The 57,671-nt window shown below is 72.0% G+C and carries 50 protein-coding genes (1 of these 50 running past the window's edge); 35 read left to right on the top strand and 15 right to left on the bottom strand.

Going from position 1 to position 57,671, the window contains the following annotated elements:
• Window positions 1-1,280, bottom strand: the 5' portion of a protein-coding gene (locus B079_RS0115970; RefSeq protein WP_018546835.1) for a M1 family metallopeptidase. 211 nt of this gene lie to the left of the window's left edge; the window shows 1,280 of its 1,491 coding nt (coding positions 1-1,280); its start codon is at window positions 1,278-1,280; the stop codon falls past the left edge of the window.
• Window positions 1,281-1,496: 216 nt separating this feature from the next.
• Between B079_RS0115970 and B079_RS0115965 the strand changes: the two genes are divergently transcribed.
• Window positions 1,497-3,473, top strand: a complete 1,977-nt coding sequence (locus B079_RS0115965; RefSeq protein ID WP_018546834.1) for a Xaa-Pro dipeptidyl-peptidase — start codon at window positions 1,497-1,499, stop codon at window positions 3,471-3,473.
• On the opposite strand, the gene B079_RS0115960 is transcribed toward B079_RS0115965, so the two are convergent.
• Both B079_RS0115960 and B079_RS0115955 read right to left on the bottom strand, forming a co-directional pair.
• A complete protein-coding gene (locus B079_RS0115960) occupies window positions 3,410-4,249 on the bottom strand; it encodes an MOSC domain-containing protein (protein WP_018546833.1) in 840 nt (279 codons plus the stop codon). The genes B079_RS0115965 and B079_RS0115960 overlap by 64 nt on opposite strands.
• Before the next feature lie 11 nt (window positions 4,250-4,260).
• Entirely contained in the window at window positions 4,261-5,139 is an 879-nt protein-coding gene (locus B079_RS0115955; protein WP_018546832.1) for a winged helix-turn-helix transcriptional regulator, read from the bottom strand.
• Window positions 5,140-5,268: 129 nt separating this feature from the next.
• Here B079_RS0115955 and B079_RS0115950 point away from each other — a divergent pair, with 129 nt between their 5' ends.
• From B079_RS0115950 to B079_RS0115935, 4 genes are all read left to right on the top strand, one after another.
• The gene (locus tag B079_RS0115950; protein ID WP_018546831.1) at window positions 5,269-5,937 is read left to right on the top strand and encodes an O-methyltransferase; all 669 of its coding nucleotides are present in this window, start codon (window positions 5,269-5,271) and stop codon (window positions 5,935-5,937) included.
• A gap of 50 nt (window positions 5,938-5,987) precedes the next feature.
• Window positions 5,988-6,815: an MOSC domain-containing protein gene (locus B079_RS0115945; RefSeq protein WP_018546830.1), complete on the top strand. Its 828-nt coding sequence runs from the start codon at window positions 5,988-5,990 to the stop codon at window positions 6,813-6,815.
• A 207-nt stretch (window positions 6,816-7,022) separates the two neighbouring features.
• A complete protein-coding gene (locus B079_RS0115940; protein ID WP_018546829.1) occupies window positions 7,023-8,051 on the top strand; it encodes a hypothetical protein in 1,029 nt (342 codons plus the stop codon).
• Between the two features lie 46 nt (window positions 8,052-8,097).
• A complete protein-coding gene (locus B079_RS0115935; protein WP_018546828.1) occupies window positions 8,098-9,738 on the top strand; it encodes an ABC-F family ATP-binding cassette domain-containing protein in 1,641 nt (546 codons plus the stop codon).
• Window positions 9,739-9,970: 232 nt separating this feature from the next.
• Here the strand turns inward: B079_RS0115935 and B079_RS0115930 are convergent, their stop codons facing one another.
• From B079_RS0115930 to B079_RS0115920, 3 genes are all read right to left on the bottom strand, one after another.
• The gene (locus B079_RS0115930; protein WP_026248747.1) at window positions 9,971-12,382 is read right to left on the bottom strand and encodes a Tex family protein; all 2,412 of its coding nucleotides are present in this window, start codon (window positions 12,380-12,382) and stop codon (window positions 9,971-9,973) included.
• Window positions 12,383-12,494: 112 nt separating this feature from the next.
• Window positions 12,495-12,617 (bottom strand): LPFR motif small protein, encoded by a 123-nt coding sequence (locus B079_RS36320; protein WP_018546826.1) that lies wholly within the window; start codon window positions 12,615-12,617, stop codon window positions 12,495-12,497.
• A gap of 106 nt (window positions 12,618-12,723) precedes the next feature.
• Window positions 12,724-13,479, bottom strand: coding sequence for an enoyl-CoA hydratase/isomerase family protein (locus B079_RS0115920; protein WP_018546825.1), 756 nt, complete (start codon window positions 13,477-13,479; stop codon window positions 12,724-12,726).
• Window positions 13,480-13,746: 267 nt separating this feature from the next.
• On the opposite strand from B079_RS0115920, the gene B079_RS0115915 reads away from it, so the two are divergent.
• On the top strand, window positions 13,747-14,244 hold the full coding sequence (locus B079_RS0115915) for an ATP-binding protein (protein ID WP_018546824.1): 498 nt from the start codon (window positions 13,747-13,749) through the stop codon (window positions 14,242-14,244).
• 33 nt (window positions 14,245-14,277) lie between these two features.
• Here B079_RS0115915 and idi read toward each other — a convergent pair whose 3' ends face one another.
• Both idi and B079_RS0115905 read right to left on the bottom strand, forming a co-directional pair.
• Window positions 14,278-14,871, bottom strand: a complete 594-nt coding sequence (idi, locus tag B079_RS0115910; RefSeq protein WP_018546823.1) for an isopentenyl-diphosphate Delta-isomerase — start codon at window positions 14,869-14,871, stop codon at window positions 14,278-14,280.
• Window positions 14,872-15,104: 233 nt separating this feature from the next.
• Complete coding sequence (locus tag B079_RS0115905) at window positions 15,105-16,043, bottom strand: cation diffusion facilitator family transporter (RefSeq protein ID WP_026248746.1); 939 nt, start codon at window positions 16,041-16,043, stop codon at window positions 15,105-15,107.
• A 200-nt stretch (window positions 16,044-16,243) separates the two neighbouring features.
• Here B079_RS0115905 and B079_RS35200 point away from each other — a divergent pair, with 200 nt between their 5' ends.
• Window positions 16,244-16,720: a hypothetical protein gene (locus tag B079_RS35200; RefSeq protein ID WP_018546821.1), complete on the top strand. Its 477-nt coding sequence runs from the start codon at window positions 16,244-16,246 to the stop codon at window positions 16,718-16,720.
• Window positions 16,721-16,781: 61 nt separating this feature from the next.
• On the opposite strand, the gene galE is transcribed toward B079_RS35200, so the two are convergent.
• A complete protein-coding gene (galE, locus tag B079_RS0115895; RefSeq protein ID WP_018546820.1) occupies window positions 16,782-17,750 on the bottom strand; it encodes a UDP-glucose 4-epimerase GalE in 969 nt (322 codons plus the stop codon).
• 316 nt (window positions 17,751-18,066) lie between these two features.
• Here galE and B079_RS0115890 point away from each other — a divergent pair, with 316 nt between their 5' ends.
• From B079_RS0115890 to B079_RS32155, 20 genes are all read left to right on the top strand, one after another.
• Entirely contained in the window at window positions 18,067-19,866 is a 1,800-nt protein-coding gene (locus tag B079_RS0115890) for a DUF5941 domain-containing protein (RefSeq protein WP_018546819.1), read from the top strand.
• The gene (locus B079_RS0115885; protein ID WP_018546818.1) at window positions 19,863-20,615 is read left to right on the top strand and encodes a sugar phosphate nucleotidyltransferase; all 753 of its coding nucleotides are present in this window, start codon (window positions 19,863-19,865) and stop codon (window positions 20,613-20,615) included. Before B079_RS0115890 ends, B079_RS0115885 begins: the two co-directional genes overlap by 4 nt.
• Window positions 20,603-21,664: an iron-containing alcohol dehydrogenase family protein gene (locus B079_RS0115880; protein ID WP_018546817.1), complete on the top strand. Its 1,062-nt coding sequence runs from the start codon at window positions 20,603-20,605 to the stop codon at window positions 21,662-21,664. The genes B079_RS0115885 and B079_RS0115880 overlap by 13 nt, the downstream gene beginning before the upstream one ends.
• Window positions 21,642-22,421, top strand: coding sequence for a CDP-alcohol phosphatidyltransferase family protein (locus B079_RS0115875; RefSeq protein ID WP_078495963.1), 780 nt, complete (start codon window positions 21,642-21,644; stop codon window positions 22,419-22,421). The genes B079_RS0115880 and B079_RS0115875 overlap by 23 nt, the downstream gene beginning before the upstream one ends.
• 23 nt (window positions 22,422-22,444) lie before the next feature.
• On the top strand, window positions 22,445-23,317 hold the full coding sequence (locus tag B079_RS0115870) for a glycosyltransferase family 2 protein (RefSeq protein ID WP_026248745.1): 873 nt from the start codon (window positions 22,445-22,447) through the stop codon (window positions 23,315-23,317).
• 106 nt (window positions 23,318-23,423) lie between these two features.
• Complete coding sequence (locus B079_RS0115865; protein ID WP_026248744.1) at window positions 23,424-24,353, top strand: ABC transporter permease; 930 nt, start codon at window positions 23,424-23,426, stop codon at window positions 24,351-24,353.
• Complete coding sequence (locus B079_RS0115860) at window positions 24,346-25,125, top strand: ABC transporter ATP-binding protein (protein WP_018546813.1); 780 nt, start codon at window positions 24,346-24,348, stop codon at window positions 25,123-25,125. Before B079_RS0115865 ends, B079_RS0115860 begins: the two co-directional genes overlap by 8 nt.
• A 330-nt stretch (window positions 25,126-25,455) precedes the next feature.
• Entirely contained in the window at window positions 25,456-26,382 is a 927-nt protein-coding gene (hpnC, locus tag B079_RS0115855) for a squalene synthase HpnC (protein ID WP_199779923.1), read from the top strand.
• On the top strand, window positions 26,379-27,329 hold the full coding sequence (gene hpnD / locus B079_RS0115850) for a presqualene diphosphate synthase HpnD (RefSeq protein WP_018546811.1): 951 nt from the start codon (window positions 26,379-26,381) through the stop codon (window positions 27,327-27,329). The genes hpnC and hpnD overlap by 4 nt, the downstream gene beginning before the upstream one ends.
• Window positions 27,329-27,469, top strand: coding sequence for a DUF6380 family protein (locus B079_RS36565; protein ID WP_420705771.1), 141 nt, complete (start codon window positions 27,329-27,331; stop codon window positions 27,467-27,469). The genes hpnD and B079_RS36565 overlap by 1 nt, the downstream gene beginning before the upstream one ends.
• On the top strand, window positions 27,466-28,902 hold the full coding sequence (gene hpnE / locus B079_RS0115845) for a hydroxysqualene dehydroxylase HpnE (RefSeq protein ID WP_018546810.1): 1,437 nt from the start codon (window positions 27,466-27,468) through the stop codon (window positions 28,900-28,902). Before B079_RS36565 ends, hpnE begins: the two co-directional genes overlap by 4 nt.
• Entirely contained in the window at window positions 28,902-30,035 is a 1,134-nt protein-coding gene (locus B079_RS0115840; RefSeq protein ID WP_026248742.1) for a polyprenyl synthetase family protein, read from the top strand. The genes hpnE and B079_RS0115840 overlap by 1 nt, the downstream gene beginning before the upstream one ends.
• Before the next feature lie 116 nt (window positions 30,036-30,151).
• Entirely contained in the window at window positions 30,152-32,182 is a 2,031-nt protein-coding gene (gene shc / locus B079_RS0115835; protein ID WP_018546808.1) for a squalene--hopene cyclase, read from the top strand.
• Complete coding sequence (locus B079_RS0115830; RefSeq protein ID WP_018546807.1) at window positions 32,183-32,824, top strand: hypothetical protein; 642 nt, start codon at window positions 32,183-32,185, stop codon at window positions 32,822-32,824. It begins immediately after the preceding gene.
• A gap of 5 nt (window positions 32,825-32,829) precedes the next feature.
• Entirely contained in the window at window positions 32,830-33,852 is a 1,023-nt protein-coding gene (gene hpnH, locus B079_RS0115825) for an adenosyl-hopene transferase HpnH (protein WP_018546806.1), read from the top strand.
• 4 nt (window positions 33,853-33,856) lie between these two features.
• Entirely contained in the window at window positions 33,857-34,993 is a 1,137-nt protein-coding gene (ispG, locus tag B079_RS0115820; protein WP_018546805.1) for a flavodoxin-dependent (E)-4-hydroxy-3-methylbut-2-enyl-diphosphate synthase, read from the top strand.
• 36 nt (window positions 34,994-35,029) lie between these two features.
• Window positions 35,030-36,937 carry a 1-deoxy-D-xylulose-5-phosphate synthase gene (gene dxs / locus B079_RS0115815; protein ID WP_018546804.1) on the top strand — a complete coding sequence of 636 codons (1,908 nt, stop codon included), beginning with the start codon at window positions 35,030-35,032 and terminating at the stop codon, window positions 36,935-36,937.
• Entirely contained in the window at window positions 36,938-38,323 is a 1,386-nt protein-coding gene (locus B079_RS0115810) for an aspartate aminotransferase family protein (RefSeq protein WP_018546803.1), read from the top strand.
• A gap of 87 nt (window positions 38,324-38,410) precedes the next feature.
• A complete protein-coding gene (locus B079_RS0115805; protein ID WP_018546802.1) occupies window positions 38,411-39,034 on the top strand; it encodes a helix-turn-helix domain-containing protein in 624 nt (207 codons plus the stop codon).
• The gene (locus B079_RS32155) at window positions 39,031-39,153 is read left to right on the top strand and encodes a DUF6126 family protein (RefSeq protein ID WP_018546801.1); all 123 of its coding nucleotides are present in this window, start codon (window positions 39,031-39,033) and stop codon (window positions 39,151-39,153) included. Before B079_RS0115805 ends, B079_RS32155 begins: the two co-directional genes overlap by 4 nt.
• Before the next feature lie 88 nt (window positions 39,154-39,241).
• Here the strand turns inward: B079_RS32155 and B079_RS0115795 are convergent, their stop codons facing one another.
• A complete protein-coding gene (locus tag B079_RS0115795; RefSeq protein WP_018546800.1) occupies window positions 39,242-40,039 on the bottom strand; it encodes a tyrosine-protein phosphatase in 798 nt (265 codons plus the stop codon).
• A gap of 349 nt (window positions 40,040-40,388) precedes the next feature.
• Here B079_RS0115795 and B079_RS0115790 point away from each other — a divergent pair, with 349 nt between their 5' ends.
• Complete coding sequence (locus B079_RS0115790) at window positions 40,389-41,174, top strand: SGNH/GDSL hydrolase family protein (protein ID WP_018546799.1); 786 nt, start codon at window positions 40,389-40,391, stop codon at window positions 41,172-41,174.
• A gap of 113 nt (window positions 41,175-41,287) precedes the next feature.
• Here the strand turns inward: B079_RS0115790 and B079_RS0115785 are convergent, their stop codons facing one another.
• Entirely contained in the window at window positions 41,288-42,472 is a 1,185-nt protein-coding gene (locus tag B079_RS0115785; protein WP_018546798.1) for a glutamate dehydrogenase, read from the bottom strand.
• A 148-nt stretch (window positions 42,473-42,620) separates the two neighbouring features.
• Here B079_RS0115785 and B079_RS0115780 point away from each other — a divergent pair, with 148 nt between their 5' ends.
• Window positions 42,621-43,817 (top strand): MBL fold metallo-hydrolase, encoded by a 1,197-nt coding sequence (locus tag B079_RS0115780; RefSeq protein WP_018546797.1) that lies wholly within the window; start codon window positions 42,621-42,623, stop codon window positions 43,815-43,817.
• Window positions 43,818-43,847: 30 nt separating this feature from the next.
• Here B079_RS0115780 and B079_RS0115775 read toward each other — a convergent pair whose 3' ends face one another.
• On the bottom strand, window positions 43,848-46,076 hold the full coding sequence (locus tag B079_RS0115775; RefSeq protein WP_158685001.1) for a hypothetical protein: 2,229 nt from the start codon (window positions 46,074-46,076) through the stop codon (window positions 43,848-43,850).
• A gap of 137 nt (window positions 46,077-46,213) precedes the next feature.
• Window positions 46,214-47,119 (bottom strand): glycoside hydrolase family 19 protein, encoded by a 906-nt coding sequence (locus tag B079_RS0115770; protein WP_018546795.1) that lies wholly within the window; start codon window positions 47,117-47,119, stop codon window positions 46,214-46,216.
• Window positions 47,120-47,584: 465 nt separating this feature from the next.
• Between B079_RS0115770 and B079_RS0115765 the strand changes: the two genes are divergently transcribed.
• Window positions 47,585-47,929, top strand: a complete 345-nt coding sequence (locus B079_RS0115765; protein ID WP_018546794.1) for a barstar family protein — start codon at window positions 47,585-47,587, stop codon at window positions 47,927-47,929.
• A 182-nt stretch (window positions 47,930-48,111) separates the two neighbouring features.
• Here the strand turns inward: B079_RS0115765 and B079_RS32150 are convergent, their stop codons facing one another.
• Both B079_RS32150 and B079_RS0115755 read right to left on the bottom strand, forming a co-directional pair.
• Window positions 48,112-49,248, bottom strand: coding sequence for a hypothetical protein (locus B079_RS32150; RefSeq protein WP_051095160.1), 1,137 nt, complete (start codon window positions 49,246-49,248; stop codon window positions 48,112-48,114).
• Between the two features lie 105 nt (window positions 49,249-49,353).
• Entirely contained in the window at window positions 49,354-50,805 is a 1,452-nt protein-coding gene (locus B079_RS0115755) for an amidohydrolase family protein (RefSeq protein ID WP_018546792.1), read from the bottom strand.
• Window positions 50,806-51,050: 245 nt separating this feature from the next.
• Here B079_RS0115755 and B079_RS0115750 point away from each other — a divergent pair, with 245 nt between their 5' ends.
• The 5 genes from B079_RS0115750 to B079_RS32145 all read left to right on the top strand — a co-directional run.
• Window positions 51,051-51,893, top strand: coding sequence for an IclR family transcriptional regulator domain-containing protein (locus tag B079_RS0115750; protein WP_018546791.1), 843 nt, complete (start codon window positions 51,051-51,053; stop codon window positions 51,891-51,893).
• 90 nt (window positions 51,894-51,983) lie between these two features.
• Window positions 51,984-53,180 carry a CaiB/BaiF CoA transferase family protein gene (locus B079_RS0115745; protein ID WP_018546790.1) on the top strand — a complete coding sequence of 399 codons (1,197 nt, stop codon included), beginning with the start codon at window positions 51,984-51,986 and terminating at the stop codon, window positions 53,178-53,180.
• A complete protein-coding gene (locus tag B079_RS0115740; RefSeq protein ID WP_018546789.1) occupies window positions 53,177-54,064 on the top strand; it encodes a citryl-CoA lyase in 888 nt (295 codons plus the stop codon). The genes B079_RS0115745 and B079_RS0115740 overlap by 4 nt, the downstream gene beginning before the upstream one ends.
• Before the next feature lie 89 nt (window positions 54,065-54,153).
• On the top strand, window positions 54,154-55,011 hold the full coding sequence (locus B079_RS0115735; protein ID WP_018546788.1) for a dioxygenase: 858 nt from the start codon (window positions 54,154-54,156) through the stop codon (window positions 55,009-55,011).
• A gap of 334 nt (window positions 55,012-55,345) precedes the next feature.
• Window positions 55,346-57,671: sensor histidine kinase (locus B079_RS32145; protein ID WP_018546787.1), on the top strand; the 2,326-nt coding region annotated here is incomplete at its 3' end.

The following is a 57,671-nucleotide window of genomic DNA, read 5'->3' as shown; positions in this document are numbered from 1 at the left end:
GCGTGCGTCTTCGGCCAGCCCTTCAGAAGGGCGAAGAAGGCGTCGTCACCGATGGCGTGGCGGAGCGCTTCGATGGCCAGGGCCCCTCGGTCGTAGACGGCGAGGTCGAACTGCGCGTCGGCGCCGGGGTCGCCGGGCTTGACCGTCCAGAAGGGGTCGTCGGCGGGGTGGGAGGCGTAGACGTAGTCGGCCAGTTCGCGGGTCGTGCCCTCGCCCTCGTGCTCGGACCAGAGCCACTGGGCGTAGCGGGCGAAGCCCTCGTTGATCCAGATGTCCTTCCAGTCCTTGAGGGAGACGTCGTCGCCGTACCACTGGTGGGCCAGCTCGTGCACGACCACCGAGGTGTTGGAGCCCTGCGCGAACTGCTTCGGGCTGTAGTAGACGCGGGTCTGGGTCTCCAGGGCGTAGCCGGTGGTGGTGTTGGGGACGTAGCCGCCCGCCGAGGAGAAGGGGTACGGCCCGAAGTAGCCGCTCAGCCAGTCCACCAGCTCCCCGGTGCGCTCGACGCTGGCGCGCGCGGCGCCGTCGTTGGCGCCGAGGTCCTTGCTGTAGGCGTTGAGCACCGGCACCCCGCCCTCGGAGGTGGAGGTGGTGATGTCGAAGCGGCCGAGGGCGAGAGTGGCCAGATATGTTGCCTGGGGCTTGTCCTGGCGCCAGGTGTAACGGGTCCAGCCGAGCTTCGAACTGGCCGACGTCAGCGTGCCGTTGGAGATGGCCTGGGTGCCGTCCGGGACGGCCACCGAGACGTCGTAGGTGGCCTTGTCGCTGGGGTGGTCGTTGCTCGGGAACCACCACCAGGCGGACTCGGGCTCGTCGGCCGCCACCGCGCCGTCGGGTGTGCGGTGCCAGGTGGTGAAGCCGTACGCGCTCTTCGTGGACGGCACCCCGCTGTAGCGGACCACCACGGTGACCGATGTCCCCGTCGGCAGCGGCGCCTTCGGTGTGACGACCAGTTCATGCTCGCCCGAGGAGGTGAAAGTGGCCTTGACGCCGTTGACCCGCACCTCGCTCACGTCGAGCAGGAAGTCCAGGTCGAAGCGGGAGAGGTCCTGGGTGGTCTTCGCCAGGATGGTCGCGGTGCCCTCCAGCTCGTCCGTCTTCGGCTGGTACTGAAGGCGCAGGTCGTAGTGCGAGACGTCGTAGCCGCCGTTGCCGTAGGCCGGGTAGTAGGGGTCTCCGATGCCCGGCGCGCCCGGCGTGAAGGTCGCGGCCGACGCCGGGACCGCCAGCAGGAGGGAGGCCGCGGCCAGCGAGCCCGGCGCGATGATTCTGCGGTGCACGTCAGCTCCAAGTCGTCGGTACGGAAAGTCTGTTCGGAGCCTATTGAGTCCCTGTGGCCCCGTGGGTGTCCACGGCCGCTCCTGTCACACGATCGCCATTCGGCCGACACGCCACCCGCGCCCGAGCCGGCACGCCGCCCGCGCCCGAAGCGACACGCCACCCCCGCCCCGAAGCGCCCCCTTCTGTACGGCAGTTGACCGGAGTACCGTCCGCCCATGCCGATTCGCACGCTGTGGAGAACGCTCGCGATCCTGGCCGTCGGAGCCCTGACGGCCGTCTTCCTCGTCCCGACCGCCGCCCAGGCGGCACCCCGCGAGAGCAGGCCCGTCTACTCGTACGCGCACGCCGTCCGCGAGTCGGTGTGGGTGGACACCGGCCTGGACGGGGACGGCGACGGCCGCACCGACCGGGTCGCCGCCGACATCGTCCGCCCCGCCGAGGCCGCCCGCGAGGGCCGCAAGGTGCCCGTCATCATGGACGCCAGCCCCTACTACTCCTGCTGCGGCCGGGGCAACGAGAGCCAGCTGAAGACGTACGACGCGCAGGGCCACGTCGTCCAGATGCCGCTCTTCTACGACAACTACTTCGTGCCGCGCGGTTACGCCGTGGTCGGCGTCGACCTCGCCGGGACCAACCGCAGCGACGGCTGCGTGGACGTCGGCGGCCGTTCCGACATCCGCTCCGCCAAGGCCGTCGTCGACTGGCTCGGCGGCCGGGCCCGCGCCTACACCAGCCGCACCGGCGGCACCCCGGTCAAGGCGAGCTGGACCACCGGCGCGACCGGCATGATCGGCAAGAGCTGGGACGCCACCATCGCCAACGGCGTCGCCGCCACCGGCGTGAAGAACCTCAGGACCATCGTGCCGATCAGCGGCATCTCCTCCTGGTACGACTACTACTTCGCCCAGGGCGCCCAGCTCTACGACGGCGGCCCCGACGAGCTGGCCGGATACGTCGAGAGCGAGGCCGCCCAGGCGCACTGCGCGGCCGTCCAGAAGAAGCTCGCGGACGGCAGCCCCGCCAGTGGCGACTGGACCGGGCTGTGGACCGAGCGGGACTACGTCAAGGACGCGGCCAAGGTCCGTGCCAGCGTCTTCCTGGTGCACGGGATGCAGGACCTCAACGTCCGCACCAAGCACTTCGGCCAGTGGTGGGACGCGCTGGCCGAGCACGGCGTCGAGCGCAAGATCTGGCTCTCCCAGACCGGCCACGTCGACCCCTTCGACTACCGGCGCGGCGCCTGGGTCGACACCCTGCACCGCTGGTTCGACCATGAACTCCTCGGCTACGACAACGGCATCGACCGCGAGCCGATGGCCGACATCGAGCGCCACCCCGACCAGTGGGTCACCTCCGCCGTCTGGCCCCCGCGCGACACCCGGACCACCACCCTGTACCCGGGACGCGGCGCCACCCCCGGCGTCGGCACCCTGGCCCTCGGCCGGTCCACCGGCACCGAGAAGTTCACCGACGACCCGAGCCGGAGCGAGACCGACTGGGCGGCCGACCTCACCAAGTCCACGCCCGACAAGGCCGCCTTCATCACCCCGGCGCTCACCGCCCCGCTGCGGATCTCCGGCTCCTCCCAGGTCACCGTGACCGCCACGTCGAGCACCGCCTCCGCCCATCTGTCCGCCGTCCTGGTCGACCTCGGCCCGGACACCATCCGCGACTACGCCGACGGCGGCGAGGGCATCACCACCCTCACCGACCGCACCTGCTGGGGCGAGAGCACGGCGGGGGACAGCGCCTGCTTCAAGGAAACGGCGGCAAAGACGGCCCACGTCGGAGCCACCGTCGTCAGCCGGGGCTGGGCCGACCTCGGCCACCACGCCTCGCTCGCCAAGGGCACCCCGCTCACCCCCGGCCGCGCCTACACGATGACTCTCGACCTGGCCGCCACCGACCATGTCGTCCCGGCGGGCCACCGGCTGGCCCTCGTCGTCGCGGGCACCGACAAGGACCTCATCGAACCGCCCGCCACCCGCCCCACCCTCACCCTCGACCTCTCCCGCACCAGGGCTCAACTCCCGCTGGACGGCGGCCCCAAGGCCCTCGCCCGGGCCACCGCCGGAGTGCCCGCCGCACGCACCCTCACCGTCGTCGGCACCCCCGCGTGCGCGAGCGGCTACGGCGACGGCTGCACCGTGTCGCCCAGCCGCACGGTGCCCGGTTCGAGCACGTCCAGGTAGACCCCGACACAGGACAGACGGCCCAAGTCGAAGACCGGCACCCGGTGTTCACGGGCCACGGTACGCATGACGCCCGGGTCGGCCGGAAGACCGGCCTGGGCCAGCGTCGGGACCACACAGCGGGGCGTGGGTACGGTGACGCGGAACAGCACCTCCCCGACGCGGAGTTGACCCCCGACCCAGGTGTCCTCGGGGAAGCCGGGGACACCCGGGGTGTCGACGACCAGGTTCGGCCGGAAGCGGCGCGCGTCGAAGTCCCCGGCGGGATACGCCGCCCGCAGCCGGGCCAGGGACGCCGTGGTGACCAGATGGACCCTGCCGTAGTCGAAGAACGTCCCCGGCGCGACCCGGCCGGAGGTGATGGCCGCACCGGTGGCATCCGTACGGGCCGTCTCCCGCAGCACGTCCGGGAGTCCGCCCTCGTACTCGGGCACCGCGCGCTCCAGCGCACCGCCGCCGCCCCGGGCCGGATCGTCCGACACGACGACCTCGTGGCCCAGCAGCTTGGACAGCCGGGCGTTCAGCTCCGGGTCACCGGGCGAGAGTTCCGTGCCGTCCGGCAGCTCGACCCTCACGGCGCCGGACAGCCGTGCCCGGCAGGTCAGCAACGGGCCCCACTTGCGCGGGTGTTTGGCCGAGCCGATCGCGCCCGTCTCGTCGAGCACCGCCGCCACCCGGTCCCCGTGCAGTCCGCGCGCGGTGACCGCGACGCCGGTCAGGGACTCGCCGAGCATGGACTTCACCGGGTAGCGGCGCAGCGCCGTCACCGTCGCCATGGCCGCGATCCTCACCGGCACGCGGCGGCGAGGCCGAGACTGCGGGAGACGGCGGCCGGGATGTCGGTGACCGGGAACAGGGCGTGGCGGACGGTCCGTTCGGCGTCCACGATCAGGATGAGCCGCTTGATGCGCAGGTCCTGTCCGGCGCGGAAGGTCGGCAGACGCAGGGCGGCGGTCAGCTGGAGCCGGTCGTCGGACAGCAGCGGGAAGGGCAGCTCCTCGGCGCGGGCGAACGCGGCCTGTTCTGAAGGGGTTTGGGTGCTCACCCCGTGCACGGCGACATCGGCCTTCTCGAACTCGGGCCAGGCCGCGCGGAATTGGCGGTTCTCCAGCGTGCAGCCCGCGCTGCCGGGGACGGCCGAGGACGCCGGGTCGGCCGGGAGGCCGGGTATGCCGGTGGCCGGGTAGGCGAACAGGACGGTCGCGCGGGCGGTGGGGGAGACCGGGTCGTGGACGGCGCCGTCCGTTCCCGGCAGGCGTACCCCCGGGGGCACGCGCTCACCGACGAGGGCCGCGACCCGCCGGGCTTCCGCGCCGTCGTCGGGCGCCTGCCCGGTGAGGGTGCCGTCGCCGAGGAGCCAGCGGTCCGCCCAGTCCTGGAGCGAGACCAGGACGGGCAGCAGGCCGCGGCCCTGCTCGGTCAGCACGTACTCGTGACGCGGCGGCCTCTCCTGGTAGCGGCGGCGCTCCAGCACCCCGTGCCCGGTCAGCGCGCGCAGCCGCTCCGCGAGGACCTTGCGGGACACGCCCAGCTCCTCCGCGAGCCGGTCGAAGCGCACATGACCGCGCGCGATCTCCCGCAGCACCAGCAGGCTCCACCAGTCGCCCACCACCGCGGCGGCCTGGGCGATGCCGCAGGCGTCGTCCGCCTCGCGCCGTGGCCTCATCGTCGTGGCCCCATCGTCGTAACTCCCCAGACTCCCCAGGAACGCGCCGCCGGAAGCCGTTGACAGGCCGCCGTGCGCCCATAGTAGGTTCCCTTTCGGAACCTGGTCGGTATCGAAAGGGAACCTACCGTGTCGCAGAAGCTCTGGACCGCCGTGGACGACTACTTCAACGGCCTGCTGGTCGAGGAGGACGCCCCGCTGCGGGGCGCGGCGGAGGAGAGCGAGGCGGCCGGACTCCCTCCCCACCAAGTCGCCCCGAACCAGGGAAAGTTCCTGCATCTGCTGGCCCGCGTCCAGGGCGCCCGCTCGATCCTCGAGATCGGCACCCTCGGCGGCTACAGCACCATCTGGCTGGCCCGCGCGCTGCCCGAGGGCGGCCGGCTGATCACCCTGGAGGCCGACCCGCACCACGCCGAGGTCGCCGCCGCCAACATCGCCCGCGCCGAGGTCGGCCACCTGGTCGACCTGCGCGTCGGCAAGGCCGTCGACACCCTGCCGCTGCTCGCGGACGAGGGCGTGGGCCCCTTCGACCTGGTCTTCATCGACGCGGACAAGCCGTCCAACCCCGAGTATCTGCGCTGGGCGCTCCGCCTCACCCGGCCCGGCAGCGTCATCATCGGGGACAATGTCGTACGGGAAGGCGCGGTGACGGACGCGACGAGCGCCGACCCCCGCGTCCAGGGCGTCCGCGACTTCACCGAACTCGTCGCGGAACACCCGAGGTTGACCGCCACCACGCTCCAGACCGTCGGGGCGAAGGGGTACGACGGGTTCACCCTGGCACTCGTCACCGAGTAACCGGCCCCCACAGACAGACAGTTGCCCAGACCGAGCAGCCCGAGGCGCACATGGCCACCGTCACCCACCTGACGTACTACCCCGTCAAGGGCTGCGCCGAAGTCCCGGTGGCGGAAGCCCGGTTGACCGCCGCCGGACTCGCACACGACCGCAGCTTCATGGTCGTCAGCGAGGAGGGCGTCTTCCGCACCCAGCGACGCGACCCCCGACTGGCGGTGATCCAGCCCGAGATCGATCCCGCTGGCGATCAACTCGCCCTCCACGCACCCGGGTACGACACGGTGCGCCTCCCCGTGGACGCGTCCGGCCCCGCCCGCCCGGTCGATCTGTTCGGCACCGCCTACCGGGGCATCGACCAGGGCGACACGGTGGCCGACTGGCTGACCCAGGTGCTCGGCACGCCCAGCCGACTGGTCCGCGTACCGCCCGACCACGACCGGGTGACCGACGGCCGGACCCCGGGCACCTCCGGCTACGCCGACAGCTGCGCCGTGCACCTCGTCTCCCGCGCCACCCTGGACGAGCTGAACCGGCGGCTGACCGCACGCGGCGCCGAACCGCTGCCGATGAGCCGCTTCCGGCCCAACATCGTCGTCGACGGCTGGGACGAGCCCCACACCGAGGACCGCGCCCTGCTCCTCACCCTCGGCGCGGCCGAACTCGGCTACGCCAAGCTCGCCATCCGCTGCGCCGTCACCATGGTCGACCAGGAGACCGGCGCGCGATCGGGCCCCGAACCGCTGCGAACCCTCGCCGGATACCGCCGGGCGACGGAGGGCGGAGTCGCCTTCGGCACGAAGTTCGCCGTACTGCGTCCCGGCAAGGTGTCCGTGGGGGACGAGGTGGTCGTCGGCAGGTGGGGCGAGTCGGAGCTGTAGACCGCGAGCCGCCGGGAGCCGGAGACCGTGCCGCCCCGTACAGGTCCGGCCACGCCGTCCAGCGCCGTACGAACCCGTACGCCCTCGACCACCCGTACGCCCGTCGCCCCGTGCGGACCAAGGGAATTCCGGCCACCGTGCGACGGGTGTCCCGCGACCCCGCTCCCGGCGGGCTCCCGCTCCCGGTGGCGCCGGGATACTCGCAGCATGTCTGCCGCTTACGCGACCTTCGGCCTGGTACCGGCGTTCCGCGCGGGCGGCGTACTGCCCGACGGCGGCTATCAGATCCACCGCGACTTCACGGACTTCGTCGTGGACGGCCAGCCCCTGCTGTTCCGGTTCCCCGACCTGGACGCGGTGACCCCGCTCGCCTCCGACGTACCGCCCGAACTGCTCGCCGGGCAGGTGCGGGGGCTGCTCCTCGAGGGCGAACCCCCGCTGCCCGGTGGGCGGTTCGTGGTGTACGGGTGCCCCGAGTGCGCGGATCTGGCGTGCGGCGCGCTGACCGCCGTCGTCGAGCGGGACGGCGAGGACGTGGTCTGGCGCGACTTCGCCTGGCAGGACGGCGAGCGCGCCGAGCCGGTGCGCGACGGGTACGGCGGCACCGGACCGTTCCGCTTCCGGGGCCCCGCCTACCGGGCCGCCCTCACTGCCCTGCTCGCCCGCCCCGACACGGCGCCCGCGCCCCGCCCCCACGTCCTGGTGACCGGCCCCCGCGCCGGGGTGCCCGCCCGCCTTGCCGCCGCGCTGCGCGGCACCGGCATCGGCGCCGACGTCACCCCGGAGGTGGACGACGTCCCCGCGGAGGAGCTGCGCCGCTACGACGCCGTGCTGTACGCCCCCGGCGTCCCCGAGGCCCGCCGGGCCGCCGTCCGCGAGGCGTTCGGACGGGCCGGTGTCGGCACCGCCCACGTGGACGCCCTCGCACCGATCGTGCCCCTCCTCGTCGCCCAGACCGAGCAGGCGCTCGACCGCGACCCGCTCCGCCCGCGCCGGATCACCACCCTGACCGCCGACCGCCACACCGCCGTACTCGACGTGGCCACCGCCTGCCGGGTCCGCCTGCTCGCCTACCGCCGCGACCGCCTGCGCCGTGTCCACGTCCGCGGACTCCTGGACGAAGTCCTCCCGCCGGGCACCCACCACCTCCCCCTGGACCCGAGAGCGGTACGCGGCGCCGCGTACGTCGTGGCCCGCACGACGGGCACGGTCCTGACGGCACCGGCCGCCCCCTGACGCGTGGCCGTGGGCCGCTCCGCCGGACATTAAAATCGGCCCCCTGATGACTGCCACCCTCGTCGCCAAGAACCTCGCCGCCGGGCATGCCGACCGCTCCCTCTTCTCCGGGCTCGACCTCGTCGTCGCGCCCGGGGACGTGATCGGGCTGGTCGGGGCCAACGGCGCGGGCAAGTCCACGCTGCTCACGCTCCTCGCCGGGCTCACCCGGCCCGAGGAGGGCGAGCTGCGGCTCTCCCCGCCCACCGCCGCCGTCGGCTATCTGCCGCAGGAACCGGAGCGCAGGCCGGGGGAGAGCGTGCGGGAGTTCCTGGGCCGCCGCACCGGCGTCACCGAGGCGCAGCGGATCATGGACGAGGCCACCCAGGCACTCGTGGACGGCGCGCCCGGCGCCGACGACGCCTACGCCACCAGCCTGGACCGCTGGCTGCACCTCGGCGGCGCCGACCTGGACGAACGCGCCGAGGAGATCGCGGGCTCGCTCGGCCTCGCCGTGGACCTGGACCGGCCGATGACCTCCCTGTCCGGCGGCCAGGCGGCCCGCGCGGGCCTCGCCTCGCTGCTGCTCTCCCGCTACGACGTCTTCCTCCTGGACGAGCCCACCAACGACCTGGACCTGGACGGCCTGGAGCGCCTGGAGCGGTTCGTCACCGGCCTGCGCGCGGGCACCGTCGTCGTCAGCCACGACCGCGAGTTCCTCACCCGCACCGTCACCAAGGTCCTCGAACTCGACCTCGCCCAGCGGCAGATCAACCTCTACGGCGGCGGCTACGCGGGCTACCTGGAGGAGCGCGAGGTCGCCCGCAGACACGCCCGCGAGGACTACGAGGAGTACGCCGACAAGCGCTCCGCCCTCCAGGACCGCGCCCAGACACAGCGCTCCTGGATGGACAAGGGCGTCAAGAACGCCCGGCGCAAGGCGGGCAACGACAACGACAAGATCGGCCGCAAGTTCCGCAGCGAGGCCAGCGAGAAGCAGGCCGCCAAGGCCCGCCAGACGCAGCGGATGATCGAGCGCCTGGAGGTCGTCGAGGAGCCCCGCAAGGAGTGGGAGCTGCGCATGGAGATCGCCTCCGCGCCCCGCTCGGGCGCGGTCGTCGCCACCCTCCGCGACGCCGAGGTACGCCGCGACGGCTTCACCTTCGGCCCGGTCACCCTCCAGATCGACTGGGCCGACCGCATCGCGGTCACCGGGGCCAACGGCGCGGGCAAGTCCACGCTGCTCGCCGCCCTGCTCGGCCGCGTCCCGCTGGACGCCGGACACGCGGCCCTCGGCTCCGGTGTCCTGGTCGGCGAGGTGGACCAGGCGCGCGGCCTCTTCCACGGCCCCGAGACCCTGCTCGACGCCTTCCAGGCGGCCGTGCCCGACACCGAGGCGGCCGAGGTCCGCACCCTGCTCGCCAAGTTCGGGCTGAAGGCCGACCATGTGCTGCGCCCGGCCGCGACCCTCTCCCCGGGCGAGCGCACCCGCGCCGCCCTCGCCCTCCTCCAGGGCCGGGGCGTCAACCTGCTCGTCCTGGACGAGCCGACCAACCACCTCGATCTGCCCGCCATCGAACAGCTGGAGTCGGCCCTCGACGCCTACGACGGCACGCTCCTCCTGGTCACCCACGACCGCCGGATGCTCGACGCGGTCAAGGTGAACCGGCGCCTGGAGGTGGCGGACGGCAAGGTGACGGAGCGCTAGCGCCTGCTTTCGCCGTTCCCCGCCGGGGCGCCCCGCCGTGGTCCCACGCAGGGCGCTCCGGGCCGTCGCCCGTCGCCCGCCGCCGGGCGGCCCGCGCCGAAGTCGCCGGCCGTTGCCGGGCGCGTGGTGCCGATGCCCCGGCGGGGGCCGGTGCCCGGCGTCGATGCCCGCCACCGCTGAGATCCGGTGCCGGGCGGGTGGCTCATCCCCACCGCCCGGCACCGAAGGCGGCTCAGCCCCGCCCGTTGCCCGGGTTCAGCAGACCCGCGCGGCGCAGCGCGTCCGCCATCGCGCTGTTGGCAGGCGCGGGCGCCTGACGACCACCGCGGTCGCCGCCCCGGCCGCCCTGCCCCTGACGGCCGCCCTGACCCTGGCCCTGGCGCCCGCCGCCCTGACCCCGGCGCTGCTGCGGCGGCCGGGAGCCGCCGCCACGCCGGTCCTTGCCGTCCTGCCCCTGCGGGGCCGCCTCGTCGTCCAGGCGCAGCGTCAGCGCGATCCGCTTGCGCGGGATGTCCACGTCCAGGACCTTCACCTTGACGATGTCACCCGGCTTGGCCACGTCACGCGGGTCCTTCACGAACGTCTTCGACATCGCGGACACGTGCACCAGACCGTCCTGGTGGACGCCGATGTCCACGAACGCGCCGAAGGCGGCCACGTTCGTCACCACGCCCTCGAGCACCATCCCGGCGGACAGGTCGGAGATCTTCTCCACGCCCTCCTTGAAGGTGGCCGTCTTGAACGCCGGACGCGGGTCGCGGCCCGGCTTCTCCAGCTCCTTGAGGATGTCGGTGACCGTCGGCAGACCGAAGGTGTCGTCCACGAAGTCGGCCGGGCGCAGCGAGCGCAGCACCCCGGTGTTGCCGACCAGCGAGGCGACCTCCTGGCCCGTGGTCTTCACCATCCGCCGCACCACCGGGTACGCCTCCGGGTGCACGCTGGAGGAGTCCAGCGGGTCGTCGCCGCCCCGGATACGCAGGAAGCCCGCGCACTGCTCGTACGCCTTCGGACCGAGCCGGGAGACCTTCTTCAGCTGGGCGCGGGAGGTGAAGGGGCCGTTGGCGTCGCGGTGCGCCACGATGTTCTCCGCGAGGGTGGCGGAGACGCCGGACACCCGCGAAAGCAGCGGCACGGACGCGGTGTTGACGTCCACCCCGACGCCGTTCACACAGTCCTCGACCACCGCGTCAAGCGAGCGCGACAGCTTCACCTCGGACAGGTCGTGCTGGTACTGCCCGACCCCGATCGACTTCGGGTCGATCTTCACCAGCTCGGCCAGCGGGTCCTGGAGACGGCGCGCGATGGAGACCGCGCCGCGCAGCGACACGTCCATGCCGGGCAGCTCGCGGGAGGCGTACTCCGACGCCGAATACACCGACGCGCCCGCCTCCGACACCATCACCTTGGTGAGGTTCAACTCCGGGTGCTTGGCGATGAGTTCGGTGGCCAGCTTGTCCGTCTCGCGGGAGGCGGTGCCGTTTCCGATGGCGACCAGGTCGACCGAGTGCTCCTTGGTCAGACGCGCCAGCTTGGCGATCGCCTCGTCCCACTTGTTGGCCGGGACGTGCGGGTAGATGACGTCGGTGGCGACGGCCTTGCCGGTCGCGTCGACCACGGCCACCTTCACCCCGGTGCGGAAACCGGGGTCCAGGCCCAGCGTGGCGCGGGTGCCCGCCGGGGCGGCGAGCAACAGGTCGCGCAGGTTGGCGGCGAACACGTTCACCGCCTCGTCCTCGGCGGCCGTGCGCAGCCGCAGCCGCAGATCGATGCCGAGGTGCACGAGCACCCGGGTGCGCCAGGCCCAACGGACCGTGTCGGCCAGCCACTTGTCGGCCGGACGGCCCCGGTCCGCGATGCCGAACCGGGTCGCGATGAAGCCCTCGTACGTCGACGGCCCCTCGACCGGCTCCTCCGGCTCCAGGACGAGGTCCAGCACCTCCTCCTTCTCGCCGCGCAGCATCGCGAGGACGCGGTGCGAGGGCAGCTCGGTGAACGGCTCGGTGAAGTCGAAGTAGTCGGCGAACTTGGCGCCCGCCTCCTCCTTGCCCTCGCGGACCTTGGCGGAGAGCCGCCCGCGCGTCCACATCCGCTCGCGCAGCTCACCGATCAGGTCGGCGTCCTCCGAGAACCGCTCGGTCAGGATCGCCCGCGCGCCGTCCAGCGCGGCCTGCGCGTCCGCGACGCCCTTGTCCGCGTCCACGAACGCGGCAGCGGCGGCGGCCGGGTCGACCGACGGATCGGTCAGCAGCCCCTCGGCCAGCGGTTCGAGACCCGCCTCGCGCGCGATCTGCGCCTTGGTGCGCCGCTTGGGCTTGTACGGCAGATAGATGTCCTCCAGGCGTGCCTTGGTCTCGGCGCCCCGGATGCGCGCCTCAAGATCCTCGGTGAGCTTGCCCTGCTCGCGCACCGAGTCCAGGATCGCGGCCCGCCGGTCCTCCAGCTCCCGCAGATAGCGCAGCCGCTCCTCGAGCGTGCGCAGCTGCGCGTCGTCGAGCATCTCGGTCGCTTCCTTGCGGTAGCGGGCGATGAAGGGCACCGTCGAACCGCCGTCCAGCAGCTCCACCGCGGCCTTCACCTGCCGCTCCCGTACGCCGAGTTCCCCGGCGATCCTGCCTTCGATGGACGCTGTGAGGGGTGTCGTCACGATCCCGTACCGCCTTCTCCACTGAGGTTGCGCGGCAATTGTGGCAGGTGACACCGACATCCGGACGGCAGGGCGCTCCGGCGGCCCGTCGGTGTCCGGCGGCGCGCGCCCGTCAGGCGCGGCTGCCGCCCGAGGCGCCCCCGAACAGCCGGGCGAGCGCCCGGAACGGCAGGGTGACGACGGTGGCGACGGCTCCGCCGATCTGGCGCAGTACGTCGGCGATGGCACGGAACACGATCGGTTCTCCCTTCTCACGGATCTCACGGGCTTCCGGACAAGGCGTCCGGGCCGCTCCGGGTACCCCGTCGGCCGCCGCCCACGCCCCGCGCTGCGCGCCCCGGTCACCGCGGCGCGGGCACGCTCCAGGTGAAGCGGGGCGCCCGGCGCTCCAGGAACGCGGAGACGCCCTCCTCGGTGTCCTTCGCGGTGCGGGCCTGCTCCGCCCAGTGGGCGTCGCGGTCGGTGCGGCCGTCCGCGAACTCCTTCGCCGCGGCCTGGGTGAGCCGGGAGCGGGACACCAGCACCCCGGTCAGCCCGTCCACCCGCGCGTCCAGCTCCCCCGCGGGCAGCACCTCGTCCACCAGACCGGTGCGCAGCGCCCGCTCGGTGCCGATCAACTCGCCCGAGAACAACAGGTACTTGGCGCTCGCCGGGCCCACCAGCGACACCAGGCGCCGGGTGGAGGAGGCGGGGTAGACGATGCCGAGCTTCGCCGGGGTCACCCCGAACAGCGTCCCCTCCTCCGCGAGCCGCAGATCGCAGGCCGCCGCGAGCTGCGCGCCCCCGCCCACGCAGTGCCCCCGGACGGCGGCCAGCGTCGGCTTCGGGAACGCGGCAAGAGCCTCCTCGGCGGCCACCGCGAGCCCCTGTGCCTCCTGGGGCCCTTCCCGCAGCGAGGAGATGTCGGCACCCGCGCAGAAGGTCGTGCCCTCACCGGTCAGCACCAGCGCCCGTACGTCCGGGTCGGCGGCGAGCCCGTCGAGCAGCGGGGGCAGCGCCCGCCACATCGCGGCGGTCATGGCGTTGCGCTTGGCCGGGTTGCGGATGACGACGGTGACGACGTGACCGGTGACCTGGTGCGACAGCTGCGGCTCCATGCGGCGGATCGTATCGGCCGGGCGCATCCCGCGGGTAAGCCCCTGGTGCCCCGGCCGGATCGACGCCGAGAGCAAACCCGTACAACCCGAAGAGTTCGGGAACCGGCGTCCGGGGGACAGGAACAGTCGCCGGGGCGACCAGGTCATACGCGAACGGTCGGAAACGTTCGATACCCGCTGACTTCTGTTCAGTCATCCGGTGCGGAGCCGATCATTACCAACACTCGAGGTGTGGTGACAATCGAGCGCGAGGGTGGCGACCGGACGATGGACAACCACGGGCGCGGGAGCGTGCCGCGCCCAGCGGAGGAGGGCGCCCCGCCGACGCCCGGAACACTGCCGTACGAAGGGGTCTGGAGGTTCACCGCGGCCACCGTGGACGCCTCGGTCCCACAGGCCCGGCACGCGGTGCGCGACCTGCTGCTGCGCCAGGGCGTGCCCGTCGCCGACGACGTGGCGCACGGGCTGCTGCTGATCGTCTCCGAGCTGGTCACGAACGCGGTCAAGCACGCGGCGCTGCTCTCGCCGATGCTCGCCGTGGAGGTGGCCGTCGGCGCGGAGTGGGTGCGGGTGTCGGTGGAGGACAACCACCCCTACCGGCCGACCGCGCTGGAGGCGGACCACGGCCAGACCGGGGGGCGCGGTCTGCTGCTCGTGCGCGAGGTGGCGCGGGAGGCGGGGGGCACGGTCGACGTGGAGCACACGGCGAGCGGCGGCAAGGTGATCTGGGCGGCCCTGCCGCTCAAGCCCGCGCTCCAGCGGTGAGACCGCCCCCGGCTCCCCGGAGCCGCCCGGGTGCTACCAGCCCGCCGAGGGGCCGGTCAGTTCCCTGATCGCGGGCCGGGCCGCGTCCAGGACGGTCAGGAACCAGGCCGAGAACGGCTCGCGGGTGTGCCGCTCGGCCAGCTCGGCGGCGGAGACGAAGGCGGTCTCCTCGACCTCCTCCGCGTCCGGCGCCACGGGCTCCTGGACCAGGCCGACGAAGAGGTGGTTGAACTCCTGCTCCACCAGGCCCGAGGCCGGGTCCGGGTGGTTGTAGCGGACGGTGCCCGCCGCGGCCAGCAGCGACGGGGAGACACCCAGCTCCTCGTACGTCCGCCGGGCCGCCGCCGCGAAGGGGGCCTCGCCCGGGTACGGGTGGCCGCAGCAGGTGTTGGACCAGACACCGGGGGAGTGGTACTTGCCGAGCGCCCGCTGCTGGAGCAGCAGTCGGCCGCGCTCGTCGAAGAGGAACACCGAGAACGCCCGGTGTAGCTGCCCCGGCGGCTGATGCGCGGCAAGCTTCTCCGCGGTGCCGATCGTCACGCCCTTCTCGTCGACCAGTTCCAGCAGAATCGACTGTGTGGTGCCGTTCGACGAGCTGTGCGTCTCGGTGGCAGGTGTGATCGGCATACCCATCCTTCGCCTCGGTCTTCGCACCCCAAGTCTGCCGTACGAATCCGGCACTCCCGGCACTTCCCGGCACGTCCGCATGTCCCGTGCCAGGTGTGGCGGAAGCGGGGCCCGGAAGCACATCGTGCCCGGCACCTGCTGCGGGGAACCTCGCGAAGCCCTCGCACACGGGTGCGCACCGTCAACGTACGCCACCGGGCCCGGCGGCAGGGCGCGGACCCCTCGGACCGCCGTCAGTGGCAGAGCCGGGCCTCATGCTCGGCGTGGCCGCCGGGCTCCAGCTGGAAGGTGCAGTGCTCCACGTCGAAGTGGTCGCCGAGGCAGCCCTGGAGTTCGTGCAGCATCTTCTCGTGGCCGATCGCGTTCAGCACCTCCGTGCTGACCACCACGTGCGCGGAGAGGACCGGCAGGCCCGAGGTGATGGTCCAGGCGTGCAGATCGTGCACGTCCTCCACGCCGTCCAGCTCCAGGATGTGCGCGCGCACCTCGGCCATGTCCACGTTCTTCGGGGCCGCCTCCAGGAGGACGTCCAGCGTCTCGCGCAGCAGCTTGACCGTCCTCGGCACGATCATCAGACCGATCACCAGCGAGGCGATCGGGTCGGCGGCCTGCCAGCCGGTGGCCAGGATGACGGCGGCCGAGACGATCACCGCGACCGAACCGAGCGCGTCGGCGGCGACCTCCAGGAAGGCGCCGCGCACATTGAGACTGTCCTTCTGCCCGCCCATCAGCAGCAGGAGCGAGACGGAGTTCGCGACCAGACCGATCGCACCGAAGACGATCATCAGACCGCCCTCGGTCCCCGCGGGGTGGACGAACCGCTCCACCGCCTCGAAGAGGACGTACCCGCCGACCCCGAGCAGCAGCAGACAGTTGGCCAGGGCCGCCAGGATCTCGGCGCGGGCGTAACCGAAGGTGCGGTTCGCGCTCGGCGGCCGGGCCGCGAAGTGGATGGCGAGCAGCGCCATGATCAGCCCCACCGCGTCGGTCGCCATATGGGCCGCGTCCGCGATCAGCGCGAGCGAGTCCGCGAGCAGCCCGCCGACGATCTCCACCACCATGATGCCGAGCGTGATCCCCAGCGCCACCCGCAACCGCCCCCGGTAGACGGCCGCGGCCGTCCCCGTGGACGCATGACCGTGCCCATGGCCGTGGTCGTGCCCTGCCCCCATACCGAAGACCACCCTTCCGTCTGCCCACCGGCTCACAGTGAACAACGCCCGGCACCTCCCGGGCAACGCGGCACTGAACACCGTTGTCATGTCCCCTGACCTGCGAAAACGAACCGCAGGTCAGGCGCGTGGAAAAACAGTTCCGGGTCCGGGCCGGGTGAGTGAGGATGACCCTTTCGGAGGCAGAGGGGGACGCGAGGATGGGGTACGAACTGCGGGCGGTGATCGCCGACTGGGCGCGCCTGGAGAGCACGGCACGGGAGCTGCCCGCCGCACGCCTGGCACCGCTCGCCCAGGGTCTGGCGCTGCTACCCCTCACCGACGCGCTGTTCGCCGCCGACACCGACGGGAGCGAGGTGACCGCGCTCGGATTCCGGGGGCTGCCCGACGGGTTCGAGGCGATGCTCGCGCGCTGGTCGGCCGCCGGGCCCGTGGCCTGCGTGGAAGCCGAGGTCTTCGGCGGAGTCGGTGAGCAGCGGGCCGCGGTGTGGGAGGGCGGGGCGGTGGTGCTGGGCCCGCTCCACGTGGACGAGGACGAGCCCTTTCCGGCCGAGGGCAGCCCCGTCTCCCGGGCGCTGCGACGGCTCGGTGTGCGGGCGGACGCCGGGCGCGACGAGTTCGATGCCGTCGGGCTGGGGCGGCGGCGGAGCAGCGAGGAGTGGGTCGACTACGACTAGGGGAGAGCGGCCACCCGGCCGTGCGCTCACGGGTGGGAGCCGTCCGTGAGCGCGCCGGGACTCACCCGTGATGGTGCCGCCACCCCTCCCACGCCGACGCCACCATCTCGCGTACGTCCCGGCGGGCCTGCCAGCCCAGCTCCGTGCGGGCGCGGGTGGCGGAGGCGACGGCGCGGGGGGCGTCGCCGGGGCGGCGGGGGTCGACGACCGGCGGGGTCGTTGCGCCGGTGATGTCGGCGATCACCGAGATCAGTTCGCGGACCGAGACGCCCTCGCCGCGGCCGATGTTCAGGGTCAGGTCGCCGGTGAAGGTGTCGTCGGAGAGGCGGCGGGCCGCCGCGAGGTGGGCGTCCGCGAGGTCGGCGACGTGGATGTAGTCGCGGACGCAGGTGCCGTCCGGGGTCGGGTAGTCGTCGCCGAAGATCCGGGGGGCCTCGCCCCGGGCGAGGCGGTCGAAGACCATGGGGACGATGTTGAAGACGCCGGTGTCCGACAGCTCCGGGGCGGCGGCCCCGGCCACGTTGAAGTAGCGCAGGCACACCGTCGAGATGCCGTGCGCCCGGCCCGCCGCACGCACCAGCCATTCACCGGCCAGCTTGGTCTCGCCGTAGGGGTTCACCGGCACGCACGGGGTGTCCTCGGTGATCAGGTCCACGTCCGGGTTGCCGTACACCGCCGCCGAGGAGGAGAACAGCAGCCGCCGCACCCCGCCCTCCGCCATCGCGTCCAGGAGCGTGCCGAGACCGCCCAGGTTCTCCCGGTAGTAGCGGACGGGCTCCGCCACCGACTCCCCGACCTGCTTGCGCGCCGCGAGATGCACCACACCGCTCACCCCGTGCTCGGCCAGCACCCGCTTCAGCAGCTCCCCGTCCAGCGTCGAGCCCTCGACCAGCGGCACCCCCTCGGGCAGCCGCTCCGGCACGGCGGCCGACAAGTCGTCGAGCACCACGGCACGCTCCCCGGCACCGGCCAGCGCCCGCGCCACGTGTGCCCCGATGTATCCGGCTCCGCCGGTGATCAGCCACGTCATGGTCGCCCACCCTATGCCGCCCCGCACCCGCCCCGGCGGCACCCGCACCGCCGCCCCTCTGTCCCGCGATGCCCGGGTCTGCGCCCCGCGGTTTGTGGGGCGGCCCCCGCATCCCCGATGATGATCGCGGCATGGGCAGGGAGGACGCCACGACGGACCCGCGAGGGCCGGCCCGTGAACGCCCGGTGAACGACGGCTCCGGCCGATCGGATAGCCTCTGCCGACATGCCGCCCAGGGTGCCGAAGGCAGGGCGCCCCATCACGCATCACGCAAGCGACCGGCGCCGACGCGCCGGCACCCAGGGAGTGAGTTCGGTTGTCGACCGCCATCGTCACCGGTCAGCCGGTACCCGGATCGTCTCTCGAGGGCGATCTGCGGTCCCTCGGCTTCGACGTGCGTGTGGCCGCCGACGCCGCCGAGGCCGAGACCCTGCTCGCGACCGTTCCGACGAGCCACCGCGTCGCCCTGGTCGACGCCCGCTTCGTCGGCCACCCGCACGCGCTGCGCCTCGGCCTGACCGACCCCCGCTTCCCGCTCGCCGCCGTCCCCGGCGCCGTCACCGCGCAGGCCACCGCCCGCCAGGCCCTCAGCCGCGCCCTGACCCGCGAGACCAGCGCGGGCGGCGGCACCGCCGTCGCCGTGGACAGCCTGCCCGACCGCCTGGTCACCGCCCTGGACGCCGACTACGGCGAGGTCCACCGCCCCGAGCTGGGCAGCCTCGTCGCCACCGTCCCCACCGACCCCCAGGTCCGCAACGAGGCCCGGCAGGCCGTCGCCGCCGTCGACGACGAGGCCGTACGCCTGAAGTCCGCCGTGAAGTCCCGGGACGGCTTCTTCACCACCTTCTGCATCAGCCCGTACTCGCGTTACCTCGCCCGCTGGTGCGCCCGCCGGGGCCTGACCCCCAACCAGGTCACCACCGCCTCGCTGCTCACCGCGCTCATAGCGGCGGCCTCGGCCGCGACGGGCACCCGCGCCGGGTTCATCGCCGCAGGTGTCCTGCTGATCGCCTCCTTCGTGCTGGACTGCACCGACGGCCAGCTCGCCCGCTACTCCCTGCAGTACTCCACCCTCGGCGCCTGGCTCGACGCCACCTTCGACCGCGCCAAGGAGTACGCCTACTACGCCGGTCTCGCCCTCGGCGCGGCCCGCGGCGGCGACGACGTATGGGCCCTCGCGCTCGCCGCGATGATCCTCCAGACCTGCCGCCACGTCGTGGACTTCTCCTTCAACGAGGCCAACCACGACGCCACCGCCAACACCAGCCCCACCGCCGCCCTCTCCGGCAGGCTCGACAGCGTCGGCTGGACCGTGTGGCTGCGCCGGATGATCGTCCTGCCCATCGGCGAACGCTGGGCCATGATCGCCGTCCTCACCGCCGCGACCACGCCGCGCATCACCTTCTCCGTCCTCCTGATCGGCTGCGCGCTGGCCGCGACGTACACCACGGCGGGGCGCGTCCTCCGCTCGGTGACCCGCAAGGCCCGGCGCACCGACCGGGCCGCCGAGGCGCTGGCCGACCTGGCCGACCCCGGCCCGCTCGCCCAGCGCCTGAGCCGCCTGTTCCGGCGCGGCCTGCCCGGCTACGGCGCCCCCGCCGTCGCCCTCCTCGGCGCCGCCGCCGTGGTCCTCTGCTCGGCGCTGCCCGGCTACGGCAGCCCGCTGCCGGTCGTCGGCGCCGTCCTCTACGTCCTCGCCTCGGCCTTCGCCGTGGCCCGCCCGCTCAAGGGCGCCCTCGACTGGCTCGTGCCGCCCTTCTTCCGGGCCGCCGAGTACGGCACGGTCCTCGCCCTCGCCGCCCGCGCCGACGTCCCCGGGGCCCTCCCGGCGGCGTTCGGGCTGGTCGCGGCCGTCGCCTACCATCACTACGACACGGTGTACCGCATCCGCGGCGGCGCCGGCGCGCCGCCCGCGTGGCTCGTGCGCGCCATCGGCGGTCAGGAGGGGCGGGTCCTGCTCGTCGCCGTCCTCGCCGCGCTGCTGACCGCCTCGCGGTTCACCGTCGCGCTCACGGTCCTCGCCGTGGTCATCGCCTTGCTGGTGCTCGCCGAGAGCATCCGCTTCTGGGTGTCCGCAGGGGCGCCCGCCGTTCACGACGAAGGAGAAACCGCATGATCGGCCTCGTGCTGGCGGCCGGCGCCGGACGGCGTCTGCGCCCCTACACCGACACGCTGCCCAAGGCGCTCGTGCCGGTCGGGCCGGAGGGCGACGAGGAGTCGCTGACCGTTCTCGACCTCACCCTGGGCAACTTCGCCGAGGTGGGTCTGACCGAGGTCGGTGTCATCGTCGGTTACCGCAAGGAAGCCGTGTACGCCCGCAAGGAGGCCCTGGAGGCCAAGTACGGGCTGAAGATCACGCTGATCGACAACGACAAGGCCGAGGAGTGGAACAACGCCTACTCCCTGTGGTGCGGTCGTGACGCGCTCAAGGACGGCGTGATCCTGGCCAACGGCGACACGGTGCACCCGGTGTCGGTCGAGAAGACGCTGCTCGCCGCGCGTGGTGAGGGCAAGAAGATCATCCTCGCGCTGGACACGGTGAAGTCCCTGGCGGACGAGGAGATGAAGGTCGTCGTGGACCCCGACAAGGGTGTCCAGAAGATCACGAAGCTGATGGACCCCTCGGAGGCCACCGGTGAGTACATCGGCGTGACCCTGATCGAGGGTGACGCGGCCGAGGAGCTGGCCGACGCGCTGCGTACGACCTTCGAGCGCGACCCGCAGCTGTACTACGAGGACGGCTACCAGGAGCTGGTGAACCGCGGCTTCAAGATCGACGTGCAGCCGATCGGCGAGGTCTCCTGGGTCGAGATCGACAACCACGACGACCTCGCCCGGGGACGGGAGATCGCGTGCCGGTACTGACGAGGCTCATCCCGTCGCCGGTCGTCGTCGACATCCGCCCGGGTGCCCTCGACGACCTGGCCACCGTCCTCGCCGACGAGCGCGTCTCGCACTCCGGCCGTCTCGCCGTCGCCGTCAGCGGCGGCTCGGGCGCCAGGCTGCGCGAGCGCGTCGCCCCCCAGCTGCCCGGCGCGAGCTGGCACGAGGTGGGCGGCGGCACCCTGGACGACGCGATCCGCCTGGCCGACGAGATCCGCGGCGGTCACTACGACGCCGTGGTCGGACTCGGCGGCGGCAAGATCATCGACTGCGCCAAGTACGCCGCGGCGCGGGTCGGCCTGCCGCTCGTCGCCGTACCGACCAACCTCGCGCACGACGGCCTGTGCTCGCCGGTCGCCACCCTGGACAACGACGCGGGCCGGGGCTCCTACGGTGTGCCCAACCCCATCGCCGTCCTGATCGACCTGGACGTCATCCACGACGCCCCGGCACGCTTCGTGCGCTCCGGCATCGGCGACGCGATCTCCAACGTCTCCGCCATCGCGGACTGGGAGCTGGCCAACCGGGTCAACGGCGAGAAGATCGACGGACTCGCCGCCGCCATGGCCCGCCAGGCGGGCGAGGCCGTGCTGCGCCACCCCGGCGCCATCGGCGACAACGAGTTCCTCCAGGTCCTCGCCGAGGCCCTGGTCCTCTCCGGCATCGCCATGTCGGTCTCCGGCGACTCGCGCCCCTCCTCGGGCGCCTGCCACGAGATCAACCACGCCTTCGACCTGCTCTTCCCGCAGCGCGCCGCCAGCCACGGCGAGCAGTGCGGTTTCGGCGCCGCCTTCGCGATGTACCTGCGCGGAGCGCACGAGGAATCGGCCCACATGGCCGAGGTGCTGCGCCGGCACGAGCTGCCGGTCCGGGCCGAGGAGATGGGCTTCACGGTGGACGAGTTCGTCCGCGTCGTGGAGTTCGCCCCCGAGACCAGGCCCGGCCGCTACACGATCCTCGAACACCTCGACCTCAAGCCGACCCAGATCAAGGACATCTACGCCGACTATGTCAAGGCCATCGGTAGCTGAACTCCGTCCGGTCGTCCACCCCGCCGGGGTGAAGGACCGGCGCAGCGGTGAGCACTGGGCGGGACGCCTCTACATGCGCGAGGTGTCCCTGCGTATCGACCGCTACCTGGTCAACACCAGGATCTCGCCCAACCAGCTCACGTACCTGATGACCGTCTGCGGCGTGCTCGCGGCCCCGGCCCTGCTGGTGCCGGGGATCTGGGGCGCCGTCCTCGGCATCGTGGCCACCCAGCTGTATCTGCTGCTGGACTGTGTGGACGGCGAGATCGCCCGCTGGCGCAAGCAGTACTCGCTCGGCGGGGTCTACCTCGACCGGGTCGGCGCCTACCTCACCGACGCCGCCGTCCTGGTCGGCCTCGGCCTGCGCGCCGCCGACCTGTTCGGCACCGGCCGCATCGACTGGCTGTGGGCCTTCCTCGGCACGCTCGCCGCGCTCGGCGCGATCCTCATCAAGGCGGAGACCGACCTCGTCGGCGTCGCCCGGCACCAGGCCGGGATGCCCCCGGTCAAGGAGTCGGCCGCCGAGCCGCGTTCCTCCGGGATGGCGCTCGCCCGGCGTGCCGCCGCCGCGCTCAAGTTCCACCGGCTCATCCTCGGCATCGAGGCGTCGCTGCTGATCCTGGTCCTCGCGATCGTGGACCAGGCGCGCGGCGACCTGTTCTTCACCCGGCTCGGCACCGCCGTGCTGGCGGGCATCGCCCTGCTGCAGACCGTGCTGCACCTGGTGTCCATTCTCGTGTCCAGCAGGCTGAGGTGAACGGCATGGCCGAGACGAACGGCATGAAGGTCGGCGCGGTCGTCATCACGATGGGCAACCGGCCCGAGGAGCTGCGGGCCCTGCTCGACTCCGTCGCCAAGCAGGAGGGCGACCACGTCCAGGTCGTCGTCGTCGGCAACGGCTCGCCGGTGCCCGACGTTCCCGAGGGCGTGCGCACCGTCGAGCTGCCCGAGAACCTGGGCATCCCCGGCGGACGCAACGTCGGCATCGAGGCGTTCGGACCCGGCGGCAGCGACGTCGACATCCTGCTCTTCCTGGACGACGACGGCCTCCTCGCCCGGTACGACACCGCCGAGCTGTGCCGCGAGGCGTTCGCCGCCGACCCCCGGCTCGGCATCATCAGCTTCCGCATCGCCGACCCCGAGACCGGCGAGACCCAGCGCCGTCACGTGCCCCGGCTGCGCGCCTCCGACCCGATGCGCTCCTCGCGGGTGACCACCTTCCTCGGCGGCGCCAACGCCGTACGCACCAAGGTGTTCACCGAGGTCGGCGGGCTGCCCGACGAGTTCTTCTACGCCCACGAGGAGACCGACCTCGCCTGGCGCGCGCTGAACGCGGGCTGGATGATCGACTACCGCTCCGACATGGTGCTGTTCCATCCGACCACCGCGCCCTCCCGGCACGCGGTCTACCACCGCATGGTCGCCCGCAACCGGGTCTGGCTGGCCCGCCGCAACCTCCCCGCCCTGCTCGTCCCCGTCTACCTCGGGGTCTGGCTGCTGCTCACCCTGCTGCGCCGCCCCTCGGGACCGGCCCTGAAGGCGTGGTTCGGCGGCTTCAAGGAGGGCTGGAGCACCCCGTGCGGTCCCCGCCGCCCGATGAGCTGGCGTACCGTGTGGCGGCTGACCCGGCTGGGCCGGCCGCCGGTGATCTGACAAGCTCGACGGTGGCCCCGGGCAAAAGACGGCGGCCCCGGGCCAGAAGACGAACGCACGACGTACCCGATGTATACGACGTACTCGAAGACGAAAGTTTCCACCCGTGAGTGAGACATTCCATGACGGCGGTGTCGCGGTGACCGCGGCCCCGTCGCCCGACGAGGGACTGACGGCGGAGCAGCTGGCCGCCAAGTACGGGCTCGCGGTGAGCGGCGCCCGGCCCTCGCTCGTCGAGTACATCCGCCAGCTGTGGGGCCGGCGCCACTTCATCGTCGCCTTCTCCCAGGCGAAGCTGACCGCGCAGTACAGCCAGGCCAAGCTCGGCCAGCTGTGGCAGGTCGCCACCCCGCTGCTGAACGCGGCCGTCTACTACTTCATCTTCGGCTTCATCCTGCACGCCAGCCGGGGCATGTCGCACGACGTGTACATCCCGTTCCTGGTCACGGGCGTCTTCGTGTTCACCTTCACGCAGAGCTCGATCATGTCCGGCGTCCGCGCGATCTCCGGCAACCTGGGCCTGGTGCGCGCCCTGCACTTCCCGCGCGCCTCGCTGCCCATCTCCTTCTCGCTGCAGCAGCTCCAGCAGCTGCTGTTCTCCATGATCGTCATGTTCCTGGTGGCGATCGGCTTCGGGAACTACCCCCGGCTGTCCTGGCTGCTGATCATCCCGGTGCTGGTGCTCCAGTTCCTCTTCAACACCGGTCTCGCGCTGATCGTGGCCCGCATGGGCGCCAAGACCCCCGACCTCGCCCAGCTGATGCCCTTCCTGCTGCGCACCTGGATGTACGCCTCGGGCGTCATGTTCTCCATCAACCACATGCTGGCGGGCAAGCCGGACTGGCTCGTCCGCGCCCTGCAGGCCAACCCGGCCGCCGTCTACATGGACCTCATGCGCTTCGCGCTGATCGACGGCTACGGCGCCTCGAACCTGCCCCCGCACGTGTGGGGCCTCGCCGCCTTCTGGGCCGTGGTGATCTTCGGCGGCGGCTTCGTGTACTTCTGGAAGGCTGAGGAGCGGTACGGCCGTGGCTGAGCACAACACCGGCGATCACCGTCCGACCGTCATCGCGGACGAGCTGCACATCGTCTACCGGGTCAACGGGGCCAGGACCGGCAAGGGCAGCGCCACCGCCGCCCTGAGCCGCATCGTCAAGCGCGGCGAGGAGCGCGGGGTGCGCAAGGTGCACGCCGTGCGCGGGGTCTCCTTCGTCGCCTACCGGGGCGAGGCCATCGGCCTGATCGGCTCCAACGGCTCCGGCAAGTCCACCCTGCTGCGGGCCATCGCGGGTCTCCTCCCGGCCGAGAAGGGCAAGGTCTACACCGACGGCCAGCCCTCCCTGCTCGGCGTCAACGCGGCCCTGATGAACGACCTGACCGGTGAGCGCAACGTCATCCTGGGCGGTCTCGCGATGGGCATGTCCCGCGAGCAGGTCCGGGAGCGCTACCAGGACATCGTCGACTTCTCCGGGATCAACGAGAAGGGCGACTTCATCACCCTGCCGATGCGGACCTACTCCTCCGGCATGGCGGCCCGGCTCCGCTTCTCCATCGCGGCGGCCAAGGACCACGACGTCCTCATGATCGACGAGGCGCTGGCCACCGGCGACCGCAAGTTCCAGAAGCGCTCCGAGGCCCGCATCCGCGAGCTGCGCAAGGAGGCCGGAACGGTCTTCCTGGTGAGCCACAACAACAAGTCGATCCGCGACACCTGCAACCGCGTCCTGTGGCTGGAGCGCGGCGAACTCCGCATGGACGGACCCACCGAAGAGGTCCTCAAGGAGTACGAGAAGTTCACGGGCAAGTGACCCGAGCGGCCCCGGGCCCCGCCGGAACTTCTCCGGCGGGGCCCGGCGTCTGCAAAAGAAGCGTCAACTCCGGCCGCGCGTAGGAATCTTGACGCCAATCGGTGTGTTGTTGTGATGCGCCGGACACCCCGACGAACCCTGTCGCGTTGTACAACGTAAGCTGTACCGGTGCCGGAAACCGGCAAGTAGGGCGATAATGCGCGACACCCTCCGCCGGGCGACCTCCCCCGGAGGGCAGGCGGCGTGTCCGAAATAGTGTGTATCGGTTCCGCAGTGTAGAACGGGAGATGTGACGGCAATGGCTACGGAAACTCCCCAGCTCAGCGCAGCATGTGCCGTCCCCGCCCCGGGCAGCGCGCGGTGACGGGAACCGACACGGCGACGGCATTGGAACGCGCCACACTGGACAAGGCCACGAGCGAGAACTTCCCCGTGGCCCCTTTCTTCCTGCCCCGCGCCTGGCGCGACGACCTCATGGCCGTCTACGGCTTCGCCCGCCTCGTCGACGACATCGGTGACGGCGACCTCGCCCCCGGCGGCGCCGACGCCCGCGTCCTCGGTGTCCCCGAGGCCGACGCCAAGGACCGCCTCGCCGTCCTCGACGCCTTCGAGGCCGACCTGCGCCGCGTCTTCGACGCCACCCCACGCCACCCGCTGCTGCGACGCCTGCAGCCCACCGTGCGCCGCTGCCGCATCAGCCCCGAGCCCTTCCTCGGCCTGATCGCCGCCAACCGCCAGGACCAGCTCGTCAAGCGCTACGAGACCTACGACGACCTGCGCGCCTACTGCGAACTGTCCGCCAACCCCGTCGGCCGCCTCGTCCTCGCCGTCACCGGCACGACGACGCCCGAGCGGGTCCGCCTGTCCGACGCGATCTGCACCGCGCTGCAGATCGTCGAACACCTCCAGGACGTCGCCGAGGACCTCGGCCGCGACCGGATCTATCTGCCCGCAGAGGACATGAAGCGCTTCCACGTCCAGGAATCCGACCTCACTGCCAAGAGCGCCGGCGCATCGGTGCGCGCGCTGGTCGCGTACGAGTCACAACGCGCCCGCGATCTGCTGAATGAAGGCGCCCCCCTCGTGGGTAGCGTCCACGGCAGGCTCAAGCTGCTGCTCGCGGGGTTCGTGGCGGGGGGAAGGGCGGCGGTCGACGCGATCGCCGCCGCCGGATTCGACGTCCTTCCCGGCCCTCCCAGACCCGGCAGGCTCCGGCTGCTGCGCGAGGTGGGCGTGACCCTGCGAGGAGAGGGGTGATCCGGTCCGTGGAGTCCACACCGCACGTGTCCGCACCGGTACTCGCCGCCTACCGGTACTGCGAGACCGTCACCGGCCAGCAGGCCCGCAACTTCGCCTACGGCATCCGCCTGCTGCCCACACCCAAGCGCCGCGCCATGTCCGCGCTCTACGCCTTCTCCCGGCGCGTGGACGACATCGGCGACGGCGAGCTGCCCGACGACGTGAAGGTCGCGCGCCTGGAGGAGACCCGGGCGCTGCTCACCCGCGTCCACGCGGGCGAAGTCGAGGAGGACGACACCGACCCGGTGGCCGTCGCCCTCGCGGACGCCGCCCGCGCCTTCCCGATCCCCCTCGGCGGCCTGGACGAGCTGATCGACGGCGTCCAGATGGACGTGCGCGGCGAGAGCTACGAGACCTGGGACGACCTCAAGGTCTACTGCCGCTGCGTCGCCGGAGCCATCGGACGCCTCTCGCTCGGCGTCTTCGGCACCGAACCCGGAGCGCGCGGCGCCGAACGCGCCCCCGAGTACGCCGACACCCTCGGCCTCGCCCTCCAGCTCACCAACATCCTGCGCGACGTCCGCGAGGACGCCGAGGGCGGCCGTACCTATCTGCCCTCCGACGACCTCGCCAAGTTCGGCTGCTCGGCCGGGTTCGCCGGACCCACCCCGCCCGAGGGCTCCGACTTCGCGGGCCTCGTCCACTTCGAGGTCCGCCGCGCCCGCGCTCTGTTCGCCGAGGGCTACCGGCTGCTGCCCATGCTCGACCGGCGCAGCGGCGCCTGCGTCGCCGCCATGGCCGGCATCTACCGCCGCCTGCTCGACCGCATCGAGCGCGACCCCGAGGCCGTGCTGCGCGGCCGTGTCTCGCTGCCCGGCCGCGAGAAGGCGTACGTCGCCGTGCGCGGCCTGTCCGGGCTCGACACCCGGCACGTCACCCGCCAGACCCTCAGGAGGCGCGCCTGATGGCCCCGGCGGACGAGACGGGCGCCACCCGTCCGAGAGGGCGGGCAACCCCGGACTGCGGCGTGGCGTCCCTGACTGCGACGGCCGAGCGTGCACCGTTCAACCAGCACGCGCGGCACGCACGGAAGGACGCACGATGAGCGACGGCGCACGCCCCGCACCGGAGCACTCCGGCCCCACGGCACCCGCGGACGGCACACCGCGGCACGCCGTCGTGGTCGGCGGCGGCCTCGCCGGGACCACCGCGGCCCTCGCGCTCGCCGACGCGGGCGTCCGCGTCACCCTCCTCGAAGGCAGGCCGCGCCTGGGCGGCCTCGCCTTCTCCTTCCAGCGCGACGGACTGACCGTGGACAACGGCCAGCACGTCTATCTGCGCTGCTGCACCGCCTACCGCTGGTTCCTCGACCGCATCGAGGGCGCGGCACTGGCACCGCTGCAGGACCGTCTCGACGTACCCGTCGTGGACGCCGACAAGCCCGAGGGCAGGCGGCTCGGCAGGCTGCGGCGCGACCCGCTGCCCGTCCCCCTCCACCTGGGGCGCAGCCTGGCCGCCTATCCGCACCTCTCGCTCGCCGAGCGTGCCGCCGTCGGACGGGCCGCGCTCGCGCTCAAGGGGCTCGACCCCACCGATCCGGCCCTGGACACCCAGGACTTCGGCGGCTGGCTGGCCGCCCACGGCCAGTCGGCGCGCGCCGTCGAGGCCCTGTGGGACCTGGTCGGTGTCGCCACCCTCAACGCGGTCGCGGGCGACGCCTCGCTGGGACTCGCCGCGATGGTGTTCAAGACCGGTCTGCTGTCCGACCCGGGCGCCGCCGACATCGGCTGGGCCCATGTCCCGCTGGGCGAACTGCACGACCGGCTCGCCCGCAAGGCGCTCGACTCCGCGGGCGTGCGCACCGAGGTCCGTACACGCGTCACCTCCCTCACCCAGAACGGAAACGGCGGCTGGAGCGTTCAGGTTCCCGGCGAGAGCCTGCACGCCGACGCCGTCGTCCTCGCCGTACCCCAGCGCGAGGCGCACGACCTGCTGCCGCCCGGCGCGCTCGACGACCCCGGACGGCTGCTGCGCATCGGCACCGCGCCGATCCTCAACGTCCATGTCGTCTACGACCGCCAGGTCCTCGCCCGGCCCTTCTTCGCCGCGCTCGGCTCGCCCGTGCAGTGGGTCTTCGACCGCACCGCCGCCTCCGGGCTGACCGGCGGCCAGTACCTGGCGCTGTCCCAGTCGGCCGCCCAGGACGAGATCGACACCCCCGTCGCCGAACTGCGCGAGCGCTATCTGCCCGAGCTGGAGCGGCTGATCCCCGGCACCCGCACCGCGCGCGTACGGGACTTCTTCGTGACCCGGGAGCGCACCGCCACGTTCGCCCCCGCCCCCGGCGTCGGACGGCTGCGGCCCGGCGCCCGCACCAAGGCGTCCGGCCTGTACCTGGCCGGAGCGTGGACCGCCACCGGGTGGCCCGCGACCATGGAGAGTGCGGTCCGCAGCGGCGTGAGTGCGGCCGACGCCGCCCTCGGCGCCCTCGGCCGCCCCCGCCCCCGTCACCTCTTCGCTCTCGAGGAGGCGGCGTGATGCTCGATCAGGAGCACGCGGGCCGGCCCCGCACCCCCGGTACCGCAACAAGAGGAGAGACTGTGCCCACTGTGCCGCCCCCGGCCTCGACCGCCGCAGACGCGGTGGACGTGACCGCGCTGCTGGAGCGCGGCCGGACCCTGGCCACCCCGGTCCTGCGCGCGGCCGTCGACCGGCTGGCGCCGCCCATGGACACCGTCGCCGCCTACCACTTCGGCTGGATCGACGCGGCGGGCAACCCGGCCGACGGCGACGGCGGCAAGGCCGTACGCCCCGCGCTCGCGGTCCTCTCCGCCGAGGTCACCGGCGCCGCCCCCGAGGTGGGCGTGCCCGGCGCCGTCGCCGTCGAACTGGTCCACAACTTCTCGCTGCTGCACGACGACCTGATGGACGGCGACGAGCAGCGCCGCCACCGCGACACCGTCTGGAAGGTGCACGGCCCCGCCCAGGCCATCCTGGTCGGCGACGCCCTGTTCGCCCTCGGCAACGAGGTCCTGCTGGAGCTCGGCACCGTCGAGGCCGGGCGCGCCACCCGGCGGCTGACCACCGCCACCCGGGCCCTGATCGACGGTCAGGCCCAGGACATCTCCTACGAGCACCGCGACCGCGTCAGCGTCGAGGAGTGTCTGGAGATGGAGGGCAACAAGACCGGCGCCCTGCTCGCCTGCGCCTCCTCCATCGGCGCGGTCCTCGGCGGCGCCGGTGACGCCACCGCCGACGCGCTGGAACGGTACGGCTACCACCTCGGCCTCGCCTTCCAGGCCGTCGACGACCTGCTCGGCATCTGGGGCGACCCGGAGTCCACCGGCAAGCAGACCTGGAGCGACCTGCGCCAGCGCAAGAAGTCCCTGCCCGTGGTCGCCGCGCTCGCCGCGGGCGGCCCCGCCTCCGAGCGCCTGGGCGAGATCCTTGCCGCCGATGCCAAGAGCAGCGACTTCGCGAACTTCTCCGAGGCCGAGTTCGCGGCCCGCGCCGCCCTCATCGAGGAGGCGGGCGGCCGTGAGTGGACGGCGGACGAGGCCCGGCGCCAGCACGCCGTCGCCGTCCAGGCCCTCGACGCCGTCGACATGCCCGACCGGGTGCGGGTCGCCTTCACGGCGCTCGCCGACTTCGTCGTCGTCAGGAAGAGATGATCACTATCGGCCGAATAACCCTCGCGTAGTCGCCGGCCGGTGCGGCGCGATGACCGACACCGGCCGACGGCGGACCCGCAGCAGCACGACTCGTACGACTGCACGAAGGGGAAGCCATGACAGCGACGACCGACGGAAGCACCGGGGCGACCATTCCGCCCCGTGCCGACGCGGCCAGCGAAACCGACAGCACCACCCCCCAGGCGGCCGGGGTACCCGAGGCCGCCGAACGCGCCGTACGCCGGGCCACGGAGCACCTGCTCGCCAGGCAGGACCCCGAGGGCTGGTGGAAGGGCGACCTGGAGACCAACGTCACCATGGACGCCGAGGACCTGCTCCTGCGCCAGTTCCTCGGCATCCGCGACGAGGCCACCACCCGGGCCGCCGCCCTGTACATCCGGGGCGAGCAGCGCGAGGACGGCGCCTGGCCCACCTTCTACGGCGGCCCCGGCGAACTCTCCGCCACCATCGAGGCGTACGTCGCCCTCCGTCTGGCCGGAGACGCCCCCGACGCCCCGCACATGGCCCGCGCCTCGGCCTGGGTCCGCGAGCGCGGCGGCATCGCCTCCGCCCGCGTCTTCACCCGGATCTGGCTCGCCCTGTTCGGCTGGTGGAAATGGGAGGACCTGCCCGAACTCCCCCCGGAACTCATCTGGTTCCCCACCTGGCTGCCGCTCAACATCTACGACTTCGGCTGCTGGGCGCGGCAGACCATCGTGCCGCTCACCATCGTCTCCGCCAAGCGCCCGGTGCGCCCGGCGCCCTTCGCGCTGGACGAGCTGCACACCGACCCGGCCCACCCCAACCCGCCAAGGCCCTTCGCCCCGCTGGCCAGTTGGGACGGGGCCTTCCAGCGTCTTGACCGCATGGTGCACAAGCTGCGCCGGGCCGTACCGCGCCGTCTGCGCGACGCCGCGATCGGCAGCGCCGCCCGCTGGATCATCGAACGCCAGGAGAACGACGGCTGCTGGGGCGGCATCCAGCCCCCCGCCGTCTACTCGGTCATCGCCCTGCACCTGCTCGGCTACGACCTCGAACACCCCGTCATGCGCGCGGGGTTGGCGTCCCTGGACCGCTTCGCCGTCTGGCGCGAGGACGGCTCCCGGATGATCGAGGCATGCCAGTCCCCGGTGTGGGACACCTGCCTCGCCACCATCGCCCTGGCCGACGCCGGACTCCCCGCGGACCACCCGCAGTTGGTCAAGGCCGCCGACTGGATGCTCGGCGAGGAGATCCGCCGCCCCGGCGACTGGGCCGTCAAACGCCCTCAACTCCCGCCGGGCGGCTGGGCGTTCGAATTCCACAACGACAACTACCCCGACATCGACGACACCGCCGAGGTCGCCCTCGCCCTGCGCCGGGTCCGCCATCCCCAACCCGTCCGCGTGGACGGGGCGATCGGCCGCGCCGTGCGCTGGAACCTCGGGATGCAGTCCAAGAACGGCGCCTGGGGCGCCTTCGACGTCGACAACACCAGCCCGTTCCCCAACCGGCTGCCCTTCTGCGACTTCGGCGAGGTCATCGACCCGCCCTCCGCCGATGTCACCGCGCACGTCGTGGAGATGCTCGCCGCCGAAGGACTCGCCCACGACCCGCGCACCCGGCGCGGCATCGACTGGCTCCTGGCCGAACAGGAGGCGGACGGCTCGTGGTTCGGCCGCTGGGGCGTCAACTACGTCTACGGCACCGGCTCCGTCGTCCCCGCCCTCACCGCCGCCGGACTCCCCGGCTCGCACCCGGCGATCCGCCGCGCGGTCGCCTGGCTGGAGCGCGTCCAGAACGACGACGGCGGCTGGGGCGAGGACCTGCGCTCCTACAAACACGTCACGGAATGGAGCGGCCGGGGCACCTCCACCGCCTCCCAGACCGCCTGGGCCCTCATGGCGCTCCTCGCGGCCGGGGAGAAGGACGCCAAGGCCGTCGAACGCGGCGTCAGGTGGCTCGCCGAGACCCAGCGCGAGGACGGCTCCTGGGACGAGCCCTACTTCACCGGCACCGGCTTCCCCTGGGACTTCTCCATCAACTACCACCTCTACCGGCAGGTGTTCCCGCTCACCGCGCTCGGCCGCTATCTGCACGGCGACCCCTTCGACAAGGCACCCCTCGCCACCGCAGGAGGCAGGCACGCCGGAGCCGAGGGCCGCTGAATGACCACCCGGCCCGCCCCGGCACCGCTGCTGATCGCCTGCGCGCTCGGCATCGAACGCCTCGCCCTGCGCACCGGCGACCGCGGCGGTTCCGGCAGCAGGCCCGTCGTCGTCCGCACGGGCATGGGCCCGCGCGCGGCGCAGCGGGTCGTCGGCCGGATGCTGGCCACACCCGACCTCGCCGGTGCCGCCGTCCTGGCCACCGGCTTCTGCGCCGGGCTCGCGCCCGGCATGCACCCCGGCGACCTCGTGGTCGCCGAGGAGACCCGAGACCCGCGCGGCACCGTGCCGTGCGTCCGTACCGATCTGCTCGTCAAGGAGCTGACCCGGGCCCTGCCCGGCCGTACCGTCCACACCGGTCCCCTGACCGGCTCCGACCACGTGGTGCGCGGCCCCGAGCGCGCCGACCTCCTGGCCACCGGCGCCATCGCGGTGGACATGGAATCGGCCGCCACCCTGCTGACCGCCGTCCGCGTCGGTGCCCGCCAGGTTGCGGCCGTACGGGTGGTCGTGGACGCTCCAGAACATGAACTCGTCCGCATCGGAACGGTACGCGGTGGAATATCGGCCTTCCGTGTGTTGCGTTCCGTACTTCCCGCGTTTTTCGAATGGCACCGTTCCTTGCCGCTCCCCCGGAGGTGAGCCAGATGGCCATGCCGTTGCGTCAGTCCATCAAGGTCGCTACGTACCTGGCGGAACAGAAGCTCCGCAAGCGGGACAAGTTCCCGCTGATCGTCGAGCTCGAACCGCTCTTCGCCTGTAACCTGAAGTGCGAGGGCTGCGGCAAGATCCAGCACCCCGCCGGGGTGCTCAAGCAGCGGATGCCCGTCGCCCAGGCCGTGGGCGCCGTTCTCGAGTCCGGCGCGCCGATGGTGTCCATCGCCGGTGGCGAGCCGCTGATGCACCCGCAGATCGACGAGATCGTGCGCCAGCTGGTCGCCAAGCGCAAATACGTCTTCCTGTGCACCAACGCCATGCTGCTGCGCAAGAAGATGGACAAGTTCACCCCCTCGCCCTACTTCGCCTTCGCGGTGCACATCGACGGGCTGCGCGAGCGGCACGACGAGTCCGTGGCCAAGGAGGGCGTGTTCGACGAGGCCGTGGAGGCCATCAAGGAGGCCCAGCGGCGCGGCTTCCGCGTCACCACCAACTCCACGTTCTTCAACACCGACACCCCGCAGACCATCGTCGAGGTCCTGAACTTCCTCAACGACGACCTCAAGGTGGACGAGATGATGATCTCGCCCGCCTACGCCTACGAGAAGGCGCCCGACCAGGAGCACTTCCTCGGCGTCGAGCAGACCCGCGAGCTGTTCAAGAAGGCCTTCTCCGGCGGCAACCGCAGGCGCTGGCGGCTCAACCACTCCCCGCTCTTCCTGGACTTCCTGGAGGGCAAGGTCGACTTCCCCTGCACCGCCTGGGCGATCCCCAACTACTCCCTCTTCGGCTGGCAGCGCCCCTGCTACCTGATGAGCGACGGCTACGTGCCCACGTACCGCCAGCTCATCGAGGACACCGACTGGGACAAGTACGGCCGCGGCAAGGACCCGCGCTGCGCCAACTGCATGGCGCACTGCGGCTACGAGCCCACCGCCGTCCTCGCCACCATGGGCTCCCTCAAGGAGTCGCTGCGGGCCATGCGCGAGACCGTCTCAGGAAACCGGGAGTGAGGCCGTGACCGCCGTATCCCTGGGCGTTCCCGAGGTACCGCCCCGGGCGCTCGCGCCCCGGCGGACATCGCGCCAGATCCATGTGGGCGCGGTGCCCGTCGGGGGCGGGGCGCCGGTGTCCGTGCAGTCCATGACGACGACGCGTACGTCGGACATCGGGTCGACGTTGCAGCAGATCGCGGAGCTGACGGCGTCGGGCTGCCAGATCGTGCGGGTGGCGTGTCCGACGCAGGACGACGCGGACGCGCTGGCGACGATCGCGCGGAAGTCGCAGATCCCGGTGATCGCGGACATCCACTTCCAGCCGAAGTACGTCTTCGCGGCGATCGAGGCGGGGTGTGCGGCGGTCCGGGTGAATCCGGGCAACATCAAGCAGTTCGACGACAAGGTCAAGGAGATCGCGCGGGCGGCGAAGGACCACGGCACCCCGATCCGCATCGGGGTGAACGCGGGTTCCCTGGACCGCCGCCTCCTGCAGAAGTACGGCAAGGCGACCCCCGAGGCGCTGGTGGAGTCGGCGCTGTGGGAGGCGTCCCTCTTCGAGGAGCACGACTTCCGGGACATCAAGATCTCGGTGAAGCACAACGACCCGGTCGTGATGATCGAGGCGTACCGGCAGCTGGCCGCGCAGTGCGACTACCCCCTCCACCTCGGTGTGACCGAGGCGGGCCCCGCGTTCCAGGGCACGATCAAGTCGGCGGTGGCCTTCGGCGCGCTGCTCTCCCAGGGCATCGGTGACACGATCCGGGTCTCCCTGTCGGCCCCGCCCGCCGAGGAGGTCAAGGTGGGCCTGCAGATCCTGGAGTCCCTGAACCTCAAGCAGCGCGGCCTGGAGATCGTCTCCTGCCCGTCCTGCGGCCGTGCCCAGGTGGACGTGTACAAGCTGGCCGAGGAGGTCACGGCCGGGCTGACGGGCATGGAGGTCCCGTTGCGCGTCGCGGTCATGGGCTGCGTGGTGAACGGCCCGGGCGAGGCCCGCGAGGCCGACCTCGGCGTCGCCTCCGGCAACGGCAAGGGCCAGATCTTCGTCAAGGGCGAAGTCATCAAGACCGTCCCGGAGTCGAAGATCGTGGAAACGCTCATCGAGGAGGCGATGCGGCTCGCGGAGGAAGCCAACGAGGAGTCGGAACAGGCGAGTTGAGACAGGGCACGGCACACGGACCGAGAGGGGGCCGGCGTGACGATTCTGGAAAGAATCCGGGGACCACGTGATCTGAAGGCGCTGACGAAGGAAGAGCTGGGCGAACTGTCCGCCGACGTACGGCAGTTCCTGGTGGACGCGGTGTCCCGGACCGGCGGCCATCTCGGGCCCAACCTGGGCGTGGTGGAACTCTCCATCGCCCTGCACCGGGTCTTCGAGTCGCCCGTGGACCGCATCCTGTGGGACACCGGCCACCAGAGCTATGTGCACAAGCTGCTGACGGGACGTCAGGACTTCTCCAAGCTGCGCGGCAAGGGCGGTCTGTCCGGCTACCCCTCGCGCGAGGAGTCCGAGCACGACGTCATCGAGAACAGCCACGCCTCCACCGCGCTCGGCTGGGCCGACGGCCTCGCCAAGGCCCGCCAGGTGCTGGGGGAGCGCGGCCATGTGGTCGCCGTCATCGGTGACGGCGCGCTGACCGGCGGCATGGCCTGGGAGGCGCTGAACAACATCGCCGCCGCCAAGGACCGCCCGCTCATCATCGTCGTCAACGACAACGAACGCTCCTACGCCCCCACCATCGGCGGCCTCGCCAACCATCTCGCCACCCTGCGCACCACCGACGGCTACGAACAGGCCCTCGCCTGGGGCAAGCAGGTGATCCGGGGCACCCCGATCGTCGGCAAGTACGTCTACGAGGCCCTGCACGGCGCCAAGAAGGGCTTCAAGGACGCCTTCGCCCCGCAGGGCATGTTCGAGGACCTGGGCCTGAAGTACGTCGGCCCCATCGACGGCCACGACATCGGCGCCGTCGAGTCCGCGCTGCGCCGCGCGAAACGCTTCCACGGCCCCGTCCTCGTCCACTGCCTCACCGAGAAGGGCCGGGGCTACGCGCCCGCCCTCGCGGACGAGGCCGACCACTTCCACACCGTCGGCGTGATGGACCCGCTCACCTGCGCCCCGCTCGCCCCCTCCAACGGGCCTTCCTGGACCTCGGTGTTCGAGGACGAGATCGTCCGCATCGGCGAGGAGCGCGAGGACGTCGTCGCCATAACGGCGGCCATGCTCCACCCCGTCGGCCTCGGCCGCTTCGCCGAGCGCTTCCCCGACCGGGTGTGGGACGTGGGCATCGCGGAACAGCACGCGGCCGTCTCCGCCGCCGGACTCGCCACCGGCGGACTGCACCCGGTCGTCGCCGTCTACGCCACCTTCCTCAACCGCGCCTTCGACCAGCTCCTCATGGACGTCGCCCTGCACCGCTGCGGGGTCACCTTCGTCCTGGACCGGGCCGGGGTCACGGGCGTGGACGGCGCCTCGCACAACGGCATGTGGGACATGTCCGTCCTCCAGGTCGTCCCCGGACTGCGCATCGCCGCCCCGCGCGACGCCGTCCAACTCCGCTCCCAGCTACGGGAAGCCGTCGCCGTGGACGACGCGCCCACGCTGGTCCGCTTCCCCAAGGAGTCCGCCGGACCGGAGATCCCGGCGGTCGGCCAGGTGGGCGGCATGGACGTCCTCCACCGCGACGAACAGCCCCAGGTCCTGCTGGTCGCCGTCGGCGTGATGGCCTCCGTATGCCTCCAGGCGGCGAACCTCCTCACGGCACGCGGGATCGGCTGCACGGTCGTCGACCCCCGCTGGGTCAAGCCCGTCGACCCGGCGCTGCCCCAACTCGCCGCCGAACACCGGCTGGTGGCAGTCGTCGAGGACAACAGCCGCTCCGCCGGGGTCGGGTCGGCCGTCGCGCTCGCGCTCGGGGACGCCGATGTGGACGTGCCCGTACGGCGGTTCGGGATTCCGGAGCAGTTCCTCGCCCACGCCAAGCGGGCCGAGGTACTGGCGGACATCGGGCTCACGCCCGTCGAGATCGCGGGGCGGATCAGCGGGAGCCTCGCCGCACACGACGTACACCGGCGTCCGGGCCAGGAGAAACAGGAGAGCTGAATGAGCACGGAGTTCGATCTCGGCGCCCTCCTCGCCGAGCGCGGCGCCGAACGTTACGACCTGCACGCGCGGTATCTCAACCCCCAACTCCCGCGCATGCTGCACACGATCGGCTTCGACAAGGTCTACGAGCGGGCCGAGGGCGCCCACTTCTACGACGCCGAAGGCAACGACTACCTGGACATGCTCGCCGGGTTCGGGGTGATGGGCCTCGGCCGTCACCACCCGGTCGTCCGCAAGGCCCTGCACGACGTGCTCGACCTCGACCTCGCCGACCTCACCCGCTTCGACTGCCAGCCCCTGCCCGGGCTCCTGGCGGAACGGCTCCTCGCCCACAGTCCGCACCTGGACCGGGTGTTCTTCGGCAGCAGCGGCACCGAAGCCGTGGAAACCGCGCTGAAGTTCGCCCGCTACGCCACCGGCCGCCCCCGCATCCTCTACTGCGACCACGCCTTCCACGGCCTCACCACCGGCTCCCTCTCCGTCAACGGCGAGCGCGGCTTCCGCGACGGCTTCGCACCCCTGCTGCCCGACACCGCCGTACCCCTCGGTGATCTCGACGCGCTGAAGCGGGAGTTGAAAAAGGGCGACGTGGCCGCCCTCGTCGTGGAGCCGATCCAGGGCAAGGGCGTGCACGAGGCGCCGCCCGGCTATCTGCGGGCCGCGCAGGAACTCCTGCACCAGCACAAGGCGTTGCTCATCGCGGACGAGGTGCAGACCGGCCTCGGCCGCACCGGCGACTTCTACGCCTACCAGCACGAGGACGGCGTGGAACCGGACCTGGTCTGCGTGGCCAAGGCCCTCTCCGGCGGCTATGTGCCCGTGAGCGCGACCCTCGGCAAGGACTGGATCTTCAAGAAGGTCTACTCCTCCATGGACCGCGTCCTGGTGCACTCCGCGAGCTTCGGCTCCAACGCCCAGGCCATGGCCGCCGGACTCGCCGTGCTCTCCGTCATGGAGGACGAGCAGATCGTCGCCCGCGCCCGTACGGTCGGCGAGCTGCTGAAGTCCCGGCTCGCCGCGCTGACCGCCACGTACGAGCTGCTGGCCGACGTGCGTGGGCGCGGGCTGATGATCGGCATCGAGTTCGGGCGCCCCGACTCGCTCAAGCTGCGCGGGCGCTGGACCATGCTCCAGGCCGCCCGCAAGGGGCTCTTCGCGCAGATGGTCGTCGTACCGCTGCTGCAACGGCACCGCATCCTCACCCAGGTCTCCGGCGACCACCTGGAGGTGATCAAGCTGATTCCGCCGCTGGTGATCGACGAGGCGGACGTGGAGCGGTTCGTGGAGGCGTTCACTGCGGTCATGGACGACGCGCACAGCGGGGGCGGGCTGATGTGGGACTTCGGGCGGACGCTGATCAAACAGGCGGTCGCGGGGCGGTGACGTTGCGCTGAGCCTCGGGCCCTGGGGCGTTTTTGCCTCTGAGGCAAGAAAATTGCCGCACAGGCAAAAGTGCGGCTCAATGGAGGCATGAACGCCTCAGACGCCGTGCCACCGGCGGGCCAGGGGGACGACCTGCCCGCCGTGGCGCCGCAGCTGCGCGCCCTGCGCCGTCGCGCCGGGCTCACCCTGGAGGCCGCGGCCTCCTCCGCCGGGCTCTCCCCGGCCCATCTCTCCCGGCTCGAGACCGGGCAGCGCCAGCCCTCGCTGCCGATGCTGCTCGCGCTCGCCCGTATCTACGGTACGACCGTCTCCGCACTGCTCGGCGAGACCACCGCCGACCGCGACGCGATCGTACGCGCCGCCGACATGGAGCCCACCGGCGCGGCCGGCTGGACCTACTTTCAGGCCGGTTCCTCCGGGCGCGGCATGCAGGCGCTGCGCGTGCAGATCCCGTACCGCGCCCGGCCCGACATCGTGCGCGTCCACCCCGGCGAGGAGTGGCTGTACGTCCTCAAGGGCCGCCTCAGGCTCGGCCTCGGCGACGGCAGCCATCTGCTCGGGCCCGGGGACAGTGCCCACTTCGACTCGCTCACCCCGCACCGGCTCACCGCCGAGGATCACGACGGGGTCGAGCTGCTGTTCGTCCACACCCTGCTCCAGAGCCCCACGGCCGCGCTGTGCCTGGGGCACCCGACCGGAGGGCCGTCATGAGTGACTACGAGGAGAAGCTGCCGCGCTCGCTGTGGGTACGGCTGGTGGTGTACGTCGCCCTCGGGCACGTCCTGGCCGCGTTCCTGTTCCTGCTGTTCTCGCTGGGGGCGAAGGGGTGAGGTGAGGGGGGCCGCTCGGGCGGGGCGTGCCGTGGGCGGGGCGCGCTGGTGCCGGAGCGGGGCGGGCCTCGGCGGGCCCGCCGCTCGCTCAGTCGACCAGGCGGGCGCGCAGCCGCTCCCGCGTCCCGTCGGCCAGCTTCAGACCCCGCTCCAGATAGGCGTCCACGTCGCCCCAGGTCTCCTCGATGCTGTCGAAGGCCGCCGCGAGGTATTCGGCGCGGGCGTCGAAGAGCGGGCTCAGCAGCTCCATCACCTCGGGCGTGTACGCGGTGTCGGGGCTGCCGCTGCGCCGGACCTTGTAGCGGCGGTGCTTGGCGTTGGACATCAGATAGTCGCTGGTGATCGCGGAGCGCTCCACGCCCACCGCGAGCAGCGTCACCGCGACCGAGATCCCGGCGCGGTCCTTGCCCGCCGCGCAGTGCATCAGCGCGGGCACACTGTCCTCGGCCAGCGCGTGCAGCACCCGCGAGTGCTCGGCGGTGCGCTCCTTGACGATCTTCCGGTACGAGGCGACCATGCGGTCCGCGCCCTTGCCGCCCGCGAGAATGCCGCGCAGCTGGTCCAGATTCCCGTCCCGCACCAGCTTCCAGAACTCGGCGCCGTCGGCCGGGTCGCTCAGCGGAAGGTTCACATTCCGCACGCCGGGCAGTTCCACGTCCGGGCCTTCGAGACGGCGGTCGGCCGCGTTGCGGAAGTCGAACACCGTGTGCAGCCCCAGCGACGCGAGAAAAGCGGCGTCCTCGTCGGTCGCGTGCGCGAGATGACCGCTGCGGAACAGCACACCGTGCCGCACCCGCCGTCCGTCCACGGTCGGCAGTCCGCCCACATCGCGGAAATTGCGTACGGCGGCCAGCTCGGGCTCGGTCGACGGGACCTGCTGCGTCACGGATGCTCCTCCCGGTCGGCCCCGCCGCGCGGCTCGGCGGCGGGCGCTGAGTCGACGATACGACATCGCCTCCGTCCCGCCCGGGTCCGTGCTCCACCCGGCGCCGGAGCTGCGAAGACGTCCCTTTCGGCGCCGCTTTCCGACGGGCTTTCAGCAGGGCTTTCGGCGCGGCATTCCGACCGCTTTTCCACCCCGCTTTTGATCGGCGCCGCCTATTCCGTGATTGGCAAACTCTTTAAGAGTGTCTTATCTCACCGTTCGTCAACCCCTTCCTACGGTCGCGTAAGTCACATCCGAGGGTGAATCATGGTGCGATGTGGCAGACGATTCGAAGAGTGACAACACATCAATGATCGGGTCGTACGTGGCGGTGGGGGACAGCTTCACCGAGGGCGTCGGCGACCCCGGCCCCGACGGGGCGTTCGTGGGCTGGGCCGACCGGCTCGCGGTACTCCTCGCCGACCGGCGGCCTGAAGGCGACTTCACGTACACCAACCTCGCGGTGCGCGGAAAGCTGCTCGACCAGATCGCGGCGGACCAGGTGCCCAAGGCCGCCCGGCTCGCCCCGGACCTCGTGTCCATCTGCGCCGGTGGCAACGACATCATCCGCCCCGGCACCGACCCGGACGACGTGGCCGAGCGGTTCGAGCAGGCGGTGGCGCTGCTCGCGGCCTCGGCGGGCACCGTGCTGGTGGCGACCGGCTTCGACACACGCGGCGTGCCGCTGCTCAAGCATCTGCGCGGCAAGATCGCGACCTACAACGGGCATGTCCGTGCCGTCGCCGACCGGTACGGCTGCCCCGTGCTCGACCTGTGGTCCCTCAAGTCCGTCCAGGACCGCAGGGCTTGGGACGACGACCGGCTGCACCTCTCGCCCGAGGGGCACACCCGGGTCGCCCTGCGCGCGGGCCAGGCCCTCGGGGTGAAGATCCCGGCCGACCCGGAGCAGGCCTGGCCGGAGCTGCCGCCCCGGGGCACGCTGGAGATCCGCCGCGACGACGTCCACTGGGCCCGCCAGCACCTCGTGCCGTGGATCGGCCGCAGGCTGCGGGGGGAGTCCTCCGGGGACCATGTGACGGCGAAGGGCATGCTGTCACCGGCGGACATCAAGATGCGGATCGCCTCGGTGGCGTGAGGCGGTGAGGGCGCACATGTGGTCGGCACACATAGGTGCTGGCCACATGTGCGCCAGCCACATGTGCGCCGTACCCACTCCCCGCCCGGCACCCACTCCCTGCTCGGCCCCGCTCAGCGGTACCAGCCGTACCGCTCCGCGATCACCGGCAGCCGGTCGGCCGCCAGGGCATGGGCGGCGGCCCGCGGTGTCGTACCGTCCGCCTCCGCGCGGTCCAGCATCAGCCCGGTCAGCGCGCGCATCGACCGGCGCAGCTGCGCGAACGCCTCCTCGGCGTCGGGCCCGATGTCACCGAACAGGGTCCACCACCACCAGGCGTTCGTACCGGAGTTGACCACCACGTCGGGCAGGACGCACACCCCGCGCGCGGTCAGTGCGGCCTCCGCCTCCGGCAGCACGGGCATGTTGGCCGCCTCCACGATCCAGCGCGCCCTGATGCGTTCCTGGTCGGTGGCGTCGATCGCGTACGACACGGCGGCGGGCACCAGCACCTCGGCGTCGGCCGACAGCCAGGCGTCGCCCGGCAGTTCGCGGTCGCCCGGCCGCAGCACGGCCCGGTCGACGGTCCCGTGGGCGTCCCGCGCCGCCAGCAGCGCCTCCACGTCGAGCCCCGACGGGTTGGCGATGGTCCCCTTGACGTCCGCCACGGCCACGACGGTCAGGCCCGCCCGCGCCAGGAACCGGGCGGTGGCCCCGCCCATCGTGCCCAGCCCCTGCACGGCAACACGCGTACCACGGCGGGGTGTTCCGGCCCGGTCCAGCGCGGTCAGACACGCCTCGGCGACTCCGCAGCCACCTGCCAGCTCGTCCAGGCCGATCCCGTCCACCTCGACCGCGAAGGCAGCCGCGAGGCGTGCGCGGGCGGCGGGTTCGTCGTCCAGCAGCGGATACACGGCCTGCACCGAGGAGACGAGCCCCGCCTCCGCCGCCGCCCGGTCCACCAGGTCCTGGGTGAGCCCGAGGTCTTCCCCGGTGGTCCAGCAGCTCTCGATGTACGGCCGCATGGCACGCAGGTACCGCACGAGCAGCCCGTACGCCTCCGGGTCGCGCGGATCGCAGTCGATCCCGCCCTTGGCCCCGCCGAGGGGGACGTAGCGGCTCGCCGGGTCGTAGTGCAGGGCCTCCTTCATCGTCATGCCGCGCGCGAGCCCGGTGACCTCCGCCAGCGTGCACCCGGCCCGCATCCGCAGGCCCCCGCTGGCCACGCCCCGCACCAGCCGGTCGACGACGAGGAAGCCCTGGCGGCCGGTGAGGTGGTCGGTCCAGGTGAGGGAGATCAAGGGGGCGGGGGTGGTCAACGGGGTGCTCCTTTACCGGGGTGGGAATAGCGACGCCGTACCGGGCGTTTCTCTGTCCCGGCTGAGTCACTCAGCCCCCGGCGGACCCGTGTGCCGGGGGTGCCGCCCATAATGGGGCACCACCAAGACGCCGTTACCTGGAGGTACCGTGACCGGCCTGCGTTCCCAGAGCTCAGGGCTCCGTGCTCTACAGCCCGCGGCCTTCGGCGCGGAACCGAGCGGTGAGCGCCTGGAGCGTATTCGCCGGTCGCCCCATTTCAAGGACGGTGTCTTCCAGAACCCGGGCGGTACGGCGAGCACGCGGCCCTCGGGCTCCGCGCTGGAGCTGGCGAAGGCGTTCTTCGACAAGGACACCCGCCCCGCGCGCGCCCCTCGGGGGACGATCCCGGTGCACCCCACCACCCTGGCCGACCTGGCGGCGCCGCCCGCCACGGGGCTGCGGGTGACGTGGATGGGCCACTCCAGCGTGCTGGTGGAGATCGACGGACACCGGGTGCTGTTCGACCCGGTGTGGGGTGAGCGCTGCTCGCCGTTCCCCTTCGCGGGCCCGCGCCGACTGCACCCGGTGCCGCTGCCGCTGGCCGCGCTCGGTCCGGTCGACGTCGTGGTGATCTCCCACGACCACTACGACCACCTCGACATGCCCACGATCAAGGCGCTGGCCGACACGGACACCCTGTTCGCGGTCCCGCTGGGCGTGGGCGCCCACCTCGAACACTGGGGCGTCTCCCCGGACCGCCTGCGCGAACTGGACTGGCACGAGTCGACCAGGATCGGCGGCCTCACCCTGACCGCGACCCCGGCCCGCCACTTCTGCGGCCGCGGCCTGCGCAACACCCAGCACACCCTCTGGGCCTCCTGGGTGGTCGCCGGTGACGAGCACCGCGTCTACCACAGCGGCGACACCGGCTACTTCGAGGGCTTCCAGGACATCGGCGCCGCCTACGGCCCCTTCGACCTCACCATGATCCAGATCGGCGCCTACAGCCCCTACTGGCCCGACATCCACATGACCCCCGAAGAGGGCCTCCGCTCCCACCTCGACCTCCAGGGCGGCACCCCCCACGGCGTCCTCCTCCCCATCCACTGGGGCACCTTCAACCTCGCGATGCACCCCTGGGCAGAACCGGGCGAGTGGACCCGCGACGCCTCTGACGCCGCCGACCAGCCGGTGGCGTCCCCCCACCCCGGCGAACCCTTCGAACCGGCAGGCAAGCTCCCCACCGCCCCTTGGTGGCGCACCATCTCCCGGCCGATCGCCCGTCCGTGGCGCGAGGCTCAGGGGGTGGCGACAGCGGACGTCGAGGAGCGGAACAACGATCTGAACTTCGCCGGTGAGGCGTGACCGCCACCCCCACCTTTCTTGAGATGAGCTTCAGTCTCTTCTCGGCCAGAAGAAGCCCCCGACGATCACGGCCAGCACGAGGATCGCGGCGACGCTCGCGAGGGCCCATGCCGCGGCTCTGACGGACTCGAAGAATCCCGCCTGCAGAACCTGGACCACGCCGGACATCCCGGCAGCCGCGATCACGGCGAGGATCACTTCGAGCTTGGCGCGCTGCCTGGTCTCCCGCCGCTCTTCCTCGTGAGCCTCCTGCTCCTCTCGCCGCCTGGCCAGCTTCTCGATGCTGGAGCCGAGTTGGTCCTGTGCCACGTCCTCGATGAGCGCCTGCAGCTCCGTCACTCTCTCGCGGAAGTTCGAACCGTCCAGCACGAGCCGGATGATGTCGGCGACCACCGGGGACGACACCAGGGAGGGCGATCTGATCAGTGTGATGGTGGACCTGACCGACGTGGAGAAGTCGTTCAGGCGCGTTCTCTCCAGGTCCAGTTCACGTGCGAGAGCGCGCAACGCTGCGGCGCTGCCGCTCTGTTCGCGCTCGACCGCGTCGACCCGGACCCTGAACTCCTCGACGCGCTGGTAGTGATCGACGAGTTCGAGCGACCATCCGGCGAAGAGACCGTCGAGGGAGGCGGTGAACTCCGCGACGGTCATCTTGGTGGTCTGGGTGAAGGCCGCCATTCCGGGTGCGGCGATCGCCGTGGTGTTGGAGGTGCGGAGAAGCTTCTCCCCGGTCGAGCCGGTGATGTCGGCGATCAGGTCGCTCTCACGGACGTACCGCCCCCACTCGGCCAGGGAGCCGACCATCGGTGTGACGGGGCTCGTCAGCACCTGCGCCCCCATCGCCTCCAGCAACTCCCTCGCCGTGCGCATCTCGTGGCGCGGGGCGGACCTGGCCGGGCCCTGTGTGGTGGAAGCCGCGTTGACGGCCACGATGACATGGAACATTCCCGGGCTCGGCTCGGGGCGCCGGAGGTCCGGAGTTTCGGCACTCTCGGCCAGCCGTGCGCAGACGTCCTCGGTCAGGTCGGTCGCGAGCGCGGCGAGCCGTTCCCAGGCCCGGCCCTCCTGCCCGCCGAACGACACCCGTACATGGCCGTACTCCGGTGCCGCCCGCAGCATCATCGAATGCAGCTCCGCCGGTGTGACGTCGGCGATGTCGGCGGTGAACCGTACGTAATGGTTGCCGAGTCTGGAGAAGCGGATCTCAGCCCGCAGGTTCCCGAGCCGCTGCCCGTCGGAACCTTGCACCGCCACGTCGGGAAGCTCGACGAGCGCGCCGCCGTAACGTCGGTTGAACGCGTCCGAGCCGTTCCAGACGTCGTCCAGGTTCAGCGAGTTGTTGACGGACAGGACCGCCGCCCCGCCCAACTGCCAGCCGGAGCCGTGCGCACCGACCCGTTCGACCACCTCGCGGGGCGCGGTACGGCGTACGGCGAACGGATAGACGTAGGTGATCCGGCCCCGGTCGATCCGCAGCCACGGATCATTCCTCCTCTCCTCCAGGGAGAGCAGAGCGAGACGGTGAGCACGCAGTTCGCTCTGGTACCCGGAAGAGGCGATCGCGTCGGAGGACTCGGCCCGTTCGATCTCCGCCGCGACGTCGTCGAGCGGTTCGCCCGTGTCGAGGAAGCGGCGCAGTCCTCCCACCGCACGGGCGACGGCCAGGCCGCAGGTCTCGATCTCCTCGGCCCGCATGATGATGTACCGGCTCAGGTCCGGATGCTCGGCAGCCGCCCGCCGCGCCAGTTCCGCAGCTTGATGAGCACGCGCCACAGCCGTGCTCATCGCCTCTTCGTGAGGAGCCAACTGGCCCGTGACCATGGCGTTTTCGGCGTTGATCTGCGCGGCAACGCTGTCCATCAGCGCCACGACCGCCCGTGCGGCCGGCCGGTCGGGGGCGTCCAGGGCGGCACCGTGATCCCGCATGCACCGGGCGGCGCCTGCCAGCGTGTCGTGCAGGGGCCGGAAGTGGTACGAGATGTTCCACTCGGCCTCCACGGCGATGAGAACCAGCAGCAGCAACAGCGGCACGCCGCCCGGCACCGCTGAGGCCTTCGACCACTGTGCGAGGATCTCCGCCGCCGCGATCTCGGCGCGGTCGGCCGCCCCGTCGCTCGCGGGCGGCTGTTCGGTGTCGACGGTGGCTGCCCGCTGGGGCAGCTCGACGAGTCGGTCGGTCTCCACCTGATTCCCGGCCAGCCACGCGCGCAAGGGCCTCAACTCGCCCTGGGCCAGGGCATCCACGATGTCACGATGCACTCCCCAATGTTAGGTGGGGGCATGCCGCGTGTACCGCTTTCACGGTCGGGAGGACCCCGGTGCTCGCCATGACGACGCCACACGCACCACGGCCGCGACCCCTGGGGGCCGCGGCCGCGATGGGCGAGCGAGGTGGGTCAGCAGTACAGGTTGCCGCCGGGGGAGACGCCCAGGATCGACGTGAAGCGCTGGTAGGCGTCCACGCGGCTCTGGACCTGGGCGGGGTTGCGGCCGTCGCATTCCAGGGAGCCGTTGATGCTGCGGATGGTCTGGCCGAACCCGGCCTGGTTGACCATCGCGTTGTGCGGGGTCATGGAACCCGGCCCCGACTGGGTGTTCCAGTACCAGAGGCCGGTCTTCCAGGCGACCGCCGCGTCGGTCTGCACGAGGTTCGGGTTGTGCAGCAGGTCGATGCCGAGCGCGTCGCCGGCCGCCTTGTAGTTGAAGTTCCAGCTGAGCTGGATCGGGCCGCGGCCGTAGTACGCCGCCTGACCGGCCGGGCAGCCGTAGGACTGGCTCCAGTCGCAGTACGTCGGGTAGTTGGCCGTGTTCTGCTCGACCACGTAGACCAGACCGCCGGTCTCGTGGTTGACGTTGGCGAGGAAGGCCGCGGCCTCCTGCTTCTTCACGGTGTCGCTGCCGGTGTTGGCGAAGCCCGGGAAGGCGTTCAGGGCCGCGACGAGGCCCTGGTAGGTGTAGAACGAGTTCCGGTTCGGGAACATCTGGTTGAACTGGGCCTCGCTGACGACGAAGTTGCCGACCGGCGTGGTCGAACCGCCGTCACAGTTGTACGGCTCCCAGAACCAGGTGCTGATGATCGGGTCGTAACCCGGGTTGTCGTGCTCGGCGATGTACGTCTTGCCGTCCGTGTAACGGACGATGTCGCCGGTGACGTACGACTTGCCCGCCACCCAGTTGGGGTAGCTCGCGCACGACGCGGCCGTGGTGGCCGGAGCCGCCGACGCGGCCGGGGCCGACATCACCAGCGGGGTCACCGCGAGGGCGAGCGCGGTCAGCGCGGCGGAGACGTGTCGTCTCGACACAGAGTCAACTCCTTTGCAGGAAACGGCCGTACCCGGGCAGCGTGCGACGACGGGACCGGGATACCCGCGCGGGCGCCAGTGGCACCGGACAAGGCGCGTGGGGGTGGCCGTGGGGGGTGTGGGCCGCACTCAATCGCATTGGTATGGACCAGTCAAGTCGCCTGTGAATGAGGGGGTGAGGATCAGTCAACTTGCGCTGCTCTGAAGGTGCTTGGGCCTGCGGGTATGGGGGTGCGGGTGCTACCGGTCACATGTCCTCGCGCACGCGCCTCGCGGCAACCCGGCGCTGCGGTTGCGGGTCGGGCGGTTCCGGGGTAGCGCGTGGCCGGTTACCGTCGTCGTCCCGTGGGAGCCCGGGGCGCGACCGGCTCCTCGTGAGGGATCGCTCACCGTGGGGCATGATGGGTGGATCGACCCGCTCCCCGTGTCGGCGGGGAGGACCGGACCCTGCAAGGCGGTACGGACATGCCCACAGCGACTCTCGCCCAGGTGGTCCACGAGGCCGGCTGGAAGATCATCCCGCTCGACCTGGCCGGCGTCACCGACCAGGCCGGATTCATGCAGCGCTGCCTGCCCGCCCTCGACCTCCCGTCCTCGGCGGCCCGCAACTGGCAGGCCTTCACCGATGCCGCCGGTGACATCGGCTGGGGACCGGAAGTACCGGGCCGACTGCTCATCGTCATCGGCTGGCAGGGCTTCGCCAAGGCCCAGCCCGAGCAGTGGGAGAGCGCGCAACAGGTGCTGGAGTCCCTGGCCGGGCGGCAGCAGGAGTACGACTCGACGTTGGCGGTCGTGCTGGCGATCGCCTGAGGGGGCGGGCCTGGCGTTGCGTGGAGCGGGGTCCGGTTCGGGTTCCGTCCGGTTCGGGTTCCGTTCGGTTCCGGGGGCTTCGGTGGTGGCTGCGCTTCGCCGCGTACCGGGCGAGTGTCAGCGGCGCCCCGGCCGATGGTCGGCCCTCCACCCCGTGAAACGGCGCGCCCCCGGCCGACCCCCTACGCCTCCGCCGCCCCCTCCGTCGATTCCGGCGCCTTCGCCGCCACCGGCACCTCCGCCGGGTCGACCGTCCCCCCTGCCACCCGCCACACCACCGCCGCGGCCACTCCCGCCGCCGTACCGAACGTCACCGCCGCCGGAACGCCGCCGCCCAGCCGACCCAGCAGATACAGCGGCCCCCAGCCCGCCACGTCGCCGGTCAGCGGGATGCGGCCCAGCTGGCTCACCAGCAGGCCGAGCACCGTCGCGCAGACGCCGCACAGGGCCATCACCGGCACGGTGACCCGGGTCAAGAGCCCCGGGAGCAGGCGCAGGGACCACCACACCACCACGAGCAGCAGGGCGTCGAGGAGGCGGAAGAGCAGCCAGTCGGTGAGGGCGGTCGAGGTGGGGGGCGTCCAGAAGCCGAGGAGCAGCCACTGGCGCAGCAGCTCGCCCGGCTCGGAGAGGTAGCCGGTGCCGTAGGGCGACGTCTGGATCGCCGCGGCGACGGACTGGTACGACAGGACGATCACCGAGACCGCGACGACGGCCGTGCCGACGCTCGCGGACAGCCGGGCGGCATGGCGCGGGACGTCGCGGCGGACCGGCTCGTCCACGTCCTCGGTGTTGATCCGCGCGACCACCACCGTCCCGGCCGCCGCCAGGAGACCCGCGACCACCGTCACCTGCGCTCCCGACGCGATCACCCCCGACAGCTGGGGCAGCAGCCGGAAGCTCCCGCGCCCCCGGGAGGCGAGCAGCCACGGCGCGGACACCGCGGTGGCCAGCGTCCCGGCGGCCAGGCTCCAGGTCCACACCGCGAGCAGGGTGGCCGTGGCGCGGCCACGCGCCGGGGGCAGCGCGCGGAGCAGGAACACCGCGCCCGCGACGAAGAGCACGAAGACCATGACGTACCTGATCTGCATCGCGGCGCGGTAGAGGCTGACGTACTCGCCCCCGCTGAGCATCCCGGACGGCGGGTCGTACGACCACGGCATCAGCAACTGCCGTAGCTGGGCGGCCGTTTCGGGGTCGAGCATGGTGCCCGCGCCCGGCAGCCGCAGCGCCTGCGCGCTCGCCCCCGCCCACCACAGCACCAGCGTGACCAGCACGGCTCCGACCGCCGCCGGAAACAGCGCACGTCTGTATGTCATCTTCCGTCCCCCGCCGAGATGTTGAACGCCGTCAGGCGTCGATCAGGCGGAGAGTACGGGGTGTTGATCACATACGGATCACGCTCAGCGGGGCCGGGCCCGCGCTCAGCGGGGCCGCGTGCCCGAACTGCGGTAATCGGTATAGGTGTACGGGTTGTCGAGCACCTTGGTCGCGGGCACGTCCGGGTTCATCCCGGCGGCCCACGCCTCCTCCCCGATGACCGATCGCAGGTGCTCCACGCTCCGTTCGGCCGTGCGGCGTACAACAGCCAGGTCGACGCCGACCAGTTGGTGCTCGTACTTCACCACCCGGCCGTTCACGACCACGGTGTGGACATCGCCGCGCTGGGCCTGGAAGACCACGTGGCCATGGGGGTTGAGCAGCGGGAACGACACGGGGGAGCGGTCGTTGCGCAGCAGTACCAGGTCGGCCTTCTTGCCGGGCTCGACGCTGCCGAGGTCGTCGGATCTGCCGATGGCCCGGGCGCCGCCCGCCGTCGCCCATTCCACGACCTGTTCGGCACGCAGCGCGGCATGGGTGACGGTCTCGCCCCGGGCGTGGGCCTCCAGATGTTCGCGGGCCCGGTCGGCGCCCAGCGTGGTGCGCATCGCGGAGAAGAGATCGCCGCTCCACCACACGCTGGTGTCCATCGACAGCGAGACCGGGATGCCGTGGGCGCGCAGGGCCCAGGTCGTCGGATAGCCCTGGCCCGCGCTCTGCTCGCTCTCGGTGGAGACCGAGACGCTGCCGCCGGTCGCCGCGATGCGGTGGTAGGAGTCGGCCGAGAGCGTGGAGGCGTGGACGTACACCGTCTCGGGCGTCATGAACCCGTGCTCGTGCATCAGCCGGATGCCGCTGTCGTCGGTGGCGCCCCACACCCCGGCGTGGGTGGTGACGGCGACGCCCAGCTCGCGGGCGGCCTCGAAGGCGGGCCGTTCCGGGAACCCGGGATCTCCCGTGACGTCGAAGGCCAGTTGGAAGCCGAGCATGTCGTCACCGGTGATCCGGCGGCGCACGAAGTCCCGGAACTCCGGGGCCGTCGTCCACGCGGCCGGTGCCTGGTGGATGTTGCCGTAAGCGAGGACGAAGCGGCCGGGCACCGAGCGCAGGGCGTCCACGGCCGCGTCCGCGTGGTCGGTCGTCCGCAGCCCGTGCGACCAGTCCACGACCGTCGTCACCCCGGCGTCCAGCGCCTCCACGGCGGACAGCAGATTCCCGGCGTGGATGTCCTCGGGCCGGAAGACCTTGCCGTGCTCGAGGTAGTACCAGACGAAGTACTGGGTCAGCGTCCAGTCGGCGCCGTAGCCGCGCATGGCGGTCTGCCACATGTGGCGGTGTGTGTCGATCATGCCCGGCATCACGATGCCGCCCGCCGCGTCGATCTCCGCCGTCCCCTCCGGGACGTCGAGGCGCGGGCCGACGGCGGTGATCCGGTCGCCGGTCACGAGGACGTCGGTGCGGGGGAGCACCCGGTGCGTACGGTCCACGGTCAGCACCGTGGCGTCGCGGAAGACGAAGGGGCGGCCCGGTGCGAACGGGGCGGACTGGATCGGCACGGCAACTCCCGTTCGTGGGCGGGTGACTGGCCTGGGGGACCGGTGTACGGCCGCGCTTTCGACGGTCTCTGTGCAGCTGTCCGTACGACTGTCCGTGCAGCGGACAATCGGTCCGCTCCGATGGTGTTCAGCGGGGCGGTGCCGTGTCAATACCGCGTACAGTTCCGCGAGAACACCGTCCACGGAACGGGCGGCCTGACACGGACAGCGCACACGAACGGCGCACACGGACAGAAGGGGTTGCCATGCCGCGCGAGGGAACCGGGCCCGACTTCATCGAGGCACTGGCCCGGGGTCTTGAGGTGATCACCGCGTTCCAGCCCCGGCAGCCGGTCATGACGCTGACCGACGTCGCCACCGCCACCGGCCTCACCCGGCCGACGGCGCGCCGGATCCTGCTCACGCTGGCCGAACTCGGTTATGTGCGCCAGCAGGACAACGGTTTCGCCCTCACTCCCCGTGTGCTCGACCTCGGTGTGGCCTACACCCGGTCGATGGGGCTGTGGGATGTGGCCCGCCCCCACCTGGAGTGGCTGGTGGAGCGCACCAACGAGTCGTGCTCCATCGCCCAGCTCGACGGCTCCGACATCGTCTACGTCGCCAGGGTCTCCGTCCCCAAGGTCGTCGCCCTCGTGGTGCAGATCGGCACCCGCTTCCCCGCCCTGCCCACCTCGCTCGGCAAGGTCCTGCTGGCGGCGCTCCCGCCCGAGGAGGCGGCGCGGGTCGTCGCCGAGCCCAGCCGGTCCGGGCTCGACCCGGTGTGGCAGCCCGAACGCACCGAATGGGAGGCCGAGTTGCGCGAGGTGCGCGCCCGGGGCTGGGCGATGACCGACGAACAGCTGGCCCGGGGCATCCGCTCGGTGGCGGCCCCGCTGCGCGACGGCTCCGGGCGCGTCGTCGCGAGCGTCAACGTCAACGCGCACGCCGCCGAGACCCCGGCGGAGGTCCTGGTCAACGACCATCTGCCGCTCCTCCTCCAGGCCGCGGGCGAGATCAGTCTCGACTTCGCCCGCCTGGAATCCGCACCCCACACGGTCCGGCGACCGGAGCTGAAGCTGCCCAACGCCACCTCTGCCGCGCGCACTTGAGGTCGTACGGCCCCCTTGACGCCCCGACGCCGCCGACCCAGAATCCCTTGGCGGACGAACGTCCGTGCAGCGGACAGAGAGGCGAGGCCGATGCAGCGAAGCACCCAGCCGCACACCCCGCCGACGACGACCGGCACGGGCCCGCTCACCGGAGTCCTGGTCGCGGACTTCTCCCGCGTCCTCGCCGGGCCGTACGCCACCATGCTCCTCGCGGACCTCGGCGCCGACGTCATCAAGGTCGAGGGACCGAACGGCGACGACACCCGCACCTGGACGCCCCCGGTGCGCGGCGAGGTCTCCACCTACTACCTCGGCATCAACCGGGGCAAGCGCTCCCTCGTCCTCGATCTGCGCGACGAGCGTGACGCCGAGACCGCCCGCGAACTCGCCCGCCGCGCGGACGTGTTGATCGAGAACCTGCGGCCCGGCGGCATGGCCAAGTACGGACTCGACTTCGCGACCGTACGACGCGACAACCCCGGCCTGGTCTACGCCTCGATCACCGGCTTCGGCTCGGGCGCCGGACGCGACGTACCCGGCTACGACCTCATGGTGCAGGCCGTCTCCGGCCTGATGAGCCTCACCGGCGAACCCGACGGGCCGCCGTACCGCGCAGGGATCTCCGTGTTCGACGTGATGGCGGGCAACCACGCCGCGATCGGCATCCTCGCCGCCCTCCGCCACCGGGACACCACGGGCGAGGGCCAGCTGGTCGAGGTCAACCTGCTCTCCTCCGCGCTCACCGGCCTGGTCAACCACAGCTCGGCCTACGTCGCGGGCGGCACCGTGCCCTACCGCATGGGCAACGCCCACCCCAGCGTCTGCCCCTACGAGCCCTTCCCCACCGCCGACCGCGACCTCGTCGTCACCGCCGCCAACGACGGCCAATTCCGCAAACTGTGCGCGGTGTTGGACATCCCCGAGACCGCCGACGACCCCCGCTTCCGCCACAACGCCGACCGCACCGCCCACCGCGACGAACTCCACCCCCTGCTGACCGAGCGGTTCGTGACACGCGGCGCCGAGGAATGGTTCGACCTGCTCGTCGCGGCCGGAGTGCCGTGCGGGCCCATCAACACCATCGACGGCGGATTCGCCCTCGCCGAGCGCTTCGGACTCGACCCGGTGGTCAGCGTGGGGGAGGGCGAACGCGCCGTACCCACCACCCGGCACCCCATCCGCTTCTCCGCCACCCCGGCCACCTACCGCCTACCGCCACCCGAACTGGACGAACACGGCGCGGAGTTGCGCAAGTGGCTGGCCGACCCCGAGGGTGAACGGCCATGACCGGCGAGCCCCTTGACCGAGAAGGGACCGCCGGGCAGATCCCGCGCCCCGCCTACCCCACCGCCCTCGGCGCCTCCGACCCCGACCGCATCACCCTGCTCGGCCACGACCTGGCCGAGGACATCATGGGCTCGGTCGGCTTCGGGGAACTCGCGTTCTGGCTGGCCGCCCAGCGGCGGCCGAGTCCTGGTGAGACCAGGGTGTTCGAGGCCGTCCTCGCCGCCCTCGCGGACCACGGCTTCACCCCCACCGCCATCGTCACCCGCCTCACCTACCTCTCCGCACCCGACTCGGTGCAGGGTGCGCTGGCCGCCGGACTGCTCGGTGGCGGCTCCCGCTTCCTCGGCGTCACCGAGGACACCGGACGCTTCCTCCACGACGTCCTGCTCTCCCTGGACGGCGACCTGCCGAAGGACGAACAGGGCTGGGACGAGGTCGCGTCGAGAACCGTCCGCGAGAGCCGCGCGGCCGGAGCGTTCGTACCCGGTCTCGGACACCACGTCCACAAGGAGGGCGACCCGAGGACGCCGCGACTCATGCGCATCGCGGAGGAAGAGGGCCTGTCCGGGCCGCACTTGACGCTCTTCGCGGCCATCGGCCGGGTCCATCCGGCCGTCCTCGGCCGCACCCTGCCCCTCAACGGAGCCGGAGTCTGCGGAGCCGCCCTCGCCGACCTCGGCCTGCCCCTGGAACTCCTGCGCGGATTCGCCCTGTTGGCCCGCACCGCCGGACTGATCGGCCAACTCGCCGAGGAACTGCGCCATCCGGTCGCACGCGACGTGTTCCTGTCCGTGGACCTCCACCACGCCCCCGTACCCCCCGACCCGTTCGCACCCGAACCCCTGGCACGGCCCCCGCACCCCGGACCACGGCCGGAGGACTGACCGCGCCCGCGACCCCGCGTGCCGTGAGCCGCGCCGCGCGAGGTCCGCGAACGGACGGACCCACGCGACAAGAGAGGCAGGGCCGCACCGTGTTCGCCGACGAGGACGACATCACCGAACTGGCCGTCCAGCGCTGGGCCACCGCCCACTCCCCGCGCCTGGGCGAGCTGATGACCGCACTGGTCCGCCATCTGCACGCCTTCGCGGCGGAAGTGCGTCTCACCGAGGACGAATGGGCCGCCGCGATCCAGTGGCTCACCGCCGCGGGGCAGACCTGTGACGACAAACGGCAGGAACTCATCCTCGCCTCCGACGTGCTCGGACTGAGCATGCTGGTGGTCCAGTTGAACAACCGCTTCGGCCCCGAGGCCACCCCCGCCACCGTCCTCGGCCCGTTCCACATCGACGGATCGCCCACGGTGCCCGACGGGTTCGACCTGTCCGAGGGCCTTCCCGGCACCCCGCTCTACATCACCGGAAAGGTCACCGACACGGCGGGCAAGCCCCTCGCGGGCGCCGTGCTCGACGTCTGGCAGGCCGACGCCGACGGCGCGTACGAGGCACAGCTCCCCGAAATCGACGAGGCGCGGCTGCGCGCCAAATACCGTACGCGGAAAGACGGTTCGTACTGCATCCGCACCATCGCGCCGCGCGGTTACGCCATTCCCATGGACGGTCCGGTCGGCGATCTGATCCACCGGACGGACATCAGCTGGTTCCGGCCCGCGCACATCCATTTCCTGATCGACGAACCCGGTCACCGGAAGCTGATCACCCACCTTTTCCAGGAGGGCAGCGAATATCTCGACAGCGACGTCGTCTTCGGCACCAAGGCCCCGCTGATCGTACGGTTCACCGAGCGTCCAGCCGGGACCGCGCCGGACGGCGCCCCCGTCGGGGAGCCGTATCTGCACGCCACGTACGACTTCGTCCTGCAACCCGAGTAAGCGTCCCGCCGCCTCGGAACCCGGTCTCGACCGCGCTGTTCGGTGACGCCATTTTCTGACCGAGTCGGACTGTTTTCTTTTCTCTGTGTCCTGTCTCGCGTACGGGAATTCGGCGCGATTATCGGTCTGCCGTACGAAGCCTCATACCAGAGCGGGATGTCGGCCGGGTGACTTTGCCAACTGCCCATCAGACCGGATGCGCAGGCAACTACCGTGAGTGTCCGTCGGACGACGCGGGGCATTTTCCCGGCCCGTGCCGCCGACACCGCCAGGCGTGGTGCCCCCAGGGCGCACCACGCGAGGACAGGCCCGACGGACCAGTACGAGGACGCAGATGTCTCACCTCCGCGCACCGGCCAACCGTGCCGACCGCCGGGAGGGCGGCAGGCACGGACGACCGGTCGCCCGACCCGCTCCCGCGCTGCCCGAGACGCACATACGGCCCCAACTCGTGCGGCTCGCCGTGCTTCCGCCCGTCGCGGTCGCGCTCGCGGCGGTCGCGGCCGTCGTCTTCTGCGTCCGCTCCGGCCGCGTCCCCCTGGGCCTCGGTCTGTGGGTCGTGCTCGCCGGAGCCGTCGTGGTGGCCGCCGCCGCGATCGCCATCGCGGCCGTGGCCGCCGACCGCGCCGCGCGCTCCGTCGGAGAACGCGTCGGCGCCCTGCGCCGTGGCGCCGCACGCGGCGAGGCCGACCTGCGCACGCTCGTCGACGCGCTGCGCAAGGGCGAGGCGCCCCCGCAGCGCAAGCCGCGCCGCAGGCCGCCCGAGGACGCCGACGACTTCGAACTCCTCGCCGCCGACCTCGCCCGCGCCCACGACGGCGCCGTCACCGCCGTCGTACGCGCCGCCCAGCTCTCCAGCCAGGCGGGCAGCGAACAGAAACTGGAGGTCTTCGTCAACCTCGCCCGGCGCCTGCAGTCCCTGGTGCACCGGGAGATCTCCATCCTGGACGAGCTGGAGAACGAGATCGAGGACCCCGACCTGCTCAAGGGGCTCTTCCACGTCGACCACCTCGCCACCCGCATCCGCCGCCACGCCGAGAACCTCGCCGTGCTCGGCGGCGCCGTCTCCCGGCGGCAGTGGAGCAACCCGGTCGACATGACCGAGGTGCTGCGCTCCGCCATCGCCGAGGTCGAGCAGTACTCCCGGGTCAAACTCGTCCCGCCCATCGACGGCGAACTGCGCGGACACGCCGTCGCCGACGTCATCCACCTCCTGGCCGAACTGGTCGAGAACGCCACGGTGTTCTCCGCCCCGCAGACCCAAGTACTGCTGCGCGCCAACCTCGTGACCTCCGGGCTCGCCGTGGAGGTCGAGGACCGGGGCCTCGGCATGCCGGTCGACGAACAGCACCGCATGAACGCCCTGCTCGCCGACCCCGACCAGGTCAACGTCGCCAGCCTCCTCGCCGACGGCCGCATCGGCCTCTACGTCGTCTCCCAACTCGCCCGCCGCCACGGCATCGGCGTACGGCTCCAGACCAACATCTACGGCGGCGTCCAGGCGGTGCTGGTCATCCCGCAGGCCCTGCTGGGACCGGCACCGGGGATCATGTCCGGCGCTGCGGGGGCTGTTGGACAGGGGGAGGGGGCTGAGCAGGCCCAGGTTGCGTCCGGGACCGGGGAGTTGATGGCTGCGGCTGGACGGCCTTCTCTGGCGCCGGGGGCGACGAGCGATGTCGTGTCGGCGGCGGACGGTGCGTCCGGTGGCGAGTCGCGCGTGGCTCGTGATGAGGGCGCGGCACCTGTGGACATGGGAGCGGTCGGCGGTGACGCGGGTCGTGACCCGGGTGCGGGGGAGAGCAGGGGCTCCGGTCGGACGTGGGCGGTGCCGGGCGTTTCCACTGGAAACACAGGGAAGGCGCCGGGCACCGGGCGGGGGCGGCATGCCCAGGCCCCGGGAGCGGGTGGGAACGGAGGCGGGGGCACACCGCCGCCTCTGCCCACGCGCGGTGCCCATGAGCGGCGGCCCAACCCCGCCGAAGCCGTGCCCGGCGTCAGCGCCGAGGACCGGTCCATGGTGGAAGCCACCATAGGCGCCCTCCCCACTCCGCGTGTCGGCGGTGCGGTGCGCGGCACCATGGAGCGGCCCCAACTGCCCCGGCGCCGCGCCCAGGAACACATCGTCCCCCAACTCCGTGGCGGCCCCGCCCCCCGCCAGGAGGGCGACGCCGTCGCGGACCACGACCCCGGCCTGATGGCCGCCTTCCAGCGCGGGATCGGGCTGGCGGAGACCCAGCAGCACCTGGAGACGACGGGGTCCGGCTACCCGGAGACGCCCTCGGAGGAGGGGGCCGTGGGGATGGCTACGGGGCACATGGGGCCGGGGTATGTGTCGTCTCCGCACGCGGAGGCGGCCCACATGGCGCCTGGCCCCATGGGTCCGGAGCACACGCAGCTGCGCCACACGGGCGGCACCGGCCACCTGGCGTCCGAGCACATGGTTTCCGCCCCCATGTCCGCTGCGCCGATGTCCGCTGACCCTCTGGCGTCCGGCCACATGGTGTCGCTGCACATGGAGCCGAGGGAGCCAGGGGACCTGGAGCCGACGCACATGGAGCCGACGCACATGGAGCCGACGCACATGGAGCCGACGCACATGGGGCCGGACCCCACGGCCACCACCTCCACTCCCACGCCCCCGACCCCCTACCCCCACCCCC

The organism is Streptomyces sp. LaPpAH-108, from assembly GCF_000373625.1.
In the GTDB taxonomy this organism is placed as follows: Bacteria; Actinomycetota; Actinomycetes; order Streptomycetales; family Streptomycetaceae; genus Streptomyces.
The sequence above is the reverse complement of the archived record's forward strand: the minus strand, read 5'-3'. Positions and strand labels throughout refer to the sequence as shown.

Coding starts and splice junctions, on each gene's coding strand:
- B079_RS0115965 (WP_018546834.1), top strand. CDS start 1,497: ATGCCGATTCGCACGCTGTGGAGAACGCTCGCGATCCTGGCCGTCGGA.
- B079_RS0115960 (WP_018546833.1), bottom strand. CDS start 4,249: ATGGCGACGGTGACGGCGCTGCGCCGCTACCCGGTGAAGTCCATGCTC.
- B079_RS0115955 (WP_018546832.1), bottom strand. CDS start 5,139: ATGAGGCCACGGCGCGAGGCGGACGACGCCTGCGGCATCGCCCAGGCC.
- B079_RS0115945 (WP_018546830.1), top strand. CDS start 5,988: ATGGCCACCGTCACCCACCTGACGTACTACCCCGTCAAGGGCTGCGCC.
- B079_RS0115940 (WP_018546829.1), top strand. CDS start 7,023: ATGTCTGCCGCTTACGCGACCTTCGGCCTGGTACCGGCGTTCCGCGCG.
- B079_RS0115935 (WP_018546828.1), top strand. CDS start 8,098: ATGACTGCCACCCTCGTCGCCAAGAACCTCGCCGCCGGGCATGCCGAC.
- B079_RS0115920 (WP_018546825.1), bottom strand. CDS start 13,479: ATGGAGCCGCAGCTGTCGCACCAGGTCACCGGTCACGTCGTCACCGTC.
- B079_RS0115915 (WP_018546824.1), top strand. CDS start 13,747: ATGGACAACCACGGGCGCGGGAGCGTGCCGCGCCCAGCGGAGGAGGGC.
- idi (WP_018546823.1), bottom strand. CDS start 14,871: ATGCCGATCACACCTGCCACCGAGACGCACAGCTCGTCGAACGGCACC.
- B079_RS0115905 (WP_026248746.1), bottom strand. CDS start 16,043: ATGGGGGCAGGGCACGACCACGGCCATGGGCACGGTCATGCGTCCACG.
- B079_RS35200 (WP_018546821.1), top strand. CDS start 16,244: ATGGGGTACGAACTGCGGGCGGTGATCGCCGACTGGGCGCGCCTGGAG.
- galE (WP_018546820.1), bottom strand. CDS start 17,750: ATGACGTGGCTGATCACCGGCGGAGCCGGATACATCGGGGCACACGTG.
- B079_RS0115885 (WP_018546818.1), top strand. CDS start 19,863: ATGATCGGCCTCGTGCTGGCGGCCGGCGCCGGACGGCGTCTGCGCCCC.
- B079_RS0115875 (WP_078495963.1), top strand. CDS start 21,642: ATGTCAAGGCCATCGGTAGCTGAACTCCGTCCGGTCGTCCACCCCGCC.
- B079_RS0115870 (WP_026248745.1), top strand. CDS start 22,445: ATGAAGGTCGGCGCGGTCGTCATCACGATGGGCAACCGGCCCGAGGAG.
- hpnC (WP_199779923.1), top strand. CDS start 25,456: ATGTGCCGTCCCCGCCCCGGGCAGCGCGCGGTGACGGGAACCGACACG.
- B079_RS36565 (WP_420705771.1), top strand. CDS start 27,329: ATGGCCCCGGCGGACGAGACGGGCGCCACCCGTCCGAGAGGGCGGGCA.
- hpnE (WP_018546810.1), top strand. CDS start 27,466: ATGAGCGACGGCGCACGCCCCGCACCGGAGCACTCCGGCCCCACGGCA.
- B079_RS0115840 (WP_026248742.1), top strand. CDS start 28,902: ATGCTCGATCAGGAGCACGCGGGCCGGCCCCGCACCCCCGGTACCGCA.
- shc (WP_018546808.1), top strand. CDS start 30,152: ATGACAGCGACGACCGACGGAAGCACCGGGGCGACCATTCCGCCCCGT.
- B079_RS0115830 (WP_018546807.1), top strand. CDS start 32,183: ATGACCACCCGGCCCGCCCCGGCACCGCTGCTGATCGCCTGCGCGCTC.
- hpnH (WP_018546806.1), top strand. CDS start 32,830: ATGGCCATGCCGTTGCGTCAGTCCATCAAGGTCGCTACGTACCTGGCG.
- B079_RS0115810 (WP_018546803.1), top strand. CDS start 36,938: ATGAGCACGGAGTTCGATCTCGGCGCCCTCCTCGCCGAGCGCGGCGCC.
- B079_RS0115805 (WP_018546802.1), top strand. CDS start 38,411: ATGAACGCCTCAGACGCCGTGCCACCGGCGGGCCAGGGGGACGACCTG.
- B079_RS32155 (WP_018546801.1), top strand. CDS start 39,031: ATGAGTGACTACGAGGAGAAGCTGCCGCGCTCGCTGTGGGTACGGCTG.
- B079_RS0115790 (WP_018546799.1), top strand. CDS start 40,389: ATGATCGGGTCGTACGTGGCGGTGGGGGACAGCTTCACCGAGGGCGTC.
- B079_RS0115765 (WP_018546794.1), top strand. CDS start 47,585: ATGCCCACAGCGACTCTCGCCCAGGTGGTCCACGAGGCCGGCTGGAAG.
- B079_RS32150 (WP_051095160.1), bottom strand. CDS start 49,248: ATGACATACAGACGTGCGCTGTTTCCGGCGGCGGTCGGAGCCGTGCTG.
- B079_RS0115750 (WP_018546791.1), top strand. CDS start 51,051: ATGCCGCGCGAGGGAACCGGGCCCGACTTCATCGAGGCACTGGCCCGG.
- B079_RS0115745 (WP_018546790.1), top strand. CDS start 51,984: ATGCAGCGAAGCACCCAGCCGCACACCCCGCCGACGACGACCGGCACG.
- B079_RS0115740 (WP_018546789.1), top strand. CDS start 53,177: ATGACCGGCGAGCCCCTTGACCGAGAAGGGACCGCCGGGCAGATCCCG.